The organism is Streptomyces sp. NPDC093591 (assembly GCF_044764885.1).
Lineage (GTDB): Bacteria > Actinomycetota > Actinomycetes > Streptomycetales > Streptomycetaceae > Streptomyces.
In genome coordinates this window covers 228746-284224 of record NZ_JBIWIY010000001.1, presented here as the reverse complement: position 1 = coordinate 284224, position 55479 = coordinate 228746, and the positions used below count along the sequence as shown (strand labels likewise).

Genomic DNA, 55479 nt, shown 5'->3' with positions numbered 1-55479 from the left:
CTGATCGGCTTCGCCACACGGCGCGCGGCGGCCGACTGAGCCGGAGCCCAGGCCCTGTCATCCGGATCAGGCCGGCTGTGAGGTGCGGCGCCTTCCGGCCGATCCGAACCGGCGGCGATGACGGGTGCGACCTGGAGGCCCTTCTCGAAAGCACGGCCTCCGACCACGCCCCGGCCATTGCCGCCCTCCCCCTCCCCCGCACACCATGGCCCGATGGCGCGACTCCACGACATCGTCATCGACTGTGCCCGCCCGGCCGCCACGGCCCGCTTCTGGGCCGCCGCCCTCGACGGTTACGCCGTCGCCCCGTACGACGACGCCGAGCTCGCCCGTCTGCGCGCCCTGGGGATCGCCGACCCGGAGGACGATCCGACCGTGCTCGTCGAGCCCCGTGACGGCGGCCCCCGCCTGTGGTGCCAGCTGGTCCCGGAACCCAAACGCGTCAAGAACCGGCTGCACCTGGACCTCGTCTCCGCCGCCCCCGAGAGCGAGGTCGACCGGCTCGTGGCCCTCGGCGCGACCGTCCGGGCCCGGCACGAGGACCACGACGTCCTGGCCGACCCCGAGGGCAACGAGTTCTGCCTCTTCGCCCTGCACCCGTGAACCGCCCTGGGAGGCGGGCGAGTTCGGCTGCACCGAACGACTCGTAGCGACCGTCGCCGAAGACGTGCCGGCCCACCTCACCCCCACCCCGGTCCTTCCCTTCGACCGCGCTCCATCGTGCAGACTCTGCCCATGGAGACAGCCGAGTTCGTTCGATTCCTGGACCACGAGGGCCTGCTGCTCGCCGCGGCCGCCGAGGAGGCGGGGGTCGATGCCAAGGTGCCGACCTGTCCGGAATGGCAAGTCCGCGATCTGGTGCGGCACACGGGGCTGGTGCATCGCTGGGCGGCCTCCTTCGTCGCCGACGGCCATACCTCCCCCCGTCCCCTCGACAGCCCGCCCGACCTCGACGGCGCCGACCTCCTGGCCTGGTTCCGGGATGGACACCGTCACCTCGTCGACACCCTCTCTTCCGCCTCCCCCGACATCCAGTGCTTCCACTTCCTGCCCGCACCCTCGCCGCTCGCGTTCTGGGCACGCAGACAGGCCCACGAGACGGCCGTGCACCGCTTCGACGCGGAGGCGGCGCGCGGCGGCACACCGAGCGAGCTCGACGCCGACTTCGCGGTGGACGGCATCGACGAGCTGCTGCGCGGCTTCCATGCCCGGCCCAAGAGCCGGGTCCGCAGCGCCGAGCCTCGGATGTTGCGGGTGCGGGCGACGGACACCAACGACGCGGTGTGGACCGTACGACTGTCCCCGGAGCCGCCCTCGACCGAGCGGGGCGATACCGGCCGGGCCGACTGCGAGATCGCCGGACCGGCCGCGCTGCTGTATCTGTCGCTGTGGAACCGGCTGCCCTTGCCGAGCGTGACCGGCGACGCCTCGGTGGCCGCGCTGTGGCGCGAGAACTCGGCCGTCATCTGAGCCGAACCCAGGGCTTACGCCGCTCAGTTCGCGAGCATCCTCGTCAACACCGCACGCTGCACCGGCAGCACCTCGCCGTGCAGCGAGCGCCCCTTCGCCGTGAGGACCACGCGCACACCGCGCCGGTCCTCCTCGCACATGCAGCGCTGGACGAGACCGTCCTTCTCCAGCCGGGCGATGAGCCGCGACAGCGCACTCTGACTGAGATGCACCCGCTCGGAGATCTCCTGCACACGCAGTGCCCCGGCGCTCCCCGAGCCACCCCGCGGCGAGCCCGCGGCCAGTACGTCCAGGACCTCGAAGTCACTGGCGCACAGGCCGTGTTGGTGCAGCGCACGGTCCAGTTCGCACTGTGTGCGGGCGTGCAGCGCCAGGAGGTCCCGCCACTGGTCCACGAGCGCCTGCTCGGCCTTCTTCGCCGCCATGGGCGCACCGTAGCAGAACGCGGAATTCATTGCATCAGCATTAAATGCGCTTGCATCTCATGCGCATGCATGTAGTGTCCTCGGCATGACCTCTCCGCTCACCACCCCCACGTCCGAGGGACGTTGGACCCCCCGGCTGTGGGGCACCCTGCTGGTGCTGTGCGCCGCGATGTTCCTGGACGCGCTGGACGTGTCGATGGTCGGTGTCGCCCTTCCGTCCATCGGCGCCGACCTGGGCCTGTCCACCTCGACCCTGCAATGGATCGTCAGCGGCTACATCCTGGGCTACGGCGGCCTGCTCCTCCTCGGCGGCCGCACCGCCGACCTGCTGGGCCGACGCCAGGTCTTCCTGGTGGCCCTCGCCGTCTTCGCGCTCGCCTCCCTGCTCGGCGGGCTCGTCGACTCGGGTCCCCTGCTGATCGCCAGCCGCTTCATCAAGGGCCTGGCCGCGGCTTTCACCGCTCCCGCCGGCCTGTCCATCATCACCACGACCTTCGCCGAGGGCCCGATCCGCAATCGCGCACTGGCGATCTACACCACCTGCGGCGCCACCGGCTACTCGATGGGCCTCGTCTTCTCCGGGTTGCTCACCGAGGCCAGTTGGCGCCTCACCATGCTGCTCCCGGCGCCCATCGCACTGATCGCCCTGTTCTTCGGCCTGAAGCTGCTGCCACGCACCGAGCGCGAGCGGGCCGACGGCGGTTACGACATCCCCGGCGCCGTCCTCGGCACGGCCTCGATGCTGCTGCTGGTCTTCACCGTCGTCGAGGCACCCGAGGTCGGCTGGGGCTCCCTCCGCACGATCCTGTCCTTCGTCGCCGTCGTCGTCCTGCTGGCGGCCTTCGTGGCCGTCGAGCGCCGCAGCCCGAGCCCGCTGGTCCGGCTGGGCGTGCTGCGCTCCGGGGCCCAAGTACGGGCGCAGCTGGGAGCGTTGACGTTCGTCGGCAGCTACATCGGGTTCCAGTTCCTGGTCACGCTGTACATGCAGCAGTTGCTCGGCTGGTCGGCGCTGCACACGGCGCTGGCGTTCCTGCCGGCGGGCGCGCTCGTGGCGCTGTCGGCGACGAAGGTCGGCGCGATCATCGACCGGTTCGGCACGGCACGCCTGATCGCGATCGGCTTCGCCCTGATGGTCGCCGGATACGTCCTGTTCCTGCGCATCGACCTCGACCCGGTCTACGCGGCGGTGATCCTTCCCACCATGCTGCTGGTCGGCTCGGCCTTCGCGCTGACCTTCCCCTCGCTCAACGTGCAGGCCACGAACGGCGTCGACGAACACGAGCAGGGCATGGTCTCGGGCCTGCTCAACACCTCGGTCCAGGTGGGCGGCGCGCTCTTCCTGGCCGTGGTGACGGCGGTCCTGACCGCGAACGCTCCCGGGGAGCCCGCGTCCCCGCAGGCGGTTCTGGACAGTTACCTGCCCGCCCTCGTCGTGATCACGGTGATCGCGGTAGCGGGTCTGCTGATATCCCTCACGGGACTGCGCACCCTCCCCGAACGGCGGACCGTCGTGGTGGCGAAGTCCCTGTCCCAGGAGGCGGAGCGCGTCGGCGTGCGCGACTAGGGGCGCCTCCTTCACCGTGCGCCCGGCGGGAGCCGCTTGCTCCGCCGGGCTCACGCCTGTGAGACTTCCCTGTATGACCACGTACGGGGGACGGCGCGATCAGGCCGAGCGGGACGCGATCACCGTCGAGATCGGATATGCCCTGTGCAGCGCGGCGTTCGCGGCGGCCGTGCTGTTCGGGGCCGTGGCGGGACCGGCGTTCGCCTTCGACCTGTCGGCCGGGGCGCGCAGCACACTCGTCGGAGCGGGAGCGACCGCGGCCGGCGTCGTGTTCGTCGCCCGTGTCGTCAGCGTGCTGGTCCGCTTCGGGCGACGCAAAGCCGCCGGGGACGAGGCGGCTCAGCCCAGCCAGCCCGGGCGGACCAACCCCGACTCGTAGGCGAGGACGACGAGTTGGGCCCGGTCCCGGGCGCCGAGCTTCACCATGGTGCGGCTGACGTGGGTCTTCGCGGTGAGGGGACTGACCACCAGGCGGCGGGCGATCTCCTCGTTGGACAGTCCGATGCCGACCAGGGCCATCACCTCCCGCTCGCGTTCGGTGAGCTGGGCGAGGGAGCCGGCGGCCGCGGGCTCCTTGGAGCGGGCGGCGAACTCGGCGATCAGGCGGCGGGTCACGCCGGGCGAGAGCAGCGCGTCGCCCTCGACCACCGCCCGTACGGCACGCAGGAGTTCCTCCGGCTCGGTGTCCTTGACCAGGAAGCCGGAGGCGCCCGAGCGGATGGCCTCGAAGACGTACTCGTCGAGTTCGAAGGTCGTGAGCATGACCACCTTGACGCCCGTCAGGTCGCCGTCGTCGGTGATCCGGCGGGTCGCGGCGAGGCCGTCGAGGAGCGGCATGCGGATGTCCATCAGGACCACGTCGGGCCGCAGTTCGCGCACCTTGCCCACGGCCTCCTCGCCGTCGGAGGCCTCTCCGGCCACCTCGATGTCCGGCTGCGCGTCGAGGAGCGCGCGGAAGCCGGCCCGCACCAGTGACTGGTCGTCGGCGAGCAGTACGCGGATCACCGGTCCTCCTCCACCTCGTGGGAAGCCTTCAACGGCAGTACGGCGAGCACCCGGAACCCGCCGTCGGCGCGCGGGCCCGCCTCGATCGTGCCACCCAGCGCGGCCGCCCGCTCCCGCATTCCGGCGAGTCCGTTGCCGCTGCCGCCCGCGTCGCCGCCAGTTGCCGGACCGTCGTCGTCGATACACAGCCGTAGCGTCGCCCCGCCGACGTGATCGAGGTGCACGCGTGCGTGCCTCGACTCCGAGTGGCGTACGACATTGGTGAGGGCCTCCTGGATGATCCGGAAGGCGGCGAGGTCCGTGCCGGGCGCCAGGCGGGGCGGCTCGCCCTCGACCTCGACGGTGAGGCCCGCGCTCGCGGCCTGCCGCACCAGTTCGGGGAGCCGGTCGAGGCCGGGCGCCGGGGCGCGGGGCGCGTCGCCGGGGGCGCGCAGAGTGTCGAGGACCTGCCGGACCTCGCCGAGCGCCTCCTTGCTCTTGGCCTTGATGGTGCTGAGCGCCGTACGGGCCTGCTCGGGGTCGGTGTCGAGAAGGGCGAGGCCGACGCCCGCCTGCACATTGATCACGGAGATGCTGTGCGCGAGGACGTCGTGCAGTTCGCGGGCGATCCGCAGCCGCTCCTCGTCGGCCCGCCGCCGCGCCGCCTGCGCCCGCTCGGCCCGCTCCCGCGCCCACTGCTCGCTCCGGGTCTTCGCCAGCTCCGACACGGCTACGATCGCCGCGACCCAGGCGGCGATCACGCCCTCCTGCCCCCAGGGCGCGGCCGGATCACCGGACGGCGGCAGCCACTGGTACAGCCAGTGGGCCACCAGCGCGTGCCCGGCCCAGAACACTCCGACGGCCGCCCAGGCAGCCTTGCGATGCCCGGTGACGATGGCGCTGAAGCAGGCCACGGCCACGGCCACGAAGACCGGCCCGTACGGATAACCGGCGCCCAGGTAGACCGTGGCGGCCACCGCCGTACCGAACACGACGGCCACCGGATACCGCTTGCGCCACAGCAGCACTCCCGCCGCCACGAACAGCAGCGCACGGGCGAAGGGGTCGAGGGCCTCCCGGTCGTCCAGCTGCCCCTCGGCCGCGAAGTTCGAGCCGGCCATCACGAAGACCGTGATCAGCACGGTGGAGCGCCAGGGCCAACGCGCAGTGCGCTCCTCGCCGTCCTCCCACCGGTTCCACCACGGCGGCCCGTGCCGCCACCACATCGGCGGCCCGCCACCCCGACGCACCTGCTGCTCGTCCATGTCCGCCACGCTAGACGCGATGACGGCGGGGCGGCGTCACCCGGACGTGGTGATCACACGTACTCCCCGCGAAGTACGTCCGCGGCCGCGGGCCCCAAACGGCGGAGCACCTCACCGTTTCAGAAACCGTGCTCGACGAGATCGCACTCGGCCACCCCTTCAAGTACGTCCACGATCGTCCGCCTCGTCGCGGCCCACCCGCTGGGCGAACGCCTCGTCGACACCCCGTCGCCGCCGGCTCCGGTGCCCTGACGCCCCGCGTCGGCCTACGGCCGACCCTCCAGCAGCCCCACGCCGTGCGCGAGCCTGGTCACCGCATGCCGGAAGAACGTCTCCCGGTCCTCCACGACCCGGTTGAACTGCCCGAACAGCTCGAACCCGATGAGCCCGAAGAGCTCGGCCCAGGAGGCGACGAGGGCCGCGACGTTCGCCGGGGGGAGGTCGGGGGCCAGGTCGGCGGCCATGCGCTCGGCCTCGGGGCGCAGTTCGGCGGGCAGGGGCGGTTCGGAGAGGCCGGAGTCGGGGGCGGAGCCGTGGTGGGCGTCGCGGAGAATGCCGATGAAGACGAGGCCGACGCGGGAGGCGGGCGGCACGGTGGTGTCGGGCGCGGTGTAGCCGGGGACGGGCGAGCCGTAGATCAGCGCGTACTCGTGCGGATGCCGCAGCGCCCAGTCACGTACGGCCTCGGCCACCGCCGTCCAGCGCCGCACGGGCCCGGCGTCGGCCGCCTGGTCGCGCGCGGCCTCGGCGCGCTCGCCGAGGGAGTCGTAGGCGTCGATGATGAGCGCGGTCAGCAGATCGTCCCGGCTGGGGAAGTAGCGGTAGAGGGCGGAGGAGACCATGCCGAGCTCCCGGGCCACGGCACGCAGCGAGAGCTTGGCGGCGCCCTCGGCCGCGAGCTGTCTGCGCGCCTCGTCCTTGATGGCCGCGGTGACTTCGATCCTGGCGCGAGCCCGTGCGCCCTGTGCGGTGCTGCTCATGTGAGGCAGTCTCCCACGAGAAGCAGAGCAGCGCACACATTCGAGAGCAGTGCTCTTGCTTTGGATCAGCGATCTCGTACACACTGCTCTCAAGCGAGAGCACCGCTCTCTCAATCGGTTTCCATCTGTGGGGGTCACCATGTCGTCGCCGTACTACCTCAAGGGCAGCCCGCTGAACGTCCGCCTCAACACGGTCATCGGCTGGCTGGCCCGACACGGGCTCAGCCTCGCGGGCTCGGCGGAGATGTCGGTGCGCGGGCGCAAGAGCGGCCGGATGCAGCGCATCCCGGTCAACCCGCACACGTACGACGGCACGCAGTACCTCGTCTCGGCCCGCGGCCACTCCCAGTGGGTACGCAACATGCGCGCCGCCGGCGGCGGAGAGCTGCGCGTCGGGCGCAAGGTGCGTGAGTTCTCCGCGGTGGAGCTTCCCGACGACGAGAAGCTCCCGATCCTGCGGACCTACCTGGAGAAGTGGGGTTGGGAGGTCAACCAGTACTTCCAGGGGGTCACCGCGAAGTCCTCCGACGAGGAGATCATCGCCTGCGCCCCGGACCACCCCGTCTTCCGGATCAGCATCCGGAAGTGACCCGTGGCCGTCGTCAGGAAGGGGCCTCTTCCCCCGTCGGCGCCGCACGGCGGTCCAGCGCGGTCAGGGCGCGCTGGGCCATGGGGTGGGTGCGCACGATCTCGCCCAGCGACGTGGAACCGCGGACGATGTCCATGAACGCCTTCCAGGCCGGCCGGAAACCGGTCAGCGCCGCGTGGAAGAGGCCGGGACGGCGCTCGAACACCATCAGCAGCCGCTTGCCGACGCTCATCTCGACGCCGAGCCCTGCCTTGATCGCGAAGGCGTAGTTCAGGGCCTGACGCCGGGTGTCCACCGCGTCGTGCGCCTCGGCGATCCGCACCGCCCACTCCCCCGCGAGCCGCCCCGACCGCAGCGCGAAGGAGATCCCCTCGCGCGTCCACGGCTCCAGCAGGCCGGCCGCGTCACCGCACACCAGCACGCGCCCGCGCGACAGCGGCGAGTCGTCGGCGCGACAGCGCGTCAAGTGGCCGGAGGAGACGCTCGGTTCGAACCCGGCGAGCCCGAGCCGTCCGATGAACTCCTCCAGATACCGCTTGGTCGCGGCTCCTTCACCGCGCGCCGAGATCACACCGACCGTGAGCGTGTCCCCCTTGGGGAACACCCAGCCGTAACTGCCCGGGATGGGCCCCCAGTCGATGAGCACCCGCCCCTTCCAGTCCTCGGCGACCGTCTCCGGCACCGGGATCTCCGCCTCCAGGCCCAGATCCACCTGGTCGAGCTTGACCCCGACATGGGCTCCTATCCGGCTGGCGCTGCCGTCCGCGCCGACGACGGCCCGCGCGAGCAGCGTCTCGCCGCCCTGCAGGACCACGGCGACGCTGCGCCGGTCCGGCACCGCCGAGCCGTGCTGCTCGACACGCTGCACGGTGACGCCCGTACGCAGTTCGGCGCCCGCCTTCTGCGCGTGCTCGACCAGCTGCTGGTCGAACTCGGGGCGGTTGATGAGCCCGAACAGCATCTGCTTGGAGCGTCGGGTGCGGGTGAAGCGGCCGTTGTGGGAGAACGTGACGGCGTGCACGCGGTCCCGGAAGGGCAGCTCGAAACCGGGCGGAAGCGAGTCGCGCGAGGGGCCGATGATGCCGCCGCCGCATGTCTTGTAGCGCGGCAGCTCCGCTTTCTCCAGCAACAGCACGCGCCGCCCGGCGACGGCCGCCGCATACGCGGCCGAGGCTCCCGCGGGTCCCGCGCCCACCACGACGACGTCCCACACCTGCTGCACGTCGTCCGCCGAAGAGTTCTCGCTGCTCACGATGGTCTACTGCTCCCGATCAAGCCGCCGCCTGCTGCTGTCCCCCGCATCCTACGGCGGGCATCGTCGCAGGCCGCTGTGGGAGGATCACAGCACTCATACGTACAACGTCGCACCCACGAGGAGCGTGCCCATGTCGTCGAATCCGGTCGCCGAGACCGTCGCCTCCCTGATGCCCAGGGCGAAGGCGGAGCTCACCGAGCTGGTGGCGTTCAAATCGGTGGCGGACTTCGATCAGTTCCCGAAGAGCGAGAGCGAAGGCGCCGCCCGCTGGGTCGCCGACGCGCTCGGCGCCGAGGGCTTCCAGGACGTGGCGCTGCTCGACACCCCCGACGGCACGCAGTCCGTGTACGGCTACCTGCCCGGCCCCGAGGGCGCCAGGACGGTCCTGCTGTACGCCCACTACGACGTGCAGCCCCCGCTGGACGAGGCCGCCTGGAGCACCCCGCCCTTCGAGCTGACCGAGCGCGACGGCCGCTGGTACGGGCGCGGGTCCGCCGACTGCAAGGGCGGCCTGATCATGCACCTGCTCGCCCTGCGCGCCCTGAAGGCCAACGGCGGCATACCCGTCCACGTGAAGGTGATCGCCGAGGGCTCCGAGGAGATGGGCACGGGCGGTCTTGAGCGGTACGCCGAGCAGCACCCGGACCTGCTGGAGGCCGACACCATCGTCATCGGCGACGCGGGCAACTTCCGCGTCGGCCTGCCGACGGTCACCTCGACGCTCCGCGGCATGACCCTCGTCCGCGTGCAGATCGACACGCTCGAAGGCAACCTGCACTCCGGCCAGTTCGGCGGGGCCGCGCCCGACGCGCTCGGCGCGCTGATCCGCGTACTGGACTCACTGCGCGCGCAGGACGGTTCGACCACGGTGGACGGGCTGACCGGCGAGTCGGCGTGGGAGGGCCTGCAGTACGACGAGGAGCAGTTCCGCGCGGACGCCAAGGTCCTCGACGGCGTCGAGCTGATCGGCTCCGGCACGGTCGCCGACCGCATCTGGGCCCGCCCCGCCGTCACGGTCCTGGGCATCGACTGCCCGCCGGTCGTCGGCGCCACCCCGTCCGTACAGGCGAGCGCCCGCGCACTGATCAGCCTGCGGGTGCCGCCGGGCGTGGACGCGGCCCGGGCGACCAAGCTGCTCCAAGCCCACCTGGAGACGCACACCCCGTGGGGTGCCCGAGTACGCACCGAGCAGATCGGCCAGGGCCAGGCGTTCCGCGCCGACACGAGCAGCCCGGCGTACCAGGCGATGGCGGACGCGATGGCGGTGGCGTACCCGGGCCAGGAGATGCAGTACGCCGGCCAGGGCGGCTCGATCCCGCTGTGCAACACCCTCGCCGCCCTCTACCCGCACGCGGAGATCCTCCTCATCGGCCTCAGCGAGCCGGAGGCCCAGATCCACGCCGTGAACGAGAGCGTGTCCCCGCAGGAGCTGGAGCGCCTGTCGGTCGCCGAGGCGCTGTTCCTGCGCAATTACGCGGCGAGTTGAGGGACTTGGCGCCGAGGATGGTTCCATGACCCATCCTCGGCGCCTCGCCGCCCACACCGACATCGCCACGTCCCTCGCGCTGCTCTCCGACCACGCACTCGGGGAGCTCGTGGAGTCGGGCGCGCCGCTCGGCACCGGGATCGGCGGACGGTCGACGCTGATCGAGGTGGACGGCAGCCGGGTCTTCGTCAAGCGAGTCCCGCTCACCGACGTCGAGTTGCGGCCGGAGAACGTCCGCTCCACGGCGAACCTCCTCGGCCTGCCGGCGTACTTCCACTACGGCATCGGCAGTCCGGGGTTCGGTGCCTGGCGGGAGCTCGCCGTGCACACGATGACCACGAACTGGGTGCTGGCCGACCGGTTCGGGGGGTTCCCGCTGATGCACCACTGGCGGGTCCTGCCCGACGCGCCCCAGCCGTTGCATGAAGCGCTGGCCGACGTGGAGCGGGCCGTCGCCTACTGGGGCGGGGACCCGCAGGTGCGCGAGCGCATCAAGGGGCTGCGGACGGCGTCCGCGAGCCTGGCCCTGTTCCTGGAGTACGTGCCCCACACCCTGCACGACTGGTTCGACGCCCAGCTGCGCACGGACGGCGCCGACGCCGCGTGCGCATGGGTGGAGCAGGGACTCAGGGCAGCCACCGACTTCCTCCACGAGCGCGAACTCCTGCATTTCGACGCCCACTTCAACAACATCCTCACCGACGGACGGCAGCTCTACCTCGCCGACTACGGCCTCGCGCTGTCGGCCCGCTTCCCGCTCACGCCTCAGGAGCGCGAGTTCTTCGACCGACACCGCCTCTACGACCGCTGCTACACCGCCACCCACCTGGTGAACTGGCTGGCCACCGCGCTGTACGGGTACGGCCTGCCGGAGCGCGAGGCCTTCGTGCGGGACTGCGCCGACGGCATGCGGCCCGAGGGAATCCCGCGGGCCGCCGCCGACATCCTCGTCCGGAACGCGCCCCTCGCCGCCGCCATGGGTGACTTCAAGCGCCGGCTGGTACACGAGAGCAGACTGACGCCGTACCCGGACGAGGAACTGCGCCGGGTGGTTCAGGACATGGGAATCCCGGCCTCCAGATAGAGCGCCGCCCCGCGCTCCCGCGCCCGCAGCGCCCACCGCAGCCGCTCATAACGCACCGGCGGCAGCAGATCGGCGGCCTCGTCCTCGGTGACGAAGCGCCAGTCACGCAGCTCGGGTCCCGGCAGCAGCAGACGTTCGGCCTCCGCCGAGTCGAGACGGCCGCCGTCGAAGAGGAGCCGCAGACCTCCGTAGCCCGGGGGCAAGGGCCGTTCCCAGTCGATGACGAGGAGCCGCGGTACGTCCTCCAGCCGTATCCCCGTCTCCTCCGCGACCTCGCGCATACCCGCGCGCGCGGGCGCCTCCCCGGACTCGACGACGCCGCCGGGAAACTCCCAGCCGGCCTTGTACGTGGGATCGACGAGCAGCACCCGGTCCTGCTCGTCGAAGAGAAGGACCCCCGAGGCGACGGTCTCGGCGGTGGGCTCGGGCGTCTGCACGATGTCGCAGACGGGGACCGTACCGCTGCCGACGGCCTCGGCGATCCGGGCAGCTGTCTCGTACGGAGTCAGACCGCCGTTGTCGACGGGATGGGCGTCGGCGGTGAGCCAGGAAGCGAGCGCGGCGCGATACGGCTCGATGTGGTCGTACGACCACTGCCGGATCCGTATCTCGCCGTCGGGCAGATCGGGCGGGAGCTCCCGCCCGGCTATTCGCTCCCGCAGGATCGTTTCCGCCGGAGCGAGGAGCACATGCTGGACGGTGATGCGGCGGGCGGCGAGGCCGCCGAAGATCTCGTCGCGGTACTCCTGGCGGAGTAGCGTCATCGGAACCACGAGGGTCCCGCCGAGCTCGGCGAGCAGCGCGGCAGCCGTGTCGATCACGAGACGCCGCCAGATCGGCAGGTCCTGGAAGTCGCCGACCTCGGTGAGGTGTTTGGGCGGGAGCAGGTGGGTGAGTGCTCCGCCGATGACCTCGGGGTCGAAGAGCGTGCTGTTCGGGATCAGCTCGATCAGTTCGCGTGCGGTGGTGGTCTTCCCCGCACCGAACGCGCCGTTGATCCAGACGATCACGTTTCCCCCTCTTCTGTTGGCCCCCTGTGGCTTGCCCGCTCCACCCTGCCACGGAAACCAGCTCCAGTAGAGAGCGCATGACAACGGCGCCGACACCCGCTCGGATACGGGGTACGGCGCCGCGTGATCGGGTCGGTCGTGCTCGTCAGCGCTTCTTCTTGTGGGGGGCGTTGTTCACGGCGCGGTCCGTTTCGCGGTTGATGGCCGTGCCGACGGTGTCCAGGGCGCGGTCCACGCTGATCCCGGCGACCTTGGTCTGACCGCTCATCGGGAGACCGCCGAGCTTGCTCTGACCGCCCATGTCCAGGCCGCCGACCTTGGGCTGACCGCCGATGTCGGGCAGACCCGCGGCAGGAGACCCGGTGCCGGGGGCGCCCGAGGACTCGGCCGAGTGGGACGGAGTGACCGCCGCGACGACGAAGCCGGTGGCGAGGGAGGCGATGGCAAGCATGCTGCGCTTCTTCATGGCCGGTTCAACGGCGAAACGGACTGTGGGGTCACGCCCCGCCTCCGGACAATCGGGACAGGGCGGGAGTCCCGGGCCCGGTCCGCCGCCGGTCGCGCCGGCGCAGCCGCACGCGCTGGGCGAGATCGTCGGCCGCTTCCGGCCATCGGGCGTAGTCGAAGCCGAACCCCTCGTCGAGCAGCCGGCCGGGAACGACACGTCGGCTCTTGAGCAGGAGTTCCGTGTCCGAGCGCAGCGCGAACGCGCCGAGTTCCGCCATCCACTTCGTCGCGGGCAGCCCCACGGGAACGCCCCACGCGGAGCGAAGGGTCCGCATGAAGGCACGCTGCGGCAGCGGTTCGGGGGCGGCGAGGTTCACCGGCCCGGTGAGATCCGCCCGGTCGATCAGGAAGTCGACCGCGCGGACGAAGTCGCGGTCGTGGATCCAGGAGACGTACTGTCCGCCGCCCGCGACGGGACCGCCGAGCCCCAGCCGGGCCAGCCGCAGCAGGACATCGAACACGCCGCCGTGGTCAGGGCTCATCACCATGGCGGAACGCAGGGCGACCTTCCGGGTGTGCGGCGTGTCGGCCTCCTCCTGCGCCCGCTCCCAGGCCCTGGCGATCCGCACGCTGTAGCCCCAGTAGTCCGGCACATCGGGCTCGCTGCCGCCGATGACGCCCGTGGCCTCGTCGTGCGGCGCGTCGAAGCGGTGCGCGTAGATGGTGGCCGTGCTCATCTGCAGCCAGACCCGCGGCGGCCGGGCCGCGCTCGCGATCGCCTCGCCCACGACCTCGGTGGAACGCACTCGCGAATCCATCATGGCCCGCAGATTGGGCGCGGTGTAGCGGCAGCTGACGCTGCGGCCGGCCAGGTTGATCACGACGTCGCTGCCGTCGATCTCCGTGACCCACGGGCCCGCCGTCTCACCGTCCCACTGGACCTCGCCGGCACGCGTGGGCCGCCGGGTCAGGACGACCACCTCGTGCCCCGCGGCGGTCAGCGCACGGTTCAGGACCGTTCCCACCTGCCCGGTTCCCCCAGGAATCACTATCTTCATCGGCTCCCCCTCTGGTGTGAGAACGAGCTTAGCGCAGACAGTTGAACATGTTCAAAACTTTCCTGCGGCGTCGCACAGGTCCAGGTCTGGTCACTGACGACCGTGCGGGTGGGCGTGGGCGGCTGCCGGTGCTGCGGCGCCCGGCCGAGGTGCGGCGGCTCGGCAGCTGGTGCCGCCCCTGGTGGCGATGGAAGTCCCGCCGGCCTTCTTGCTGTCGGCGACGCTGCCGCCCGCGGCTCGGCCGGTGCATGCGGCCGTTCGAGGCACTGGTGGGGCTGGGGGGACTCGGCCTGGTGACAGCGGCGCTCCGGCATCCGCACCAGGGGGACGCGGAGGGGGTGTGGTCCTGCGTACCGGCTTCCTCAGGGATGTGCCGTTGCCGCGTTCGGCGGTCCGCTCCGCACCCTCGGTGGTCCGCACAGTTCCGGGCAGGGGCCCGCGGGCCGTGCCGGGCCAACTGGCGGCCGTCGCCTGCACGGCGGGCAGTTCGCTGGGCGCGGCCCTGCACCCGGACCCACCGATCCGCCTTGACGTGGGCGGCCGAACCAGCGGACGCGGCAACAGTGCACGCGTCGGCGGACTACCCGCCGGTCCTCTCGGGCGGCCCTCCGAACGACATCGCTTCACCAGCGCCTGTCATCTGGATCAGGCCGGGCCGAAAGGGACTGCGCCTTCCAGGCGACCCGAGCCCGGGCGATGGGGGGCCGGGCGAAGCCGGTTCGCGCGCAGGGGAGCGTGCAGACGCGAGATGGAGAAGAGTGGCGACGCGAGCGTCGGCACGATCCGAATTCACAGGCCCTCGGCGTTTGCACACGTTCCCCACCCACCGCCTCCCAGCGAGTGAACGTTCCTGCCCCGCCGCGCCCTCACACCCCCGCCGCGGTCGCCCCCGCCTTCGCGGCGAGCGCGGCCGCCGCGGCTCCTACCAACCCGGCGTCCGTGCCCATCTGGGCCGGCGTGATGACCAGGCGCTGCACGAAGGACAGGGTGGCGTAGTCGCTCAACGCCTTGCGCAGCGGCGTGAAGAGGACGTCGCCCGCCTTGCCCACTCCCCCGCCGATCACGGCGATGTCGATCTCGACGAGGGTCGCGGTGGCGGCGATCCCGGCGGCCAGGGCCTGCGCAGCGCGCTCGAAGGAGGCCACGGCGACCGGGTCACCGGCCCGCGCGGCGGCGGCCACGGCGGCGGCGGACGTGTCGCCGTCCGGGCCGGGCCGCCAGCCGTTCTCCAGTGCCCGTCGGGCGATGTTGGGGCCGCTCGCGATGCGCTCCACGCAGCCGCGCGAACCGCACGGGCACTCGTCGCCGTCCAGGTCGACGCTGATGTGCCCGATGTGGCCGGCGTTGCCGGTCGGACCGGGGTGCAGCCGGCCGTTCAGGACCAGACCGCCGCCGACGCCCGTGGAGACGACCATGCAGAGCGCGTTGTCGTGGCCCCGGGCCGCTCCCTGCCAGTGCTCGGCCGCCGTGATGGCCACGCCGTCGCCGATCAGCTCGACGGGCAGGCCACCGGCCGCCTCCCGGACACGCCGGACCAGGGGATAGTCGCGCCAGCCGGGCACGTTCACCGGACTCACCGTGCCGGCGGAGGCGTCCACCGGTCCCGCGCTGCCGATGCCGAGGGCGGTGGCGCGCTCCCACAGGGGCGAGGCGGTGAGCTCGCCGACGACCTCCTCGACGGCCCGCATCACCGTCTCGCCGTCCTCCCGCGCCGGCGTCGCGCGCTGGGCCCGGACCGCGATCGTGCCGTGGCCGTCCACCAGCGCTCCGGCGATCTTGGTGCCGCCGATGTCGAGCGCAGCCACGAGGTCGGTGTGCATCAGTGTCAGTTCTCCCCGTCAACCATTCGGATCTCCCCGTCAACCACGGGAAATGGGCGAGCCGGTCTCGCGGTGGGGGCGCAGGCCGGAGATTGCGGTGGACAGTGTCCCCTGGATCTGACAACGTTGTCCAGGGTCTATTGTCGACGCCACATCCTCATACAAACCCATGGACCGACGCATCCCCGTGGACGACAGGACAGGACACCGCATCGTGCCCGAGACCATCCGCCGATCCGACCGCCTCTCCGAGAACCGCTACGGCAACCGTCCGACCATGAAGGACGTCGCAGCGCGTGCCGGAGTCGGCCTGAAGACCGTCTCGCGTGTGGTCAACGGGGAGCCGGGCGTCACCCCGGAGACGGAGCGCCGCGTCCAGGAGGCCATCGACGCGCTGGGCTTTCGCCGCAACGACAGCGCGCGGGTCCTGCGCAAGGGCCGTACGGCGAGCATCGGACTGGTCCTGGAGGATCTCGCGGACCCGTTCTACGGCCCGCTCAGCCGCGCGGTCGAGGAGGTCGCCCGGGCGCACGGGGCCCTGCTGATCAACGGCTCCAGCGCCGAGGACCCGGACCGCGAACAGGAGTTGGCGCTGGCGCTGTGCGCACGCCGGGTGGACGGGCTGGTGATCATTCCGGCCGGTGACGACCACCGGTATCTGGAGCCCGAGCTCAAGGCGGGCGTCGCCACGGTCTTCGTCGACCGGCCGGCCGGGAAGATCGACGCCGACTGCGTCCTGTCCGACAACTACGGCGGCGCCCGCGACGGTGTCGCCCATCTCATCGCCCACGGACACCGACGGATCGGCTTCATCGGCGACATGCCCCGCATCCACACTGCCGGCGAGCGGCTGCGCGGCTACCGGGCCGCCATGGAGGACGCGGGCATACCGGTGGAGGACTCCTGGATGTCCCTGGGCGTCACGGACCCGGAGCGTGTCCGCCGGGCGGCCGAGGAGATGCTCACCGGCCCGTCCCCCGTCACCGCGATCTTCGCGGGCAACAACCGGGTCACGGTCACCGTGATCCGGGTCCTCGCCGAGCAGTCCCGCCGCGTCGCCCTCGTCGGCTTCGACGACATCGAACTCGCCGACCTGCTGCAGCCCGGCGTCACCGTGGTCGCCCAGGACGCGGCGGCGATCGGCCGCACTGCCGCCGAGCGCCTGTTCCGCCAACTGGACGGCACCCTCGTCACGCCGGAGCGCATCGAGCTGCCGACGCGGCTGATCACCCGCGGCTCGGGCGAGCTGCCGCCGGCGGACTGAGCGGCCCGTGGAGGACCGCACCCTGGAGGCACAGGGCCTGGCCGAGGCGCCGCGCGAGCATCCCCTGCTCTACCCGGGCACGTGGCCCGAGGACTCCGGCCTCCTCGACGGGAACCGACTGCTGCCCCTCGACCGGCTGGTGTACGACGACCGGGTGCCCGTTCTCGCGGTCGGCTCCAACGCCTGTCCGGGCCAACTCCGGCACAAGATGGCCGAGTTCGGGATCACGGCGCCCATCCCGATGGTGAAGGCGCGGGTGACGGGCATCGGGGTCGGCGTCTCCGCGCATGTGAGCCGCATGGGATATGTGTCGGCCTCCCCCTTCGACGCACCGGCTGCCGTGGCGGAGTTGTTCCTCACCTGGCTGGATGTCGAGCAACTCGCCGTCATCGACGCGAGCGAGGGGGTGCCGCTGCCGCACGGCAATTACAGCCGCGCCTGGCTGGCCGCGCCCGAGGTCCGGATCGTGCTGGCGGACGGCACGGCGCTCCCTGGTGCCTTCGCGTACGTCAACCGTCACGGGGTGCTGCACAACGGGAACGGCGGGCCTCGCACCCACCCCGGTCAGCGGGCCCTGCTCACCGAACTCCTCGGGGAGTCCGCCCGATTAAGAGAGCTGTTCGGTGTGACGCCCGAGGAGTTCGTCGCGCGGGCGCGTGCCGACGCGCTGCTGTGCGAGCGGGGCACCCGGCTGTTGGCGGAGGAGAAGCTGGTGACGGCCTCCGGCCTGGAGAGGTACGTACGGGTTCAGCAGACCGGGAGTCCGGGCACCGGCTCGTCGTTGTTGCCGCCCTCGATGTAGACGTCGCTGACGAAGACGCCGGTGTTGCCGCTGTCGTCGTCCGTCTTGGCCCACCAGACGTTGGTCCACTCGCCGTATGTCTCGCGGCGGCCCAGGTTCTGCTGGCAGTAGAAGTAGTTGGTGCCCGCGTTGAGGACGCCGACCTCGGTACCGGAGGCGTTGTACGACTTGGCCTGCTTCCAGACCTGGCAGTTGTACTTGCCGCCCCCGATGGAGGTGCAGGACGCGGTCGGTGTGCTGCCGCCACCGCCCGTGCTGCCGCCTCCGCCCGTGGTTCCCGCCCCGCCGGTCGTACCGCCGTCGCCGGAACCGCCGCCCGTGGTACCGCCGTTGGTGTCGCCGTCGTCCGAGGTCTTGGTGGGGGACGAGGTGGTGGCCCGGTCGGTGGGCTCGGCCTCCGCCGTGCGGCTCGGGGTCTTGGTCGCGCCGGGGGTCTTGTCGTCGTCCTGGTCGGTGAGGCTCGCGTCGCCCGACCGATCGGCGTCGGGGCTGCCGGTCGCCGGGGCGGACGCGTCCGCGGAGGTGGTGGACGACGTGCCCTGCGCCTCGGACTTGGTGTCGCCCTTGTCGTTCAGCACGGCGACCGCGCCTCCGGCCGCCGCGAGGACGAGGGTCACGGCCACGGCAGCGAGCAGGGCACGGCCCTTGCGTCGGGGGGACGTGGCCATGGGGCCGGTGGCGTCCGGGCCCTGTGGCGGCGGCGCGGGGTTGCCGAAGGGGTGCGGGGCGGACGGTATCGGCGTGCTGCCGTACGGCGATGTGGGCGGCTGCCCCGGGGTGCCGTGTCCGTGCCCGGCCGAGCCGGGATGGCCGACGGCGCCGAAGCTCTGGGCGGACGGCGTGCCTTGGCCGGGGGTCGCGGGGCCGTGCGCTCCCTGCGCGCCCTGTCCCTGGCCGCCGTACACCTGCCCGGCAGGTCCGTTCGGCCCCGGCGCCCCGGCACCCGGCCCGTTCAGGCCCGCTGCCTCCGGTGGCCCGCCGACCGGCGCCGACGGGACGCTGAGCTCCCTGTCCTCCCCCGCGGGCCCGGCGCCCGCCGGCCTGCGCAGTGCGGTCGTCCGCGAGTCGGTGCCGTCCGGTTCCGCCACCGCCTGGAGCAGTGCCCGCGCCTCGTCGGCCTGGGGGCGGGACTCGGGTCGTTTGTCCAACAGTCGCTGCAGGACGGGGCCGAGCGGCCCGGCGCGGTGGGGTTCCGGCAGCGGTTCGGTGACGATCGCGGTGAGCGTGGAGAACGTCGACGTACGGCGGAAGGGCGCGGAGCCCTCGACGGCCGCGTACAGCGTGGCGCCCAGGGCCCATATGTCGGAGGCGGGGCCCGGTTCGACGCCCTGGGCGCGCTCGGGAGCCAAGTAGTCGAGGGAACCGACGAGTGCGCCGCTGTGGGTGAGGCGGGTGGCCTCGCCGTCGCCCGGGTCCTCCATGGCGGCGATGCCGAAGTCGGTCAGGACCACGCGGCCGGAACTCTCGAGCAGGATGTTGCCCGGCTTCACGTCACGGTGCAGGACGCCGACCGCGTGGGCGGCGGCCAGCGCCTCCATGACCTTGGCGCCGATGCCGGCCGCCTCGCGCGGATCGAGGGTGCCGCGCTCGCGCAGCACGTCGTCCAGGGACGGGCCGTCGACCAGCTCCATGACGATCAGCGGACGTCCGTCGACCTCGGCGACGTCGTGCACCGCCACGACCCCGGGATGCCGCACCCGGGCCGCCGCACGGGCCTCGCGCTGCATTCGCAGCCGCAGATCCGCGAGTTCGGGACCGTCGGCATCGGTGTAGGTGCGCAGCTCCTTGACGGCGACCTCGCGGCCGAGGACCTCGTCGAGGGCCCGCCAGACCACGCCCATGCCGCCGCGCCCGAGCTGCGCCACGACGCGATAGCGCCCGGCCAGCAGCCGACCGGCCTCGTCCGTCTGTCCGTGCTCCCCCGAAGACACCGCTGCCCCGTTCCTGTGACACCTGTGACTGTCAATGCGTGGCGTACAGACTACGGGGCAGGAGTGACGACATCGGCCGGTGGTTGCGGCTGTGACCGGCCCGCTACTTGACCGAGACCGTCAGGTCGCCGCGCCGGGGCGCCGCGAATCCCTCCAGATCGGCACGGGTCAGACCGGTCAGCCGGGCCACCTCGGCGATGTCGAGGGCGCCGCAGTCCAGACCGCGCAGCAGATAGCCGCTGAGGGCCTTGGCGGTGGCGGGCTCGTCCATGACGTCGCCGCCGGACCGGTTCGCGTACCGGGCGAGCCGGGCCGCCGCCTGCTCGAAGCCCTCGCGGTAGAAGGCGAAGACGGCCGCGTACCGGGTCGGGATGTGGCCGGGGTGCATGTCCCAGCCCTGGTAGTAGGCGCGGGCCAGGGCGCGGCGGGTGAGGCCGTAGTGCAGTCGCCAGGCGTCGTGGACCTTCTCGGTCGGGCCGACCGGCAGGACGTTCGTCGAGCCGTCGGAGACGCGTACGCCGGTGCCCGCCGCCGCGACCTGCATGATCGCCTTGGCGTGGTCGGCGGCCGGGTGGTCGCTGGCCTGGTAGGCGGCGGAGACGCCGAGGCAGGCGCTGTAGTCGAAGGTGCCGTAGTGCAGGCCGGTGGCGCGGCCCTCGGCGGCCTGGATCATGCGGGCGACGGTGGCGGTGCCGTCGGTGGCGAGGATGGACTGACTGGTCTCGATCTGGATCTCGAAGCCGATCCGGCCGGGCTCGAGGCCCCGTGCCTTCTCGAAGGCCTCCAGCAGCCGGACCATGGCGGTGGCCTGCTCGGCGTACGTCACCTTCGGCAGCGTCAGCACCAGCCCGTCGGGCAGGCCGCCGGCCTCCATCAGGCCGGTGAGGAAGATGTCGAGGGTGCGGATGCCCCGGTCGCGTACGGGCGCCTCCATGCACTTCATGCGGATGCCCATGTACGGCGCCGCCGTGCCGTTGGCGTACGCCTCGGCGATCAGCCGTGCCGCGCGGGCGGCCGCCTCGTCCTCCTCGGCGTCCGGGCGGGGGCCGTAGCCGTCCTCGAAGTCGACGCGCATGTCCTCGATGGGCTCGCGCTCCAGCTTGGCCCGCACGCGCGCGTACACGGGCCCGGCGAGTTCCTCGGACAGACCGAGGACGGCGGCGAAGGAGGCGGCGTCCGGGGCGTGTTCGTCGAGGGCGGCGAGTGCCCGGTCCCCCCAGGAGCGGATGGTGTCGGCGGCGAAGACGTCGCCGGGGACGTAGACGGTGTGGACGGGCTGGCGGCCGCCGGGGTCTCCGGGGTAGCGGCGCTCCAGTTCGGCGTCGACCGGCGCGAGGGAGGCGCTGATCTCCTCGCTGACGGCGCCCGCGAGGCTCGTCGCCACCTTCTCCTGCTGGCCCTGACCCATTCCCACACCCTCCTGTTTTCCGCTATACGGAATCAACAATCCGTAGAACGAAGTTATCCGGGGACCTTCCGGCTGGTCAACACCCTGCCCACGGGGAGTCACTCCACCATCTCGACATGTTCACGCCCATCTCGGGGAGGCGGTATCACACTTCCATACGCACGCCCCGCACGACTCGTCCGGCAGTTCCCAGCGAAGGAGCCTCAGTGCCGAACCACAGCCGAGTCACGCGCCGTCTGGGCCTGAAGGCCGCATTGGCCGCGGCGGTCACCGCGCCCCTCTCCAGTACAGCACTGCCCACGCCGTCCGCCTCGGCGGGCGAACGCCCGCCCCGTCGGCACCTGAGGGCCATGTCCTTCAACCTGCGCTTCGCGAGCACCACCGAACCGAACAGCTGGGCCGTGCGCAGACCCGTGATGCGCGAGCTGCTGCGCCGGGAGGCCCCGCACGTCGTCGGCACCCAGGAGGGCGTCTTCTCGCAGCTGCTCGACATCGACACCGACCTCGGCCCGCACTACGACTGGGTGGGCACCGGCCGGCTGCACGGCAGCAGCGACGAATCCATGGCGATCTTCTACGACTCCCGCCGCCTCCGCCCGACCGCGTACGACCACTTCTGGCTCTCCGACACCCCGAGCGTGATCGGCTCCAACACCTGGGGCGCCGCCTTCGCCCGCATGGTCACCTGGGTCCGCTTCCGCGATCTGGCCGACGGCGGACGGGAGTTCTACGTCCTCAACACCCACTTCGACCATGTGAGCCAGTACGCGCGCGAGCGCAGCGCCTCACTCATCGCCGCGCGGATCGCCGGGTTCGACCGCTCGCTGCCGGTCGTGGTGACCGGGGACTTCAATGTCGCCGCCCATGAGAACTCGGTGTACGACACCCTGCTCGGCTCCGGTCTCGTCGACACGTGGGACACCGCGCGCGAGCGCAGTGCGCTGTACGCGACCTTCCACGGCTACAAGCCGCTGACCCCGAACGGCGACCGCATCGACTGGATCCTGTCCACGCCCGGTGTGACGGCGCACCGGGCGGCGATCAACACGTTCTCCGACGGCGGCCAGTTCCCGAGCGACCATCTGCCCGTGCAGGCGTTCCTGAGTCTGGGGTGACACGAGGACGACACGAGGCCCCCGTGACCGCCGGACGGTCACGGGGGCCTCGTTCAGGCCGGGGTGGGATCAGCCCTTGCGGGTCTTGATCTCCTCGGTCAGGGCCGGGACGACGTCGAACAGGTCGCCGACCACGCCGTAGTCGACCAGGTCGAAGATCGGGGCCTCGGCGTCCTTGTTGATCGCCACGATCGTCTTCGAGGTCTGCATACCGGCACGGTGCTGGATGGCGCCGGAGATGCCGGAGGCGATGTACAGCTGCGGCGAGACCGACTTACCGGTCTGGCCGACCTGGTTGGTGTGCGGGTACCAGCCGGCGTCCACCGCAGCACGCGAGGCACCGACGGCCGCGCCGAGCGAGTCGGCGAGCGCCTCGATGAGCGCGAAGTTCTCCGCGCCGTTGACGCCACGGCCACCGGAGACCACGATCGCGGCCTCGGTCAGCTCCGGACGGCCCGTCGACTCACGCGGCGTGCGGCCGGTGACCTTGGTGCCGGTGGCCTGCGCCGAGAAGGTGACGGACAGAGCCTCGACCGCGCCGGCGGCCGGGGCGGCCTCCACGGCGGCGCTGTTGGGCTTGACCGTGATGACCGGGGTGCCCTTGGAGACACGGGACTTGGTGGTGAACGAGGCGGCGAACACCGACTGGGTGGCCACCGGGCCCTCGTCGCCGGCCTCCAGGTCGACGGCGTCGGTGATGATGCCGGAGCCGATGCGCAGCGCCAGACGCGCGGCGATCTCCTTGCCCTCCGCGGAGGAGGGGACGAGGACGGCGGCCGGGGAGACGGCCTCGACGGCGGCCTGGAGGGCGTCGACCTTCGGGACGACCAGGTAGTCGGCGTACTCGGCGGCCTCGTGGGTGAGGACCTTGACGGCGCCGTGCTCGGCGAGCGTGGCGGCGGTGTCGGCGGCGCCGTTGCCCAGCGCGACGGCGACGGGCTCGCCGACGCGGCGGGCCAGGGTCAGCAGCTCCAGGGTGGGCTTGCGGACGGCACCGTCCACGTGATCGACGTAGACGAGAACTTCAGCCATGGGATTGCTCTCCTGCGGATTGCGAAGTCTGAGGGGCGGTAAGGGGGTTGAGCCTCGAGCGGGCCAGCGGACCCTTAGATGAACTTCTGGCTCGCGAGGAACTCAGCGAGCTGCTTGCCGCCCTCGCCCTCGTCCTTGACGATCGTGCCGGCGGTCCGGGCCGGACGCTCGGCCGCGCCGTCGACGACGGTGTAGGCGCCCTCGAGACCGACCTCCTCGGCCTCGATGTCCAGGTCGGACAGGTCCCAGGACTCCACCGGCTTCTTCTTGGCGGCCATGATGCCCTTGAAGGACGGGTAGCGCGCCTCACCCGACTGGTCGGTGACCGACACGACGGCCGGCAGGGAGGCCTCGAGCTGCTCGGAGGCGGCGTCGCCGTCCCGGCGGCCCTTGACCGTGCCGTCCTCGACGGAGACCTCGGACAGCAGGGTGACCTGCGGGACGCCCAGCCGCTCGGCGAGCAGGGCCGGTACGACGCCCATGGTGCCGTCGGTGGAGGCCATACCGGAGATGACCAGGTCGTAGCCGGCCTTCTCGATCGCCTTGGCCAGCACCAGGGAGGTGCCGATGGCGTCGGTGCCGTGCAGGTCGTCGTCCTCGACGTGGATGGCCTTGTCGGCACCCATGGACAGCGCCTTGCGCAGCGCGTCCTTGGCATCCTCGGGGCCCACCGTCAGGACGGTGATCTCCACGTCGTCGTCGGAGTTCTCGGAGATCTGCAGCGCCTGCTCGACGGCGTACTCGTCGAGCTCGGAGAGCAGACCGTCCACGTCGTCCCGGTCGACGGTCAGGTCATCGGCGAAGTGCCGGTCGCCAGTGGCGTCGGGCACGTACTTCACGGTGACAACGATCCTCAAGCTCACGCCGGCTCTCCTACTGCGTCGACATTTCTCTGCTGCCTACTTGCAGGCAGCATAGGCGCCCCAAGTGGCCGTTCCCGTTCGGGGCGACCCGCGCTCCGAGCGAAATATTACTCGCCAGTACACCCAGTTCGTTCCCGCTAAGCAAGCGCTTTGAACTGTGACCTTCGCAACGCAGCGTAATCGGAAATCGACGGCTTCGCAGAACGAGGGAAGGGCTGTTCGGTCACATCGGCGGGGTGAGGTCAGTCACGCAGGCCGTTGAACCGGCCCTGGTGATACACCAGTGGACGCCCGGGGCCCGCGGGGTCGCCGAGGAGGACCTCGGCCAGCACGATGCGGTGATCGCCCGCGGGCACGCGCCCCACGATCCGGCACACCATCCAGGCGAGGACGTCGTCGAGGACGGGTACACCCTCGGGCCCTTCGCGCCAGGCCGTGGACGGACCGAAACGGTCGGCGCCGCTGCGGGCGAAGGTGGCCGCCAGCGACTGCTGGTGCTCGCCGAGTATGTGGACGCCGACATGGTCCGTCGCGACTATCGCCGGCCAGCTGGAGGCACCGGTGCCGATACCGAAGGAGAGCATCGGGGGCTCGGCGGAGACGGAGGTGAGGGACGTGGCGGTGAAGCCGACCGGGCCCGTCTCACCGCAGGCGGTGATCACCGCCACACCGGCCGCATGGCGCCGGAAGACGGAGCGGAGCAGGTCGGGAGAGGCGAGCTGAGGGGTGTCGAGGCCGGAGGTGGCCGTCATGGAGTTGTCCTTCTGCGAGGGGAGGTGTGCGGGTCCGTGGCCGTTCAACAGCCCGGACAGCGCGCGCTCGCGGTGCGGGCCAGGTCGACATGGACCCGGCCGAAGAGAAGGAGTTCCTCAGGCATACGGTCAGGCTGACGATAGGTGGTGCACGCAGTCAAGTGGGTTCCGCGATGTGGGAGATGACTCACCCTCGGCGTCACGGCCCCTCAGACCGCTTCGCCCAGCGCGGCGATGACGTCCGCCTTGCGCGGCTGACCGGTGGCCCGCCGTACGACGTGGCCGTCGGCGTCGAGGACCAGCACGGTCGGCGTCTTGAGGATGTCGAGCCGGCGGACGAGCTCCAGATTGTCCTCGGCGTCGAGCTCGACATGGGTCACGCCCGAGACCATCCCCGCCACCTCGCCGAGCACCCGCCGGGTGGCCCGGCAGGGTGCGCAGAAGGCGCTGGAGAACTGCACGAGGGTGGCGCGCTCGCCCAGCGGCCCGCCCAACTCGGCCGCCTGGAGCCGCTTTCCGTCGTCCCGCCCGCGCACCCGTACTCTCCCGCTCCGCCGCTGATGCAGCACTCCGTACGCGCTCGCCGCGACGAGCACCACCACGCACACCACAAGTCCGGTCATCACCCTGCTCAACCCTTCACGAGACTGCAAAGATTCCCGGCTCCCCGAAGCCCGTCCGTTGCGGAATGCTTGATTCATGGACATCGACGTGAGGGGGCCGCGCTTCGGGGCGGCCGTGACGACCCTGGTGCTGGCGGTCGTTCTGGTCACCGGGAGCGCCTGGCTGCTGGCCTGGCAGACGCTGGCGTTCGCGCTGGGCGCGGCGGGCGGGGTGGGCCGTTCGCCGTACGGCCTGCTGTTCCGCAAGGCCGTACGTCCCCGGATCGGGCCGCCGACAGAGTTCGAGGCGCCGCAGCCGCCGCGGTTCGCACAGGCGGTGGGGCTGGTCTTCGCGGGTCTCGGGCTGGTCGGGTACACGCTCGGGCCGGACTGGCTGGGGCTCGCCGCGACCGGGGCCGCGCTCGCGGCCGCCTTCCTGAACGCCGCCTTCGGGTACTGCCTGGGCTGCGAGATGTACTTGCTCGTACGGCGGGTGACGGTGCGCACAGGGTAAAGGCGGTCTCAAAATCCGAGGTCGATCCGGGTGGACGTGACGAGGATCTCGCGGTTCACAGGCACTGGGACTGGCTCCCCGGCCGTTCTTGGGGCACGATCTGCGAGATGCCGTAAACCTACGGCTGCGTAACTTTCCCACTGGGAGCTTCCTTCCCAGGCACAGAAGGAAGGGTCCACCCCGTCCATGGCAGAGCTTGTCTACCGTCCCGTCGTCGGTTTCGCCCAGACGTTGTTCAAGGCGTGGGACCTCAAGATCGACTGCAAGGGATCGGAAAACATTCCGCGCTCGGGGGGCGCTGTGCTGGTGAGCAACCACATCAGCTATTTGGACTTCGTCTTCAACGGACTGGCGGCGCTCCCGCAGAAACGTCTCGTTCGCTTCATGGCGAAGGAGTCCGTCTTCCGGCACCGGATCTCGGGGCCGCTGATGCGCGGCATGAAGCACATCCCCGTGGACCGCAAGCAGGGTGAGGCGGCCTACGCGCACGCGCTGGACTCGCTGCGGTCCGGCGAGATCGTCGGGGTCTTCCCGGAGGCCACGATCTCGCAGTCGTTCACCCTGAAGAGCTTCAAGTCGGGTGCCGCGCGGCTGGCCCAGGAAGCCGGCGTGCCGCTCATCCCGATGGCCGTGTGGGGCACCCAGCGGCTGTGGACCAAGGGCCACCCGCGCAACTTCAAGCGCAGCCACATCCCGATCACGATCCGGGTCGGCGAGGCGATCGAGGCCTCCAAGGACAAGTACGCGGGCGCGATCACCCGTCAGCTGCGCGAGCGCGTCCAGGAGCTCCTGGAGGCCGCGCAGCGCGCCTACCCGGTGCGGCCGAAGGACGCCAACGACACCTGGTGGATGCCGGCCCACCTCGGCGGCACGGCTCCGACGCCGGAGCAGGTGCGCGAGGCCGAGGCCCGCTAGGCGCTCCGCTGGGTGACGCGGCTGGACAGTGCCACGAAGTGTCTTCGGTCGAGTGCGGCACCGTCTGAGTTCTGGGCAGTGCCGCGGTGCGCCGTCCGTCGTCTGCGGCTCCGTCGTAGCCGGTCCCGCCCACGCGGCGGAGCCGCACATCGATACGGCCCCGCGCCCCTCTGGGCGCGACGCCTGTCCTGTCCAGGGAATCAGAATGCGGCTGGCAGTGTCCGCCACAGGTGTGGCCGGTCGTGGGCGGACTTGAGGGTGTCGAGTACGACCGGGTGGGGCGCGGCGTAAAGCAGCGGATAGTCCGTCTCGTCGGACGCCGGGTCGGGCTCGAAGGCCAGCCGCTCGCCGTCCAGGGAGAACTGGGCGTCCACACCCGGTTTGTTGCCCCGCGGATCCTGCCGGTGCCAGGCGCCGTTGAACCGTACGGCGACCAGCCCGTGCACCACCTCGAACTTCTGGTAGCACAGCGCGGTCGGGATGTCCTCGGCCCGCAGCAGCGCGGCGAGCGCGTGGGCCTTGGCGTAGCAGATGCCGGTGCCCAGCTCCAGGACGTCGGAGGCGCGCCAGGTGACGCGGAGATCGCCGGAGTCCTGTGAGTGCGGAATGGTGTCCCGCACGAACTCGAACGCCGCGCGCGCATATTCATACGAGTCTGCCACGCCGTCGGCGAGCCTGGCAGCCTGCTTGCGGACGAGCGGATGGTGATGGTCGATCACCTCGTCAGCAGCCAAGTACGCGGACAGGTCGGCGGTTTGCTGAATCATCTGCATGGCAGTTGAGCGTATGCGCCAGCTCGGACTCGGGTCAATATATTTTCTGCTCGCCGCATATGTATGCGGAATTTCAGTCCCGGTGCCCCTAGTGCTTCGGAAACGGCTGAACATCGCCGCAACCTGCTGCCCGTCTACAACCCCCTCCCCGTGCCGCGGGTCTGGCCTCTGACGGAGCGTCGACAAGGGGGAAGTCATGAAGCATCGTCTGCTCGGAGCCGCGCTCGCCGGCTGTGCCCTGGCCGCGGCCGGGGCCGCGCCCGTGCATGCCTCGTCCGACCAGCTGTGGATCAGTGTGCCGTCCGAGACGGTGCTGCCCGGCCCGGACGCGGGCGGTGCCGTGCCCGACCGGGCCCTTGAGGTACGCGTCACCCACGACAACACCGACAACGATGTGCCCGCCGGCCGCCTGACCGTCGACGCCGGCGAGATCGCCTTCTTCGCCACCGTGTCCTGGCCCGGCAACTGCATGCCGGAGACTCCGGTCCGGGCGGTCTGCGACGTCCCGGCGATGCCGGCCGGGACGGACAGTGTGACGGCCGCCCAGCTCGGGCTACGGGCCCTGCCGGACGCCGACCTCGACGCGTGGGGGTACGTACGCTACGAGGCCACCGCCGGCGACCTGACGGCGTTCCCGCAGGAGACCCGGATCTCCCTGGCCGACGGCCCCGACCTCGGGCTCAGTCAGGCCGACGACCAGCGGGACCTCACGCCCGGCACGAACACCCAGGTACGGGCGACGGTCGCCAACAGCGGCAACCGCGCGGTGGACCGCACGCTGCTGTGGGTCGACGCGTCGTACGGGCTGCGACTCAAGGAGCGGCACTCCAACTGCGAGTACAGCGAGCACGCCACGGGTACGTCCGCGCTCTGCGTGCTGGACGAGGCGGTGGCCCCGGGCGGGCGGCACGAGCTGGTGACCGCGCTCGGCGTCGGGCGCAAGGCGCTGTACGAGAGGTTCGACCACTCGGTCCTGCCCTACTCGGACAAGGCACTGGAAGAGGCCCGCGGTGACGCGACGTGGACCCGGGGAACGGGCCCCGAGCTGAACCTGCGCCCGGTGGCGGCGCAGCGGGCCGCGGCCGGCGAGGAGGACCTCGACCTTTCGGACAACTACCGGTCCGTCCTCCTCGACGCCAGGAACACCGCCGACCTCAAGCTCACCGGCAGCAGGGTGCGCGGAGCCGCCGGCGACACCGTGACCGCAGGCATCACCGTCCACAACCGTGGCCCGGCATGGGTGGCCTCGCTCGGCGCGGGCGCTGCCGTGGCCACCGTACGGTTCCAGGCGCCGGAGGGCACCACGGTGGTCGGCCTGCCGGAGGAGCAGTGCGGGGCGGAGCCGCCGTCCGAGGAGGGGCCGTCCGTCACGACGTACTACTGCCGGACCCCGCACTACCTGCACGACAAGGCGTCCCACACCTTCGACGTGCGGTTGCGGATCGACGAGGTGGTGCGCGGGGCGCGCGCCACCGTCGAGACCCTCAACGACGACCCGGAGCTGCCCATCCGCAAGTTCGACCCGAACCTGCGCAACAACAGCGCGCGGATCGTCGTCAACGGCTGAACCGGCGTGGTCGGCCCGCCGAGGAGGGGATGGCCTAGCGCGCCATCTCCTCCTTCAGCGCCGCCACGAACGCGTCCACGTCCTCCTCGGTCGTGTCGAACGCGCACATCCAGCGCGCGACTCCCGCCGCCTCGTCCCAGAAGTAGAACCGGAACCTCTTCCGCAGCCGCTCGCTCACGTCGTGCGGAAGCTTGGCGAAGACGCCGTTGGCCTGCACGGGGTAGAGGATCTCGACGCCGTGCACGGCGCGGACGCCCTCGGCGAGGCGCTGGGCCATCTCGTTGGAGTGGCGGGCGTTGCGCAGCCACAGGTCCTTGGCGAGCAGGGCCTCCAACTGCACCGACACGAAGCGCATCTTGGAGGCGAGCTGCATGGACAGCTTGCGCAGATGCTTCATGTGGCTGACGGCGTCCTGGTTGAGGACGACGACCGCCTCGCCGAACAGTGCGCCGTTCTTGGTGCCGCCGAGGGAGAGGATGTCGACGCCGACCGCGTTGGTGAACGTCCGCATGGGCACGTTCAGGGAGGCGGCCGCGTTGGCTATCCGGGAGCCGTCCAGGTGCACCTTCATGCCGTGCGCGTGGGCGTGGTCGCAGATCGCGCGGATCTCGTCCGGCGTGTAGAGGGTGCCGAGTTCGGTGCTCTGGGTGATCGAGACGACCTGCGGCATCGCGCGGTGCTCGTCGTCCCAGCCGTATGCCTGCCGGTCGATCAGCTCGGGGGTGAGCTTGCCGTCGGGTGTGGGTACGGTGAGCAGCTTGAGCCCGCCGACCCGCTCCGGCGCCCCGCACTCGTCGACGTGGATGTGCGCGCTCTCGGCGCAGATCACCGCGCCCCAGCGGTCGGTGACCGCCTGGAGCGCGACGACGTTCGCGCCGGTGCCGTTGAAGACCGGGAACGCCTCGGCGGTGGCGCCGAAGTGGCTGCGGATGATCCGCTGGAGGTTCTCGGTGTAGTCGTCCTCGCCGTAGGCGACCTGATGCCCGCCGTTGGCCAGGGCCAGGGCGGCGAGCACCTCCGGATGGGCGCCGGCGTAGTTGTCACTGGCGAAGCCGCGGACGTCCGGGTCGTGATGGCGACGGGCGTCGGTCTTCGGAGGGTTCACGGCTTCTCGGTCAGCCACAGGCGTTTTCCGTTCACTTCGGCGGCGGGCTTGTCCCAGACGCCGACGACGGCATCGGCCAGGTCCTTGACGTCCGTGAAGCCCGCGAACTTCGCGTTGGGTCGCTCGGCGCGCATCGCGTCGTGCACCAGCGCCTTCACCACCAGGATGGCAGCCGCGGAGGTCGGCCCGTCGGGGCCCCCTGCCTTGCGGAAGGCGTCGGCCAGTGCGAGCGTCCAGGCCTCGGCGGCGGCCTTGGCGGCGGCGTACGAGGCGTTGCCCGCGGTCGGTTTGGTGGCGCCGGCGGCACTGATGAGCACATACCGGCCACGCTCGCTGCGCTGCAGGCCCTCGAAGAAGGCCAGCGAGGTGTGCTGCACGGTGCGGATGAGCAGCAGTTCGAGGAAGTCCCAGTCGTCGAGGCTCGTCTTGACGAACGTCTCGCTGCCGCGCCAGCCGCCGACGAGGTGGACCAGGCCGTCGACGCGGCCGAAGTCCTTCTCGATCCGGGTGGCCCAGTCACGAGTGGCGTCGCGGTCGAGCAGGTCGACCGTGTCCCCGACGACGGTGGCACCGCCGTGCGCGTAGCTCGCCGCGTCCACGGCCTCGGCGAGCCGCTCCGGGTCGTTGTCCGAGCCGATGACGGTCGCGCCCGCCTCGGCCAGCCGCAGCAGCGCCGCCCGGCCGGCGGGCCCGCCCGCTCCGGCCACCGCGATCACCGCACCGCTGAGAGCTCCGTTCCCCGCCATCTTCTTCGCCTCCTGAGCAGACTGAGCAGTGTTCCGGGTGTCGCGGTCGCTCACGCGGCGACCCGCTCGGCGCTGTCCGCCGTGATGCCCTTGGCGGAAGCGATCACGTTCTTCAGCTTCTTGGACAGGGCCTCATAGAACATGCTCAGCGGAAACTCGTCCGGAAGCACGTCATCGACGAGCTTGCGCGGCGGCTGGGTCAGGTCCAGGGCATCCGGGCCCTTGGCCCAGCGGGAGCCCGGGTGCGGGGCGAGGTAGGTGGAGACGAGCTCGTAGCCGGCGAACCAGTGGACGAGCTTGGGGCGGTCGATGCCGTCGCGGTACAGCTTCTCGATCTCGGCGCACAGCTCGTTGGTGACCTGCGGGGCACGCTGCCAGTCGATGAACAGCTTGTTGTCCGTCCAGCGGACGACCTCGTGCTTGTGCAGGTAGGCGAAGAGCAGCTGACCGCCGAGGCCGTCGTAGTTGCGGTTGCGGTCACCGGTGACCGGGAAGCGGAACATGCGGTCGAACAGCACCGCGTACTGCACGTCACGGGCCTGCGGGACGCCCTCCGCCTCCAGCTTCACGGCCTCCTTGAAGGCGGTGAGGTCGCAGCGCAGCTCTTCGAGGCCGTACATCCAGAACGGCTGGCGCTGCTTGATCATGAACGGGTCGAACGGCAGGTCGCCGTGGCTGTGGGTGCGGTCGTGGACCATGTCCCACAGCACGAAGGCCTCCTCGCAGCGCTTCTGGTCGTGGACCATCGCGGCGATGTCCTCGGGCAGGTCCAGGCCCAGGATGTCGACGGCGGCGTCGGTGACGCGGCGGAAGCGGGCGGCCTCGCGGTCGCAGAAGATGCCGCCCCAGCTGAAGCGCTCCGGCGCCTCGCGCACGGCGATGGTCTCCGGGAAGAGCACAGCGGAGTTGGTGTCGTAGCCGGCCGTGAAGTCCTCGAACTTGATGCCGCAGAACAGCGGGTTGTCGTAGCGGGTGCGCTCCAGCTCCGCCAGCCACTCCGGCCAGACCATGCGCAGCACGACCGCCTCGAGGTTGCGGTCGGGGTTGCCGTTCTGCGTGTACATCGGGAAGACGACCAGGTGCTGCAGGCCGTCGGCACGGTTCGCGGCGGGCTGGAAGGCCAGCAGGGAGTCGAGGAAGTCGGGCACCTCGAAGCCACCCTCGGCCCAGCGCTGGAGGTCCTTCACGAGGGCCGCGTGATAGTCGGCGTCGTGCGGGAGCAGCGCGGAGAGCTCCTCGACGGCCTCCACGACACGCCGCACGGCGGCCTCGGCGTCCGCGCGCTCGGGCGCGCCCTCGGCCTCGAAGTCGATCGACCCGTCCTTGGACTGCCATGGCCGGATCCGCTCCACGGCATCCTTGAGCACCGGCCACGCCGGGTGCTCCACCACCCTGGTCGCGGGAGGAACCTGCTCCCCCGAAGCCGCCTGCACAAGAATTTCCGTCATGTCCCATCCTCCACGGGAGAACCTCGCGTAAGGAGACCGTATACATACGAGGTTTCTCCCAGCAAGAGGAGCCTCCGGAAATTATCCTGCGCACCTCCATGGTCACCGCACTTTTTCCTGTTGGTCACCGGGATGGCGCATACCCCGCCCGCGCCTGGGCATACGGGAGGCCGACAGTGGGGAAGCCCGCGGCGGGCGGTCAATGCCCGCGGGACTCGCCCACCCCAGGGTGACCACGGGAAGGCTTGCGATCCAGGCACGCCACGTCGACCGCCGCAAACCCTGTGTACACGTGGGGTTCATCACGAGCCGGGGCCACTAGGCTGCGGCACTGCCGCGCGAACAGTGCGCTCCGGTTCGCGCGCACGCCGAGCCGCCGTCGACGGAAGCGAGTTGAACCTTGAACTTCCTTACCATCGGTCACCGCGGAGTCATGGGTGTCGAACCCGAGAACACCCTCCGTTCCTTCGTCGCCGCCCAGCAGGCCGGCCTCGACTGCATCGAACTCGATCTCCACCTGAGCAAGGACGGCGCCCTCGTCGTCATGCACGACACCGACGTGGACCGCACGACCGACGGCACCGGCCCGATCGCCGACAAGACCCTCGCCGAGCTGCGCGCCCTGGACGCGGGCCGCGGCGAGCGCGTCCCGGTCTTCGAAGAGGTCCTGGAGGCGGTGCGCTCACCGCTCCAGGCCGAGATCAAGGACGTCGCGGCGGCTCGGGCGCTCGCGCAGGTGATGACCGGACATGATCTCGTCTCCCGAGTCGAGGTGTCCTCGTTCCACGACGACGCGGTCGCCGAGATCGCCCGGCTGGTGCCGGGGGTACGGACCGCGCTGATCGCCAGCCGCTACGGCACCGACATCGTGGACCGGGCCGTCGCGGTCGGCGCGAAAACGGTCTGCCTGAACATCCGCCGGCTCACCCTGGAGGTCGTGGAGCACGCCCGCAAGGCGGACCTCAGGATCATCGGCTGGGTGGTCAACACCCAGGACCACCTGCGCCTGGTCAGGGCCCTGGAACTGGACGGCGCGACCACCGACTACCCGGAGATCAAACGCACCGGCCGCTTCACGGCGTGAGCGCCGCGAGTTCCTTGACCAGCAGCTCGAACTGCAGGTCGTCGCGCTGCGGAATGCCGAAGCGCTCGTCGCCGTACGGGAACGGGGTCATCCGTCCCGTACGGCGGTAGCCGCGCCGCTCGTACCAGGCGATCAGGTCGTTCCGTACGGAGATCACAGTCATGTGCATCTCGGTCGCGCCCCACGTCTCGCGGGCCTGCCGCTCCGCCTCCGTGATGATCACCTTGCCGAGGCCCGCGCCCTGGAGTGCCGGGCTGACCGCGAACATCCCGAAGTAGGCGTGGTCGCCGCGGTGTTCGAGCTGACAGCAGGCGACGACCTGCCCGTCCCGCTCGACCGTCAGCAGTCGGCTGTCGGGTGACTTGATGACCTGCAGCACGCCCTCCGGGTCGGTCCGCTGCCCTTCGAGGATGTCCGCCTCCGTCGTCCAGCCGGCCCGGCTGGAGTCCCCGCGGTAGGCGGACTCGATCAGCGCGACCAGCGCGTCCACGTCGGCGTCGGTCGCGTCGCGGAAGGTGAGGCCGGTGGCGGCGGGCGTCGCGGCGGTTTCCATGGTGCGCATCTCCACTCTCGGGCGCGGGTCGGGCATCGCCGAGAGTAACGCGCCACCAGGGTCTGTCCGGCGGTCAGGCCGACTGTGAGGTGCGGTGCATTTCAGTCGACCCGAGCGGGGCGATGGGGGTGCCCCCGCGCCTTCAAGGCAGTGAGGGAGGGCGTGCCACGCCCCGCGACGCCGGCATGAGCCGCCGGACAGGCCCTAAGCTCCGGCCGCATGGTGCACGTACTGAGCGGACGGACCCTCCTCCAGCCCACCGACCCCGAGCGTTCCCGCATCTTCTACGGCGAGCAGTTGGGACTCGCCGTCTACCGAGAGTTCGGCACGGGGCCGCAGCGCGGCACCGTGTACTTCCTCGGCGGCGGCTTCCTGGAGGTCTCCGGCCGCTCCGAGACCCCGCCGTCCCCGGCCGTCCGGCTCTGGCTGCAGGTCGAGGACGTGGCGGCGGCGCATGACGAGCTGCGGGGCAAGGGCGTCGAGATCGTGCGGCCACCGGTGAAGGAGCCGTGGGGGCTGGTCGAGATGTGGATCGCCGATCCGGACGGGACACCGATCGTGCTGGTGGAGGTGCCGGCGGATCATCCGCTGCGGTACCGGCCGGGGATCTGACTCACTGCGGACGGTGTTCCCGGCGACGGTCGGTGCGGGCCGGTTCCCGGAGGCCGGCCGAGGCCAGCCGGCCGATCATCGTGCAGGTCGGGCGGGCGCGCCCGTCGACGTACGCCGTGAGACGGGTGCCACTCCCCCGCCGGGCCGCTCGTGGACGGCACGTACGTTCCAGCCGGCCGGCCGACCGGGCCGGGCAGGCGTTCGTCAGCAGGTCTGCGGCCTCGTCGGAGTCCGGTCCGCGCGAGGTCGGCGGATGGCGGATGGCGGATGGACCAGTCGGGCTCGCGGATGTCCCCAGCGCAGCAGATGTACGGCGGTGGCGGCCCCGGATCCGGTGGGTTTCGTCGGTTGGCCGGGTGGCGGGGTGGGGCTTAGCGTGCTGGAGGGGCCTGTCTGTGGAAGGAGCGCCATGAAGCTCGACAAGCCGGTGGCCGGCGGGCCCTGCTGGACCGAGCTCGGGACCGACGACCTGGCCGCGGCGAAGCGGTTCTACGAGGGGTTGTTCGGCTGGCGCGCCGAGACCGATCCCCGCCAGGAGGCGGGCGGTTACACGATCGCGCACCTCGGGGACGCCGCGGTGGCCGCGCTGACGCCGCTGTACCAGGAGGGGCAGCCGGTGGCGTGGAACGTGTCGTTCGCGGTGCCGGACGCCGACGCCGCCGCCGCACGCGTGACGGAGGCCGGCGGCTCGGTGCTGGTCGGTCCGATGGACGTGTTCGACGTGGGCCGCTTCGCGGTGGCCGTGGACCCGACGGGCGCGGCGTTCCAGCTGTGGCAGGCGCGGGCCTTCCCGGGCGCGGGGCTGCTCAGCGCGCCCGGCTCGCTGGGCTGGGTGGAGCTGCTGACACGGGCGCCCGAGCGGGCGGTGGAGTTCTACACGACGGTGTTCGGCTGGAGCGTCAACGCCTCCGAGCACTACACGCAGTGGGGCATCGACGGCGCCGACTTCGGCGGCATGGTGACGATGGACGACAAGTTCCCGCACGAGGTGCCGGCGCACTGGCTGCCGTACTTCGCCGTGGACGACGTGGACACGACGGCCGCGGACGCCATGCAGGCGGGCGGCACCGCCCTCATGGAGCCCACCTCCGTCCCCGACGGGCCGCGCATCGCCGTGCTGCGGGACCCGCAGGGGGCGATGTTCGGTGTGTACCGGGCGGCCGACGAGAAGTGACGGGGCCCGGTCCGGTCAGCCGCGCAGCGCGCCCAGCCGCCCTTCCAGCCGGCCGAGCAACTCGCCGAGCAGGGCCGCCAGTTCGCCCTGCCCTTGCGCGTCCATGCCGGACAGTACGGCCGTCTCGTACGCGAGTTGCTCGGGCAGGATGCCGTCGACCAGGTCCCGGCCCGCGTCCGTGAGGCGGACGTGGGCGACGCGGCGGTCGCGGGTGTCGCCGCGGCGCTCCACCAGGCCGCGTTCGGTCAGCTGCTTGAGGCGTTTGGTGACGGCGGCGCCCGAGGAGAAGGTCTCGCGGGCGAGTTCACTGGGGGTCAGTTCATGGCCGGTTCGGCGCAGCGCGCCGAGCAGGTCGAACTCGGGGCGGCTGAGGCCGGCCCGGCGCAGGGGGGCGTCCTCGGCCTGCTGGAGGAGGGCGGCGCAGCGGTTGATGCGGCCGATGATCTCCATGGGCGCGGTGTCCAGGTCGGGATGGACGGCCTGCCACTGCCGGACCACGGCGGCCACCGTGTCCTGTCTCGTCCCGGTCGGCCCGCCATTGGTCCCCGTCATGGCCGTACGCCCTCCGTCGTGTCGCCTGTGCGCTGGTCCGGGCGCGGTCCCTGACTCCGCCCCGTCGCCGCGAGCGTACGGGGTCCTGTCCGCTCGGTGCGCACGACCCGCTGCCACCGCCGCTCCGGTACGGCCACGGCGGCGGCCAGACCGACGAGCGCGCCGACCAGGGTGTCGACGACGCGCTCGGTGATCAGCAGCCCGGGTTCCCGGAACCCGGTGAACTCGGTGATGAGCAGTGCCATCGGGGTCACGCAGACGCTGCCGAGCCAGTAGTTGCGGCCGATCAGCGCCTCGGCGCCGAAGTTGAGCGCCAGGCAGCACAGGACGAGGGCGGCCTCACCGGTGTGGGCGAGGGGGACCAGCGCGGCGAACAGCAGGACACCGAGCAGGTTGCCGACGACCCGCTGGACGCCACGGCCCCAGGTGAGGGTGAGGTTGGCCTGGTAGAGGGATGCCGCGGTGACCAGGGCCCAGTAGGGGCGGCCGATCCCCAGGGCGAGGGACACGTAACCGGCGAGGGCACAGCCGAGGGCGGTGCGTACGGCGAGCGGGGCGAGGGGGCCTAGGCGGCGCCACAACGGGTGCGGTACTGAGGCGGGTTCGGCGCCGAGGCCCGCGAGGTCGTCGACTTCCGGCACCGGTCGGTTGCCGCGCACCTGCCGGGCCCAGCCGCGCAGGAGCCCGGGGTCGGCGTCGGCCGGGGCGGCGAGGGCGACCTCGGCGCGGACGACGAGGCGTTCGAGGGCGCGGCGGGTCTCGGAGGGGCGGCCCGCGAAGTGCAGGGACTGCCGGGCGGCCTCTACGGCGGCGGCAGCGGTCACCTGGGCCCGAGCGCTGTCCTCGCCGGTGCCGCGCGTCTCGGCGTACACGGCGGCCGCCTCCAGGGCGCCCGCGGTGGCCCGGCGCTCCGGGCCGTGCGGTCGCAGCAGGCCGGGTGCCATGCCCACGAGCCAGGCCCAGGCGCCGGCAGCGGCGGCCAGCGCGAGGTGGCCGGGGATCCGGTCGAGGGACTGCGGGGTGAACAGGGCGGCGGAGCTGACGAAGGTGAGGACCACGTTGCCGGGCGGGCCGATGCGGGTCGCGTCGCACAGCACCTTCTGCACGGCGGCCAGCACCGCGCCCACGGTGACCAGGACGGCGGCGTCGGCGGTGAGGGAGGCGGCGACCAGGGCGACGGCGAGACCGCCGAGCATGCCGAACACCACCCACGCGAGGGCGAGGGCCCGGGCGGCGTAGGGGCGGTTGTGGGCGTAGAGCGCGCACAGCGACCCGGCCATCGTGTACATCGCCAGGTCCAGCCGGCCGAGTGCCAGCAGGGCGAGGTTGGGCGGGGCGACGGCGACGACCACGCTCAGGGCGGGCTTGAACCAGATCTCCGGGGGCCGGCCCAGGCGCAGCACTCCGGCCAGCGGAAGGCGGGTGTTCGTACCCGGCACCAGTTTCATACCCATCACCTTAGCAAGTGTTTTACTCGTAAAACATATGAGGTGACATGCCGTGCTCCGTCGAATGCTCCCCGTGTACATCCTTGCGCTCGCGTGCGCGCCGCACGGCCCGGGCATCGACGGACTGTCCGAGAACGTCCAGCGGGGAGGGTGCGCGTGCACGGACCGGCTTCGCACGGCTGGCTGCTGGTCGCGCTGTGTGCGGCGACCGGGGCCTACTGTCTGCTGCGGATGCGCAGCGGCGTCGAGGAGCAGCGCCGGGCCGCGGGCGGCGAGGCTCTGATGGGCTTCGGCATGGCCGCGATGGCGGTGCCCGCCGCGGCGTTCACACCACCGTCGTGGGCCTGGCCCGCCTACGCGGCCGTGTTCGGCGCGGCCGCCCTGCACGCCCTGTGGTCGGCGCGGGCGGGCGCGCACCATCTGCACCATCTGGTGGGCGCCTCGGCCATGGTCTACATGGCGGTCGCGATGGCCGCCGCCCCCGGGCACGACGGCGGACACGGCGGTTCCGGCTTCCCGCTCGTGACGGGTGCTCTGCTCCTGTACTTCATGGGGTACGTACTGCTGTCCGGTGCCCGGCTGGTGCCCGTGGCCGCCGGTGGCGGAGCCGTCGGATGGGGCGACCGTCCCGAGCTGGCGCAGGCCTGCCGGCTGTCCATGGGGATCGCGATGGTGGCGATGCTGCTGACCCTCTGAGACGGCGCTCCGCAGGCCTCCGACACCCCCAACAGGCGCGGTCGCCACAGACCATGAACCGACTGCCGCCTGTGGCGGGCGTCGCAAACCCACCCCCCATTGGCCTCTCGCCCCGCCCGTCGGCGAGGATCGCAGTATGCACACCCAGTCCGTCGAGTCCCCGCCCCGTCCGCCGGCCGAGCGCGGCACCATCCGCTGGGCCGGTGGCCTGGCCCTGTGCTCCGCGCTGCTGCTCGCCCTGGTCGCGGTCCGGTGGTACCCGCTGATGAACCTGGACGGCGACATCGCCGAGACCACACACCGCTGGGCGGTCGCCGAGAGCGGCGTCACCCACGCCTTCCGCATCCTCACGGACTGGGTCTGGGATCCGTGGACCATGCGCATCCTGACCGCGGCGGTCGCGATCTGGCTGGTGTGGCGCAGAGCTGCACGCTGGACGGCGGTATGGCTGGTGGCCACATGTGCGCTCGCCACAGTGATCCAGCAAACCCTGAAGGCCGTGGTGGACCGGCCCCGCCCTGTGTGGCCCGACCCCGTGGACTCCGCCCACTACGCGGCCTTCCCCTCCGGCCACGCCATGACGGCCACGGTCGTGTGCGGCCTGATGCTGTGGCTCCTGCACCACTACGGCGCCGAACGCGCCCTGCGGCGTACGGCCGCCGCCGTGGCCGTGATCTCCGTGGCCGGTGTCGGTCTGACCCGGGTGTGGCTCGGGGTCCACTGGACCACGGACGTCGTCGCCGGCTGGCTGCTGGGCGCGTTGGTCGTGGTGCTGGCGGTGCGGGTGCACGCCCGCCGGCAGAGCTGAACCGTCCGCGCGTGCTGTTGCGGCGATCTTTGCGCGCGGTGGAACGCGGCCCCGTAGGATCCGCGCCATGACCGCAGTCCTGTTCGATTTCTCCGGAACGCTTTTCCGTGTCGAGTCCACCGAGTCCTGGCTGCGCGGAGCGCTCGCCGAGGCCCGAGTGGAGCTTGCCGAGGCCGAGTTGGTGGAGGCGGCGCAGGCGCTGGAGGCGATGGGGGCGCTGCCCGGCGGGGCCGACCCCTCCTGGCTGCCCGAGGACGTCGCGAGCGTGTGGGGGGTGCGCGACAAGAGCGCGGAGCTGCACCGGGCCGCCTACACCGGGCTCTCCCGGCATGTGCCGCTCCCGGACGACCGGTTGCACGACCTGCTCTACGACCGCCACATGGCACCGGCCGCGTGGGCGCCGTACCCGGATGCCACCGAGGTGCTGGGGACGCTGCGTGAGCGGGGCATCGGTGTCGGGGTGGTCAGCAACATCGGCTGGGATCTGCGACCGGTCTTCCGGGAGCACGGACTCGATCCGTACGTGGACGCCTATGTGCTGTCGTACGAGCACGGCATCCAGAAGCCCGACCCTCGCCTCTTCGCGGCCGCCTGCGCGGAACTCGACGCCGATCCGCACGACGTGGTGATGGTCGGCGACAACCGGCGGGCGGACGGCGGCGCGGCGGCCCTGGGCTGCGCGGTGCACTTCGTGGACCATCTGCCGGCGGCACAGCGGCCGGACGGGTTGCGGCCGGTGCTGGATCTCGTGAGCGCCGTGCCGCGGGCGAACGGTTCCGATCCGCGGGTGAAGCAGTAGCTTCCGGGCCACGGGTGAACACGTGGCTTCCCGGCCGCGAGTGAATCAGTAGCCTCCGGTCACCATCCGCATCCAGGGGCCGGGTCCGCCCTGGACGATCCCCCGCGTCGCCCAGGGCAGACGGCGACCCTGACCAGGCCGTATCGAGGCCGGGCCGGATGCGTTGAGTATAGTTGGCTGGCAGCCAGTCAACGCAGGAGTTACAGCATGTCCCCGCGCAGCGCCTCGGTCAATGAAGAGTTGCGGCGGCGTTCCCGGGAGCGGCTTTTGCAGGCGGCGGTGGAACTGGTCGGCGAGCGCGGCTACGAGGCCACCACGCTGGGCGACATCGCGGACAGAGCGGGCTCGGCGCGCGGCCTGGTGTCGTACTACTTCCCCGGCAAGCGTCAGCTGGTGCAGGCCGCCGTGCACCGGCTGATGCACCGCACGCTGGAGGAGGCGCTGGAGCGCGAGCCGCGTACCGAGGACGGCCGGGAGCGGATGGCGCGGGCCATCGACGCGATCCTGGGCCTGGCCCGCGACCGGCCCGTGCTGATGCGCCAGCACATGGCGGGGATCCTGCAGGCCGAGGAGTTCTTCCAGTGCCCGGACCAGCGGCGGCTGGCCGAGCTGTTGCGGGACACCTGCGTGCGGTACGGCTCGCGGGACGTCGACGCCGATTACCCGATGCTGCGCGCGCTGCTCATGGGCGCGGTGTTCTCGGCGCTGGTGCCCGGCGTGCCGATGCCGGTGCCGGTGCTGCGCGCCGAGTTGTTCAAGCGCTACGGGCTGGAGTGGGAGAGGGGAGTCCCGCCGGACTCGGAGGGCGAGCCCGGCGGGACCTGCGAGACGGATCTGTCGCGCTTCTTCGCGACCGGGGCTGCCCCCGGCCGCCCGGACCGTCAGCCGAAGTAGTCGGGCTGGGTCTGGACGTTGAGCTCACGCATCCTGACCCAGCGGGCCGGGTCCGTGCGCCGGTCGTCGATCTTCAGGACGTCGAAGCCCCTGGCCATCTCGTTCGAGTAGATGTAGCCGTTGTAGTAGTACGCCGACCACGAACCGCCCGACCTGATGGTGTCGGTGGTGAGCGGGCCCCGGTCGAAGTAGGCGATCTCCTTCGGGTTGGCCGAGTCGGTGAAGTCCCAGACGGAGACGCCACCCTGGTACCAGGCCTGGACCATGATGTCCTTGCCCTTGACCGGGATCAGCGAGCCGTTGTGGGCGACACAGTTCTCGGTGTCCGCCTGATGGCGGGGGATCTTGAAGTAGCTGCGGAAGACGAGCTTGCGGCCGTCTCCCTTGCCGACGACGTCATAGATGCCGTTGGCACCGCGGTTCGGGCCGATCTCCGCGTTGCAAGTGGCCGCCCTGCCGCCGCCGAGCTCGTCGGTGAAGACGATTTTGTTCGCCTTCTGGTTGAAGCTCGCCGAGTGCCAGAAGGCGAAGTTGACGTTGTCCTGGACCCGGTCGATGATCTTCGGGTGCTCCGGGTCGGCGATGGAGAACAGGATGCCGTCACCCATGCAGGCGCCCGCGGCCAGGTCCTTCGACGGCAGCACGGTGATGTCGTGGCAGCCGGTGGTCTTCGAGACGCCCGGGTTGGTGGGCGCGCCCGGGTTGCCGCCGCCGTCGGGACCCTCACCGGGGAAGAGCACCGGGAAGCCCACGACGGCCGCCTTCTCGGGGGCCTTGCGCGGCACCTTGATCACCGAGATGCCGTCGTGCGGGGGCTGGCAGTCCGGGTAGGTGGCGTTCGGCGAGTACGAGGAGACGTAGACGTAGACGTTCCTGCGCTCGGGAACCAGCGTGTGGGTGTGCGAGCCGCAGGCGGTCTCGACGGCGGCGACGTACTTCGGCTCGGACTTGTCGCTGATGTCGAAGACCTTCATGCCCTCCCATGAGGACTTCTCGGTCGCGGGTTGCGTGGTGCTGTTGCAACTGCTGTCGCTGCGCGAGGAGTCGGTGGACAGGAACAGCAGGTCGCCGGAGACGGAGATGTCGTTCTGCGAGCCGGGGCACAGAACCTGGGCGACGGTCTTCGGCGCCTTCGGGTTGCTGATGTCGAAGATGCGGAAGCCGTCGTAGTTGCCGGCGAAGGCGTAGTCGCCCTGGAAGGCGAGGTCCGAATTGGTGTCAGCCAGCACGTCCTTGGGGACATTGGCCACGTGCTTGATGTTGTCGGAGTGGACGATCTCGTCCTGACCGGGTATCTCGCCGTCCGCGAGAGCCTCCCGCACTTCGGCCCGGGTTCTCTCGGAGACCTCCTGCTCCGCGGCAGGGCCGTCCCCCGGGTCGGGGACCGCGGTGGCCGGCTGCGCGGTGAGCAACGCGGCGAGGAGTCCTGCGGCGGCAGCGGTGACTGCCAGGTGTCTGCGCCGTGTTCGGGGACTGCTGAACAGGATCACTGTTTTCCTCCCTTGTCCGTTCCCACTGGAACGGTTCACGCAAGCCCGAGTATCGTCTTCGCCATGCGCATATCAATAGGGGGCAGGAAACATGTAACGCAGAGACCGTTGCGCCAAGGTGCCCTCGCCACGGCCACGTTGGCCGCCGCGACCGTGCTCCTACTGGGCGGCTGCGACTCCGGCTCCGGCACCAAGTCCGCGGCAGAGGGCGGGCCTTCGGTGATCGCACCGGGCAAGCCCGGCGAGTCGAACCGGATGCTCACCGCCGAGGAGGCCGCACGGCAGCGCGCCGAGGACGACTCCCCCAACTCGGCGGACGTCGCCTACGCGCGCATGATGATCGAGCACCACGCCCAGGCCCTGAAGATGACCGAACTCGCCCCGGACCGGGCCGAGTCGGCGAAGGTCAGGAAACTCGCCCAGCGGATCGCCGCCGCGCAGGGCCCGGAGATCACCGCCATGAAGGGCTGGCTGACGAGCCACGGCAAGGCCGCGAAGGCCGAGAAGAGCGACGGCCACGAGCACGCCTCGATGCCCGGCATGGCGACCGAGGCACAGCTGACGAAGCTGCGCGCCGCGCGAGGGGCGGCGTTCGACCAGCTCTTCCTCATTCTGATGATCACCCATCACGAAGGCGCGATCACCATGGCCACGGACGTGAAGGGACAGGGCAACAACATCGAGGTCGAGGAGATGGCCGACGAGGTGGTCGCTCAGCAGACGAGCGAGATCACGCGGATGCGGGACATGCTCTGACCTTGCGCCTGCGCGGAGTTCGGGGACATGCCGGCAGCGGCCGCACGCGAAGACGGACGGTGACAGGATCGCCGTATGTGAGCGACGAGAACGCCTTTCGGAGCATCGCGAGGGCTGCGCTGCCGCTGTACCTGAGCACCTTGGCAGCCTCGGCGGGCGCACTCGTCGACACGGCACTGCTCGGCCGGCACGCCACCGCCTCGCTCGCGGCCTTCGCCGTGACCACCGCCGTGTTCGCTCCGGCCACCGCGACCGTCGCGGGCGCGTTGCGCGGGGTCATGCCGTTCGTCGTGCCCTGCAAGGGCGAGCCCGACGCACTGCGGCCGATCGTCCGGAACGCGATGTGGCTGGCGTTGACCGTCGGAGTGGTGTGCGCGGCAGCCGTCGCCTCGGTGCCGCTGATCGGCGATGCGGTGGGGGTACCGGTTGCCGTGCTCGACCAACTGGGCGTCTTCCCCTTGCTGTTGGCGGGGAGCGTGCTGTTCATCGCCGTCGGCCAGTCGGCAACCTCCGTCCTGGTGGCCCTGGGCCACGGCACCCAGGTCATGCGGGCCGGGCTGCTGAGCACCGCCACCTCCGTCACGCTGTCGGTTCTGCTGGTCGGCGCACCCGGCCCCCTCCCGACGTACGGCCTGACCGGCGCGGGCGTCGCCATGCTCGCCGCCGCTGTGGCCGGGGCATGGGCCAACCAGACCACCCTGCGCCGCCGCACCGTCCTGGCCGGCCACCCGCTCCGCCCTGGAAGGCCCGATCCACGCCGGATGTTGCGGCTGGCCGCAGTGGGGATCCCGCTCGCGGGGACGGTACTGATCAAGTTCGCGGTGCTGGGTGTGCTGACGTTCGCCGCAGCCCGGGTCGGTACGGACAGCGCCGCCGTCCACAGCGTGTCCGAGTCGCTGGTGAACGTCATGTTCACCGTGGCGGTGGCGGTCGGTCAGGCCATGGTTCCGCTGACAGCCGGCCTTGCGGGCGAGGGTGACGTCGCAGGCGTACGGCGAAGCCTCCGGGCGGGCGTCGGTGTGACGCTGAGCGCCGTCGCCGTGCTGGGCGCCGTTCTGCTCCTCTTCCGGCACTCGGTCGTACCGCTGTTCACCTCGGACGACGCCTTGCGCCCCCAGGTGGTGAGCCTGCTGCCCCTGGTCCTGCTGGTGGTGGTCACCGACGCCCTTCAGGCGGTCGCCGGATTCGCTCTCATCGGGCTCAAGCGCACCATGCCGAGCCTGGTGTCGACCGCCGTATGGTTCGGGGCCCTTGCGATGGTCGCCGTCCCCGTGGCCGAGGCCGGCGGGCTCACCGCCCTGTGGGCGGCACTGGCCTGCGCGAACCTGCTCCAGGCGGTCACGAAGTCGGTCTCCTTCCGCGTCCACAGCGCGCGGGGCGGCGCGACCGCTCCTCCCTCACGGCCCGCCGGGTCACCCTCAGCGGCGGGCGCGGCGCCGGGTCAAGAAGCCCGCGTCGCGGGCCTGGCCGATCAGCCGGAGTGACTTGCGGCGGCCGTGTCCCGTCGCGCTCATCACCGCGAGGACCGGGTCGGCACCCTCCTCCTGCGCCGCGCGGTACTTCTGCGCGACGAGCCACTGCCCCTCGACGCCCCCGGGCCAGACCGTCCGGTCCGGGTTCGGTCCGAGGTCCTCGCGGTCGGGTTCGGCGCCGATCCCGACCGCGTCGAAGAGCGGCGCCTCGATCCAGTCGGCGAGCGAGGTCAGGTCGTCGAGGGACAGCGCCGGCTCGGCCCGTACGTCCTCGATGGAGACACACCCCTCGCACACCACGGCGAGTGCCTCGACCCGGGCGCCGTCGACGAACTCCAGCCGGACCCCGAACCACGCCATGGCCCCGGCGTCGTCCCGCACTTCCCACGCGTGCCACACGGACACGGCGCCGTCGGTCGCAGAGCGATCGGAAAGATTAAGAAAGGATGCTTCCAGCACACACGCAACGTAACCTCATGATCACATTCCATACGAACGAACACGCTTCCCGTCCGGCGCACAGCACCCTGTCAGCGGAGCGGCCGCGGTGCGATGCTGGACTCGAGAGCGACTCCTGAAGATCCCCGCAGATCCCGGAAGGTTCCCGACGATCCCCGAAGGCCCCTCGGACAAGGAGTTCCGCCGTGCTGCGTGTCGCCGTCGTCGGTTCCGGCCCGAGCGGGTGCTACACCGCTCAGGGCCTCGTACAGCAGGATCCGGGCGTGCTCGTCGACGTCCTGGACCGGCTGCCGTGCCCGTACGGCCTGGTGCGGTACGGGGTGGCGCCGGACCACGAGAAGATCAAGTCCCTGCAGAACAACCTGCGGACCGTCCTGGAGCACGAGCGGGTGCGGTTCCTCGGCGGCGTCCAGGTCGGACCCGGTGGGGTGTCGATCGACCGGCTGCGGGAGCTGTACCACGCGGTGGTGTACTGCGTGGGCGCCGCGACCGACCGGCACCTCGGGATTCCCGGCGAGGACCTGCCGGGCAGCTGGTCGGCGACCGAGTTCGTGTCCTGGTACAGCGCCCATCCGGACGCCGTCGACGACGGGTTCGTCCTCGGCGCGCGCTCGGCGGTGGTCATCGGCGTCGGGAACGTCGCGGTGGACGTCACGCGGATGCTGGCCCGGGGCACGGCCGAGCTGAGCCCCACCGACATGCCGCAGGCGGCACTCACCGCCCTCTCCGCGAGCCGGGTCAGGGACATCAGCATGGTCGGGCGGCGCGGCCCCTCGCAGGCCCGCTTCACCACCAAGGAGCTGCGGGAGCTGGGCACCCTGCCCGACACGGAAGTGACCGTCGACCCGGCGGAGCTGGCGCTGGATCCGGCGTACACCGACCCCTCCGGCCTGCCCGCCCCACAGCGCCGCAACGTGGAGGTGCTGCGCGGCTGGGCCGAGGCCCCGGCACGGGACGCCGGCCACCACATCCGGCTGCGCTTCTTCCTGCGCCCCGTCGAAGTCCTCGCCGACGAGGGTCGCGTGGGCGCGGTGCGCTTCGAGCGGACGGCACCCGACGGACAGGGGGGCGTGACGGGCACGGGCCGGTACGAGGACATCGAGGCGCAACTGGTGCTGCGTTCGGTGGGCTATCGCGGAGTGCCCCTGGAGGGGCTGCCGTTCGACCCGGCGACCGGCACCGTCCCGCACCTCGCCGGTCGCGTGCTGCGCGAGGGTGCGGTGGCGCAGGGCGAGTACGTGGCGGGCTGGATCAAGCGGGGCCCCACGGGCGTCATCGGCACCAACCGTCCGTGCGCGAAGGAGACGGTGACGTCGCTGCTGGAGGACGCCTCCGCGCTCGTACGGAAGGAAGTGCCCGAGGACGCGCTCACGGCACTGCGTGCCGAGGGGATCGAGCCGGTCGAGTGGACGGGCTGGTGTGCGATCGAGCGGGCGGAGGCGGAGCTGGGTGCGTCGCTGGGCAGGGGTGTGGTCAAGCTTCCCGACTGGCAGTCACTGATGACCGCCGCGCACGAGAGCGCCCCGTAAGAGGCGCGGGCCTGCAGCGGGAAACGAACCGGCAACACCCCCGAAATCAACAATCTGTTCAAGGAGTCTACGGTCCCGCCCATGACCACAACCGCGCCCGTACACCCCGTCGACGAAGTCCCGCCCGCCCGCCAGTTGGCCGCCTTCGGCCTCCAACACGTACTCGCGATGTACGCCGGCGCCGTGGCCGTCCCCCTGATCGTCGGCGGCGCGATGAAACTGTCCCCCGCCGACCTCGCGTACCTGATCACCGCCGACCTCCTGGTGTGCGGCATAGCCACCCTCATCCAGTGCATCGGCTTCTGGCGCTTCGGCGTACGGCTGCCGATCATGCAGGGCTGTACGTTCGCCGCGGTCTCCCCGATGGTGCTCATCGGGACCACAGGCGGCGGACTGCCCGCGATCTACGGCTCGGTGATCGTCGCAGGGCTCGCGATCGTGCTGTTGGCACCGGTCTTCGGAAGACTCCTCCGCTTCTTCCCGCCCCTCGTCACCGGCACCGTGATCCTGATCATCGGCCTCTCGCTGCTGCCGGTGGCGGGCAACTGGGCGGCCGGCGGCGTCGGTTCACCCGGGTTCGGGGAGCCGAAGAACCTCGCGCTGGCCGCGTTCGTGCTCGCGGTGGTGCTCGGCGTGCAGCGGTTCGCGCCGGAGTTCCTGAGCCGGATCGCCGTGCTGATCGGCATCGCGGTCGGACTCGCGGTGGCGGTGCCGTTCGGGTTCACGGACTTCGACGGGGTCGGGGACGCGGACTGGGTCGGGATCAGCACGCCGTTCCACTTCGGGGCGCCCACCTTCGAGTTCTCGGCGATCGTGTCGATGCTGGTGGTGGCGCTGGTGTGCATGACCGAGACGACCGGTGACTTCATCGCGGTCGGTGAGATGACGGACCGCAAGGTCTCGCCGCGTTCCCTTTCCGACGGTCTGCGTGCCGACGGGCTGTCGACCGTGCTGGGCGGCGTCTTCAACACCTTCCCGTACACGGCGTACGCGCAGAACGTGGGCCTCGTCGGGATGACCCGGGTGCGCAGCCGCTGGGTGGTGGCCACCGCGGGCGGCATCCTCGTGCTGCTCGGTCTGCTGCCCAAGCTGGGCGCGGTGGTGGCGGCGATACCGGCGCCGGTGCTGGGCGGTGCGGGTCTGGTGATGTTCGGAACGGTGGCGGCGAGCGGGCTCAGGACCCTCGCTCAGGTGGACTTCAAGGGCAACAACAACCTGACGGTGGTGGCCGTTTCCGTGGCCATGGGGGTGCTGCCGGTCGGCGTGCCGACGGTCTACGCGAAGTTCCCGGACTGGTTCCAGACGGTGATGAACAGCGGGATCAGCGCGGGCTGTCTGACGGCGATCGTGCTGAACCTGCTCTTCAACCACCTGCCCGTGAAGGCCGATTCAAAGGCCGGCTCGAAGGCTGACTCACATGCCGGTTCAGGCGCCGCCGAGGCGGACGGCCTGCCGGGCGGCGGCGTCGAGAAGACAGTCGAGGAGTCCCGGGAAGAGGCTGTCTAGGTCATCCTTGCGCAGGCCGTTCATCTTGGCCGTGCCCCGGTAGACCTGCTGGAGCACACCGCTCTCGCGCAGCACACGGAAGTGATGCGTGGTGGTGGACTTGGTCACGGGCAGATCGAAGTGCGAACAGGAGAGCTCGTCGCCGACGGCGGCGAGCTCTCGCACGATCTGCAGCCGCATCGGGTCGGAGAGCGCGTGCAGCACGTCTTCCAGACGGATCTCCTCGCGTGTGGGGTGCGGGAGGTCCCGGCTGCTGACAGCGGGGCTGGTCACGGCGGCGCTCCACTTCACTCGGCTCCCCTCATTGTACGAGAAGCCTCGTAATTCTTGTACGAGAACTCTCGTAGTTTGACGCTTCCCGTACTACGATGCCTATCGTACGAGTCGACCGCTGGTCCCCGTGACGAATGGAGTGAGCCGTGAGTGCGCTCTTCGAGCCCTACACCCTGCGCGACGTGACGATCCCGAACCGGGTGTGGATGCCCCCGATGTGCCAGTACTCGGCCTCACCGCAGGGCCCCGACATGGGCGTCCCCAACGACTGGCACTTCGCGCACTACGCGGCCCGCGCGGCCGGCGGCACCGGACTGATCATCGTCGAGGCCACGGGGGTCAGCCCCGAGGGCCGGATCACCCCGTACGACCTGGGCATCTGGAACGACACCCAGGTCGAGGGGCTCCGCCGGATCACGGAGTTCCTGGTGTCGCAGGGCACGGTGCCCGGCATCCAGCTGGGACACGCCGGCCGCAAGGCATCCACCGACCAGCCCTGGCGGGGCGGTGCGCCGGTGGGGTCGGACGCGCACGGGTGGCAGCCGGTGGCGCCGAGCGCGCTCCCGTTCGCCGACGGGCACCCGGTGCCGACCGAGCTGACGGTCGCCGGGATCCAGGAGGTCGTGGGACAGTTCGCGGACGCCGCGCGCCGTGCCCTCGCCGCCGGATTCGAGGTCGCCGAGATCCACGGCGCCCACGGCTATCTGATCAGCGAGTTCCTCTCCCCGTACTCCAACCACCGCACCGACGAGTACGGCGGCTCGTACGAGAACCGCACCCGATTCGCGCTCCAGGTCGTGGACGCCGTACGGGAGGTGTGGCCGGACGACAAGCCGCTGTTCTTCCGTATCTCGGCGACCGACTGGCTGGACGAGAACGGCTGGACCGCCGACGACACGGTCCGCTTCGCCGCCGACCTCCAGCGCCACGGCATCGACCTGCTCGACGTCTCCTCCGGAGGCAACGCCTCCGGCGCCCGTATTCCCGTCGGCCCGGGCTACCAGGTGCCGTTCGCCGCGCGCGTGAAGGCCGAGACGACGTTGCCGGTCGCCGCGGTGGGGCTGATCACCGAAGCCGAGCAGGCCGAGAAGATCATCGCGAACGGCGAGGCGGACGCGGTGCTGCTCGGCCGGGAGCTGCTGCGCAGTCCGTCATGGGCGCGGCACGCGGCGCGGGAGCTGGGCGGGGAGGTGCATGTGCCGGACCAGTACCACCGGTCCGTTTGATCGCCTGCTCGTAGGGGTGGCTGTCCCCCGCGCCCCTGGGCCGGCACGGTCACCTCGGCCGAGATCACCCCGTCGGCACCCGCTGCATGACGGCTCGCTCCAGGTACGGCACGGCCCGCTGGCCGATCACCGCGAGCACGATCGACGCGGCGACGCCCGCCCAGGCGACGGGACCGAGGGGCGTGCAGCCGAAGACGTGGCTGAGGCCGGGCGTCTCGACCAGGACGAAGAGGGCGGCCGCTGAGCCGAGGGCGGTGGCGCGGACCAGCGGGCTGCCCCGGCGGTCGGCCAGGGTCTGGGCGAGCTGCGTGCCGACCACCGCGCACAGGGCCATCGTCGTGGAGCGGCGGGCGGTGCCGGGGGTGAAGCGGCCGATCAGCCAGGCGCACGTGGCGCCCATGGTGGTGGTCAGGGCGCGGTGCCGGATCTTGCGGATCAGGGGTGCGCCCAGGAGGGAGGTGCCGAGGGGTTCGGTGCCTTCGGGGAGGGCGGGGTCGCGTTGGCCGGGCTCGGTGCCCTCGGCGGCGGCATGACCGTCCCGGCCCGGTTCGCTGCCGTCTTCCTTCGGTGTCACCGCCACCGCCATGGCCGGGAACAGGTCCGTGAACAGGTTGACCAGCAGCATCTGGCGGGTGGACAGGGGCGACGCGCCCGACAGGAGGGTGCCGAGGAGGCCGAAGCCGACCTCGCCCGCGTTGCCGCCGATCAGGATGGCGATGGCGTCGGCGACGCTGTGCCACAGGGCCCGACCCTCGGCGACGGCCTCGATGAGGACCGTGAGGTCGCCGTCGGTGAGGACGAGGTCGGCCGCGTTGCGGGCGGCCGCGGAGCCCCGGGCGCTGATGCCGACGCCGATGTCGGCGGCACGGATCGCCGCGGCGTCGTTGGCGCCGTCGCCGACCATGCCGACCACCCGGCCGGCGTCCCTCAGCGCCTCGATGACCTGGAGCTTCTGCTCGGGGGCGACCCGGGCCACCACACCCATGTCACGCAGCAGCCGGGCGCGTTCCTCCCGGCCCGCGGACGCCAGTTCATCGCCCGTGACCACGCCGGTGTCCTCGGGCCAGCCCAGTTCCGCGGCGATCGCGCGGGCGGTCTGCGGATGGTCGCCGGTCAGCATGACGGGTCGTACGCCCGCCTTGCGCAGGCCCTCGACGAGGGCCGTGGACGTGTCGCGCGCGACATCGGCGAGGGCGAGCAGGCCGGTGAACTCCAGCTCCCGCAGGGGCTGTTCCAGGACGTCCGCCGCCTCGTCCGACGCGTCCAGGGGGCGCCGGGCCACCGCGAGGACGCGCAGTCCGTCGCCGGCCAGCCGCTGCGCCGTCTCCGTCGCCGACGACGGCAGGTCGGCACAGGCGGGCAGCACCGTCTCGGGGGCGCCCTTGACCACGAGTACCGGGCGGCCGTCCTCGGCCCGGCCGACGGCGGCGGCGTAGCCCCGGCCGGCTTCGAAGGGCAGACCCTCGCTCTGGGTCCACTCCGGGTCGGGGCCCGCCGCGTCGAGTACGGCCTCGTCGGTGGCGTGCACCGGCCGGTCGGAGCCGCCGTTGAGCTGCGGGCAGGCGCGGGCCGCGACCCGCAGGGTGCCGTCGGCCTCGTCCGGCTTGCGGACGGTGCCGTCGGTGTCGGCCACGCGCACCAGGCGCAGCCGGTTCTCGGTGAGGGTGCCGGTCTTGTCGAAGCAGATGGTGTCCATCCGGCCGAGCGCCTCCAGGGTGCGCGGCGCCCGGACGAGAACGCCGCGGCGGCTCAGCCGGCGGGCGGCCGCCAGCTGTGCCACGGTCGCCACCAGCGGCAGCCCCTCGGGGACGGCGGCCACGGCCACGGCCACGCCGCCGCTCACCGCACGGCGGATCGGCGTGCCGCGCAGCAGCGACAGGGCGGTCACCCCGGCGCCGCCCGCGAGGGTCAACGGCAGCGCCTTGTCGGTGAGTTCCCGCAGCCGGGCCTGGACTCCGGCGGACGGCGGCTTGCGAGAGGCGAGGGCCACGGCCCGGGCTGCCTCCGTGCGGTCCCCGGTGTCCACCACGACGGCCCGGGCCTGCCCGGCCACCACGGTCGTACCCTCGAACACCATGCAGCGGCGGTCCGGCACCGCCGCGTCCGGCGTCGGGTCGGTCCCCTTGTCGGCGGCCAGGGACTCCCCGGTGAGCGCGGACTCGTCCACCTCCAGGCCGTCCGTCCACACCAGACGGGCGTCGGCGGGCACCACGTCGTCGGCCCGGAGCTCGATCAGGTCGCCCGGGCGGAGCTTGGCGGCGTCCACGAGATGCGGCTCGGGCTCCGGTTCGTCGGTCGTGACGCGTGCCTTGCGCTTCTGCTTCGCCAGCAGCCCGGACAGCGCCCGCTCGGCCCGCATCCGCTGGATGCCGCCGACCAGCGCGTTCAGGTCGAGCGCGCCGACGACCAGCAGGGCGTCCACGACGGAGCCGAGGATCGCCTCGGCCGCCGAGCCGACGGCCAGCACCGGGGTCAGGGGGTCGTCGAGTTCGCCGCGCACGGCCCGGGCGAGTCGCAGCGGCCCGCTCACCGGCGCCAGCGCGCGCTTCTCGCCCATCGTTCGGATCGCCTTGCGCGCACGGTCGGTGAGCTGCTCGGGCAGGGTCGGCTCCGGCTCCGCCTCGTGTTCATGCTCCAGCCGGTCGCGGACCTCGGTGGGCTCCAGTTCGTGCCAGGCCACGCGCGGACGGGGGTGCGGGGCCCGGGCCACCGCCACGCCCAGGGCCGCTCGCACGCCGGTCAGCAGGGCCCATGCCGCGCTCACGTCCACCGGTGTGTGACGGAGCCCGGGCCACGGCGTACGGCGGCCACGGCCGGACTGGCCGATGGCCACCAGGAGCCCGGACAGCGCGGCCCCCGACCGCGCCAGGACCTGCGACCTGCGGCCGACCCCGCGAGCGGCCGGGACCGCCCGCAGCAGCCGCCACACGTCGGCCAGACCGTGCGGGGCCAGCACGTCCGCCCCCCAGACGAGGGCGCCTTCGCCGTCGGTGAGGGCGACGGCCACATCGCCGCTGAGCAGCCCGTCGAACACGTCCTCGTCGCCCGCCCCCGGCCGGGCGACCGTGACGACCACGCCGTCGTCGGCGCGCAACGCGTTCACCACATCGCTCAGCGACCGCTCGTCGCTCACCACCTGGTCGGCGAGGTTCGTGAAATCGGCCAGGGCGGGATCGTCCACCATCACCACGCGCAGGCCCGCCCGCCGGGCCGCGTCCAGCACGGTCTCCGCCCAGGGGTCCGCGCCGGCTCCGCGGGTCCGCAGCGCGCTCGGATGCAGCACGATCGTGTCGGCCATCTCCAGCTGCCGCAGCCTCTCGGGGTCCCGCACCAGGACGCCCGTACGGGACAGCGCACAGCTCAGTACGGCGTGGAAGGCGGCGGGCCCGTAGCGGGCGGCCTTGGGGGAACCCGCGAGCACGGCCTCGGCCGCCTCGGTGCCGTCGTGCTTGACCAGCAGCGTGGCCAGGGCGCCGACGAGGCTGCCGGTCTCGGCGTGCGCCGCGTACTCCTGGGCCGGGGAGGTGCGCAGCGGCGGGCGCGGGCAGTGGCCGCCGGCCACGCTGCACCGCTCGGGCACACAGACCTCGTCGTGGACCATGTCGAACGCGGCCGCGCGCGCCACCGTGTCCGCCAGCTGCAGCGAGCGCAGCGAACCGTCCAGCACCAGAGCGGTGGGGGTCCGGCCGGCACCGTGGACGGCCGCGTTGACGACGGCCAGCACCAGATCCATGCGCGTACGGCCGAGCCGGGCGCGCAGCCAGCCGCGAAAGCGCGGGTTCTCCCGCGCCAGCGTCACCAGCGCGGTCACCGACCTGGGCGTGGTCGGCAGGCGCATCCCGTAGCCGATGAACGCGGCCGCGATGCCGATGCCGTCGGCGGCGAGTGTCGCGGCGGCCGCCCGTACTCCGGCGGGGTCGGCCGGGTGCGGGATCTCCTCCACCGCCTCGTCCGTCTGGGCCAGGCCGTGCCGGGCCGCGATCTCGGACGCCTTCTCCACCACTCGGTCGCTGACGGACTCCTCGACGGCGGTCACCACCAGTCGGCCGAGGCCGCCGTCCCAGTAGGCGAGGGCCACGTCGGGCCGCTCCAGCAGCGCTGCGGCGACCCGGCGCGCCACGCGTTCCGTCCCCCCCTGCCGCCGTACGTGCTCCGGTGCCGCGGGCCGCAGTGCGAGGTGGATCCGGGTGCCGGAGCGCCAGGGGTGCGAGCGCAGCGGCAGCGTGTTGCGGGCGACCCGCACGACCCGCGCCGCGGAGTCGGCGCTCCGTACGCCTGCCCGGGCCGTCCCTGCCACGGCTCCCGCGGCGGCCCCCACCGCGGGGGCGGCTCCTCTGGCGAGCAGCCGAGGGCCGGCCGCGACCAGTCCGGCCGCGGCGGCCGCCGGACGTGTGACTGTGCGTGTGAGGAGTCCCAGAACCATTCGCTCACCCTCGGCCGGTCGTACGGTGACATCGCCTTTCGTGGGGCCCGGGTTCCCGCAAAACGGCATGTCATCCGCCCACAGGTGCCCCGGACACCTTCCCGGGGCACCCGCGGCGAGGGCTGATCGTGTGCGGCGGGCGGATCGCGAGGGCCGAAGGCGTCGCCTGGCCCGACCCCCAGCGGTCCACGGGGATCAACCTGTCGTACAGGCCGTCCCGTTGAGCGTGAGCGCGCCCGGCGCCGCGCTGTTGCCGGTGTGGTTCGCCTGGTAGCCGATGCTGACGCTCGCCCCTGGTGCGAGGGCCGCGTTGTAGGAGGCGTTGGTCGCCGTCACCGCGCCGGAGGCCGGGGTGTACGTGGCTCCCCAGCCGTTGGTGATCGTCTGGCCGGCGGGCAGGGTGAGGCCGAGCCGCCAGCCGTTGACCGCCGTCGTGCTCGTGTTGGTGATCGTCACGGAGGCGGTCAGGCCCGTGTTCCAGGCGTTGGTGGTGGCGCTCACCTTGCAGGTGCCGGGCTGGGGCTGGGGTGCGGGGCCGCCGCTGTCGAAGCCGAAGAAGGTGAGGACCCGGGCCGCCATGCCCTGGCTGTAGAGGTTGTGGCCGACGCCCTGGAGGCTGATCGCCTCGACGGGTGCCCGGTCGCCGGTGCCGCCGTAGCGGGTGCGGGTCCAGCCGGACTGGGGTGTGTCCGTGGCGGCCGGGGTCTGGCCGGCGCCGTGGACGTTCGTCCACTGCTTGATCATCTCGCCGAAGTTGGCGTAGCGCAGGACGTCGTCCTCGGTGCCGTGCCACAGCTGCATGCGCGGGCGGGGGCCGGTGTAACCGGGGTAGGCGCCGCGCACGAGGGCTCCCCACTCCTGCGGCGTGTGCGTCACGGTGCCGTTGGCGCAGGCGCTGTTCCACTCGGAGCCGTCGGTGGTGGCGAAGCAGCCGAAGGGGACGCCCGAGAAGGCTGCGCCCGCGGCGAACACGTCGGGGTAGTCGCCGAGCAGGACGTTGGTCATCATCGCGCCGGAGGAGATGCCGGTGGCGAAGACGCGGCCGGTGTCGGCGTCGTAGGTGCGGGTGACCCAGTCGACCATGGACTTGATGCCGACGGGGTCGCTGCCGCCGTCGCGCTTGAGCGCCTGCGGCGAGGAGACGTCGAAGCACTTGCTGCTGCGGGTGACGGACGGGTAGATCACGATGAAGCCGTACTGGTCGGCGAGCGTGTCGTACTCGGTGCCGTTGTACATGTCCGGGCCGGAGCCGGTGCACCAGTGCACGGCCACCAGGACGGCCGGGTTCGCTGTGACGCTGTCCGGCACGTACAGGTACATGCGCAGGTTGCTGGGGTTGGTGCCGAAGTCGGTGACCTCGGTGAGCGTCGCGGTGGGGACCACGTCGGCGGCCTCGGTGCGGGCGGCGGCCGCGGGGGCGGTGACGAGCAGTGCCGCGAGCAGCGGCAGGA

At 71.6% G+C, this 55479-nt stretch carries 53 protein-coding genes (2 of these 53 only partly in view); 26 read left to right on the top strand and 27 right to left on the bottom strand.

What is annotated here, in order from left to right; genetic code table 11:
• From ACIREI_RS01240 to ACIREI_RS01230, 3 genes are all read left to right on the top strand, one after another.
• A protein-coding gene (locus ACIREI_RS01240; protein ID WP_403325924.1) for an MFS transporter crosses the window boundary here: on the top strand, positions 1 to 39 show its end. The gene continues 1176 nt to the left of window position 1, outside the view; 39 of the gene's 1215 nt are visible here — the last part of the coding sequence; its start codon lies off the left edge, out of view; the stop codon is at positions 37 to 39.
• Between the two features lie 174 nt (positions 40 to 213).
• Positions 214 to 603 carry a VOC family protein gene (locus ACIREI_RS01235; protein WP_403325922.1) on the top strand — a complete coding sequence of 130 codons (390 nt, stop codon included), beginning with the start codon at positions 214 to 216 and terminating at the stop codon, positions 601 to 603.
• A gap of 132 nt (positions 604 to 735) precedes the next feature.
• Positions 736 to 1470, top strand: a complete 735-nt coding sequence (locus ACIREI_RS01230) for a maleylpyruvate isomerase family mycothiol-dependent enzyme (protein WP_403325920.1) — start codon at positions 736 to 738, stop codon at positions 1468 to 1470.
• Between the two features lie 23 nt (positions 1471 to 1493).
• On the opposite strand, the gene ACIREI_RS01225 is transcribed toward ACIREI_RS01230, so the two are convergent.
• A complete protein-coding gene (locus tag ACIREI_RS01225) occupies positions 1494 to 1895 on the bottom strand; it encodes a MarR family winged helix-turn-helix transcriptional regulator (RefSeq protein ID WP_403325917.1) in 402 nt (133 codons plus the stop codon).
• An 85-nt stretch (positions 1896 to 1980) separates the two neighbouring features.
• Between ACIREI_RS01225 and ACIREI_RS01220 the strand changes: the two genes are divergently transcribed.
• Together ACIREI_RS01220 and ACIREI_RS01215 are read left to right on the top strand one after the other, a co-directional pair.
• A complete protein-coding gene (locus tag ACIREI_RS01220) occupies positions 1981 to 3459 on the top strand; it encodes an MFS transporter (protein WP_403325915.1) in 1479 nt (492 codons plus the stop codon).
• 73 nt (positions 3460 to 3532) lie between these two features.
• Entirely contained in the window at positions 3533 to 3838 is a 306-nt protein-coding gene (locus tag ACIREI_RS01215; RefSeq protein WP_403325913.1) for a DUF6332 family protein, read from the top strand.
• On the opposite strand, the gene ACIREI_RS01210 is transcribed toward ACIREI_RS01215, so the two are convergent.
• The 3 genes from ACIREI_RS01210 to ACIREI_RS01200 all read right to left on the bottom strand — a co-directional run bounded on the left by ACIREI_RS01210 (position 3799) and on the right by ACIREI_RS01200 (position 6688).
• The gene (locus ACIREI_RS01210; RefSeq protein ID WP_403325910.1) at positions 3799 to 4464 is read right to left on the bottom strand and encodes a response regulator; all 666 of its coding nucleotides are present in this window, start codon (positions 4462 to 4464) and stop codon (positions 3799 to 3801) included. The two genes, ACIREI_RS01215 and ACIREI_RS01210, sit on opposite strands and share 40 nt — an antisense overlap.
• Positions 4461 to 5708 carry a sensor histidine kinase gene (locus tag ACIREI_RS01205; RefSeq protein WP_403325908.1) on the bottom strand — a complete coding sequence of 416 codons (1248 nt, stop codon included), beginning with the start codon at positions 5706 to 5708 and terminating at the stop codon, positions 4461 to 4463. The genes ACIREI_RS01210 and ACIREI_RS01205 overlap by 4 nt, the downstream gene beginning before the upstream one ends.
• Positions 5709 to 5974: 266 nt before the next feature.
• Complete coding sequence (locus tag ACIREI_RS01200; RefSeq protein ID WP_403325906.1) at positions 5975 to 6688, bottom strand: TetR/AcrR family transcriptional regulator; 714 nt, start codon at positions 6686 to 6688, stop codon at positions 5975 to 5977.
• Positions 6689 to 6827: 139 nt separating this feature from the next.
• On the opposite strand from ACIREI_RS01200, the gene ACIREI_RS01195 reads away from it, so the two are divergent.
• Positions 6828 to 7277: a nitroreductase family deazaflavin-dependent oxidoreductase gene (locus ACIREI_RS01195; protein WP_403325903.1), complete on the top strand. Its 450-nt coding sequence runs from the start codon at positions 6828 to 6830 to the stop codon at positions 7275 to 7277.
• Between the two features lie 13 nt (positions 7278 to 7290).
• Here ACIREI_RS01195 and ACIREI_RS01190 read toward each other — a convergent pair whose 3' ends face one another.
• Complete coding sequence (locus ACIREI_RS01190; RefSeq protein WP_403325901.1) at positions 7291 to 8529, bottom strand: geranylgeranyl reductase family protein; 1239 nt, start codon at positions 8527 to 8529, stop codon at positions 7291 to 7293.
• Between the two features lie 133 nt (positions 8530 to 8662).
• On the opposite strand from ACIREI_RS01190, the gene ACIREI_RS01185 reads away from it, so the two are divergent.
• Both ACIREI_RS01185 and ACIREI_RS01180 read left to right on the top strand, forming a co-directional pair.
• Positions 8663 to 10018, top strand: a complete 1356-nt coding sequence (locus ACIREI_RS01185; protein ID WP_403325898.1) for a dipeptidase — start codon at positions 8663 to 8665, stop codon at positions 10016 to 10018.
• 25 nt (positions 10019 to 10043) lie between these two features.
• Positions 10044 to 11102 carry a protein kinase family protein gene (locus ACIREI_RS01180; protein WP_403325895.1) on the top strand — a complete coding sequence of 353 codons (1059 nt, stop codon included), beginning with the start codon at positions 10044 to 10046 and terminating at the stop codon, positions 11100 to 11102.
• Here the strand turns inward: ACIREI_RS01180 and ACIREI_RS01175 are convergent.
• The 4 genes from ACIREI_RS01175 to ACIREI_RS01160 all read right to left on the bottom strand — a co-directional run bounded on the left by ACIREI_RS01175 (position 11072) and on the right by ACIREI_RS01160 (position 15437).
• Complete coding sequence (locus tag ACIREI_RS01175; protein ID WP_403325893.1) at positions 11072 to 12112, bottom strand: NUDIX domain-containing protein; 1041 nt, start codon at positions 12110 to 12112, stop codon at positions 11072 to 11074. The two genes, ACIREI_RS01180 and ACIREI_RS01175, sit on opposite strands and share 31 nt — an antisense overlap.
• 145 nt (positions 12113 to 12257) lie before the next feature.
• Entirely contained in the window at positions 12258 to 12563 is a 306-nt protein-coding gene (locus ACIREI_RS01170) for a hypothetical protein (protein WP_403326905.1), read from the bottom strand.
• A gap of 46 nt (positions 12564 to 12609) precedes the next feature.
• A complete protein-coding gene (locus ACIREI_RS01165) occupies positions 12610 to 13617 on the bottom strand; it encodes a TIGR01777 family oxidoreductase (protein WP_403325890.1) in 1008 nt (335 codons plus the stop codon).
• Positions 13618 to 14483: 866 nt separating this feature from the next.
• Positions 14484 to 15437, bottom strand: coding sequence for an ROK family protein (locus ACIREI_RS01160; RefSeq protein WP_403325888.1), 954 nt, complete (start codon positions 15435 to 15437; stop codon positions 14484 to 14486).
• Positions 15438 to 15606: 169 nt separating this feature from the next.
• On the opposite strand from ACIREI_RS01160, the gene ACIREI_RS01155 reads away from it, so the two are divergent.
• Together ACIREI_RS01155 and ACIREI_RS01150 are read left to right on the top strand one after the other, a co-directional pair.
• Entirely contained in the window at positions 15607 to 16701 is a 1095-nt protein-coding gene (locus ACIREI_RS01155; protein WP_403325885.1) for a LacI family DNA-binding transcriptional regulator, read from the top strand.
• A 7-nt stretch (positions 16702 to 16708) separates the two neighbouring features.
• Positions 16709 to 17503: a hypothetical protein gene (locus tag ACIREI_RS01150; RefSeq protein WP_403325882.1), complete on the top strand. Its 795-nt coding sequence runs from the start codon at positions 16709 to 16711 to the stop codon at positions 17501 to 17503.
• Here the strand turns inward: ACIREI_RS01150 and ACIREI_RS01145 are convergent.
• On the bottom strand, positions 17449 to 19434 hold the full coding sequence (locus ACIREI_RS01145) for a protein kinase (RefSeq protein WP_403325881.1): 1986 nt from the start codon (positions 19432 to 19434) through the stop codon (positions 17449 to 17451). The two genes, ACIREI_RS01150 and ACIREI_RS01145, sit on opposite strands and share 55 nt — an antisense overlap.
• 103 nt (positions 19435 to 19537) lie before the next feature.
• Complete coding sequence (locus tag ACIREI_RS01140) at positions 19538 to 20842, bottom strand: DUF6986 family protein (protein ID WP_403325878.1); 1305 nt, start codon at positions 20840 to 20842, stop codon at positions 19538 to 19540.
• 206 nt (positions 20843 to 21048) lie between these two features.
• Here ACIREI_RS01140 and ACIREI_RS01135 point away from each other — a divergent pair, with 206 nt between their 5' ends.
• Positions 21049 to 21957, top strand: a complete 909-nt coding sequence (locus ACIREI_RS01135) for an endonuclease/exonuclease/phosphatase family protein (protein ID WP_403325876.1) — start codon at positions 21049 to 21051, stop codon at positions 21955 to 21957.
• Between the two features lie 69 nt (positions 21958 to 22026).
• Here the strand turns inward: ACIREI_RS01135 and ACIREI_RS01130 are convergent, their stop codons facing one another.
• The 4 genes from ACIREI_RS01130 to ACIREI_RS01115 all read right to left on the bottom strand — a co-directional run bounded on the left by ACIREI_RS01130 (position 22027) and on the right by ACIREI_RS01115 (position 25227).
• Complete coding sequence (locus ACIREI_RS01130) at positions 22027 to 22989, bottom strand: electron transfer flavoprotein subunit alpha/FixB family protein (protein ID WP_403325873.1); 963 nt, start codon at positions 22987 to 22989, stop codon at positions 22027 to 22029.
• A 74-nt stretch (positions 22990 to 23063) separates the two neighbouring features.
• Positions 23064 to 23852, bottom strand: coding sequence for an electron transfer flavoprotein subunit beta/FixA family protein (locus ACIREI_RS01125; protein ID WP_403325871.1), 789 nt, complete (start codon positions 23850 to 23852; stop codon positions 23064 to 23066).
• Between the two features lie 242 nt (positions 23853 to 24094).
• Positions 24095 to 24604, bottom strand: coding sequence for a flavin reductase family protein (locus tag ACIREI_RS01120; RefSeq protein WP_403325868.1), 510 nt, complete (start codon positions 24602 to 24604; stop codon positions 24095 to 24097).
• Between the two features lie 209 nt (positions 24605 to 24813).
• Complete coding sequence (locus ACIREI_RS01115; protein WP_403325865.1) at positions 24814 to 25227, bottom strand: TlpA family protein disulfide reductase; 414 nt, start codon at positions 25225 to 25227, stop codon at positions 24814 to 24816.
• A 76-nt stretch (positions 25228 to 25303) separates the two neighbouring features.
• On the opposite strand from ACIREI_RS01115, the gene ACIREI_RS01110 reads away from it, so the two are divergent.
• Positions 25304 to 25720: a DUF4395 domain-containing protein gene (locus tag ACIREI_RS01110; protein ID WP_403325863.1), complete on the top strand. Its 417-nt coding sequence runs from the start codon at positions 25304 to 25306 to the stop codon at positions 25718 to 25720.
• Positions 25721 to 25906: 186 nt separating this feature from the next.
• Positions 25907 to 26635 (top strand): 1-acyl-sn-glycerol-3-phosphate acyltransferase, encoded by a 729-nt coding sequence (locus ACIREI_RS01105; protein WP_274236840.1) that lies wholly within the window; start codon positions 25907 to 25909, stop codon positions 26633 to 26635.
• Positions 26636 to 26835: 200 nt separating this feature from the next.
• Here the strand turns inward: ACIREI_RS01105 and ACIREI_RS01100 are convergent, their stop codons facing one another.
• The gene (locus ACIREI_RS01100) at positions 26836 to 27408 is read right to left on the bottom strand and encodes a transglutaminase domain-containing protein (protein WP_403325859.1); all 573 of its coding nucleotides are present in this window, start codon (positions 27406 to 27408) and stop codon (positions 26836 to 26838) included.
• Positions 27409 to 27604: 196 nt separating this feature from the next.
• On the opposite strand from ACIREI_RS01100, the gene ACIREI_RS01095 reads away from it, so the two are divergent.
• Entirely contained in the window at positions 27605 to 28975 is a 1371-nt protein-coding gene (locus tag ACIREI_RS01095; protein WP_403325857.1) for a hypothetical protein, read from the top strand.
• 34 nt (positions 28976 to 29009) lie between these two features.
• Here the strand turns inward: ACIREI_RS01095 and ACIREI_RS01090 are convergent, their stop codons facing one another.
• Genes ACIREI_RS01090 through ACIREI_RS01080 form a run of 3 tightly spaced genes read right to left on the bottom strand, consistent with a single transcriptional unit; the run spans position 29010 to position 32274 of the window.
• A complete protein-coding gene (locus ACIREI_RS01090; protein WP_403325855.1) occupies positions 29010 to 30080 on the bottom strand; it encodes a threonine aldolase family protein in 1071 nt (356 codons plus the stop codon).
• The gene (locus ACIREI_RS01085) at positions 30077 to 30826 is read right to left on the bottom strand and encodes an SDR family NAD(P)-dependent oxidoreductase (protein WP_403325852.1); all 750 of its coding nucleotides are present in this window, start codon (positions 30824 to 30826) and stop codon (positions 30077 to 30079) included. Before ACIREI_RS01085 ends, ACIREI_RS01090 begins: the two co-directional genes overlap by 4 nt.
• Positions 30827 to 30876: 50 nt before the next feature.
• On the bottom strand, positions 30877 to 32274 hold the full coding sequence (locus ACIREI_RS01080) for a DUF6421 family protein (protein ID WP_403325850.1): 1398 nt from the start codon (positions 32272 to 32274) through the stop codon (positions 30877 to 30879).
• Between the two features lie 400 nt (positions 32275 to 32674).
• Between ACIREI_RS01080 and ACIREI_RS01075 the strand changes: the two genes are divergently transcribed.
• Entirely contained in the window at positions 32675 to 33358 is a 684-nt protein-coding gene (locus ACIREI_RS01075) for a glycerophosphodiester phosphodiesterase (RefSeq protein ID WP_403325847.1), read from the top strand.
• Here ACIREI_RS01075 and ACIREI_RS01070 read toward each other — a convergent pair.
• A complete protein-coding gene (locus ACIREI_RS01070; protein WP_403325844.1) occupies positions 33348 to 33911 on the bottom strand; it encodes a GNAT family N-acetyltransferase in 564 nt (187 codons plus the stop codon). The genes ACIREI_RS01075 and ACIREI_RS01070 overlap by 11 nt on opposite strands.
• A 219-nt stretch (positions 33912 to 34130) precedes the next feature.
• Between ACIREI_RS01070 and ACIREI_RS01065 the strand changes: the two genes are divergently transcribed.
• Entirely contained in the window at positions 34131 to 34523 is a 393-nt protein-coding gene (locus ACIREI_RS01065; protein ID WP_403325841.1) for a VOC family protein, read from the top strand.
• A 409-nt stretch (positions 34524 to 34932) separates the two neighbouring features.
• A complete protein-coding gene (locus ACIREI_RS01060; protein ID WP_403325838.1) occupies positions 34933 to 35697 on the top strand; it encodes a VOC family protein in 765 nt (254 codons plus the stop codon).
• Between the two features lie 15 nt (positions 35698 to 35712).
• On the opposite strand, the gene ACIREI_RS01055 is transcribed toward ACIREI_RS01060, so the two are convergent.
• Together ACIREI_RS01055 and ACIREI_RS01050 are read right to left on the bottom strand one after the other, a co-directional pair.
• Entirely contained in the window at positions 35713 to 36249 is a 537-nt protein-coding gene (locus ACIREI_RS01055) for a MarR family winged helix-turn-helix transcriptional regulator (RefSeq protein ID WP_403325835.1), read from the bottom strand.
• Positions 36246 to 37697, bottom strand: coding sequence for an FUSC family protein (locus ACIREI_RS01050; RefSeq protein ID WP_403325832.1), 1452 nt, complete (start codon positions 37695 to 37697; stop codon positions 36246 to 36248). Before ACIREI_RS01050 ends, ACIREI_RS01055 begins: the two co-directional genes overlap by 4 nt.
• A 156-nt stretch (positions 37698 to 37853) precedes the next feature.
• Here ACIREI_RS01050 and ACIREI_RS01045 point away from each other — a divergent pair, with 156 nt between their 5' ends.
• The 4 genes from ACIREI_RS01045 to ACIREI_RS01030 all read left to right on the top strand — a co-directional run bounded on the left by ACIREI_RS01045 (position 37854) and on the right by ACIREI_RS01030 (position 40894).
• The gene (locus tag ACIREI_RS01045) at positions 37854 to 38393 is read left to right on the top strand and encodes a DUF5134 domain-containing protein (protein ID WP_403325829.1); all 540 of its coding nucleotides are present in this window, start codon (positions 37854 to 37856) and stop codon (positions 38391 to 38393) included.
• A gap of 136 nt (positions 38394 to 38529) precedes the next feature.
• Complete coding sequence (locus tag ACIREI_RS01040; RefSeq protein WP_403325827.1) at positions 38530 to 39201, top strand: phosphatase PAP2 family protein; 672 nt, start codon at positions 38530 to 38532, stop codon at positions 39199 to 39201.
• A gap of 67 nt (positions 39202 to 39268) precedes the next feature.
• Entirely contained in the window at positions 39269 to 40000 is a 732-nt protein-coding gene (locus tag ACIREI_RS01035; RefSeq protein ID WP_403325825.1) for an HAD family hydrolase, read from the top strand.
• Positions 40001 to 40207: 207 nt separating this feature from the next.
• A complete protein-coding gene (locus ACIREI_RS01030; protein ID WP_403325823.1) occupies positions 40208 to 40894 on the top strand; it encodes a TetR/AcrR family transcriptional regulator in 687 nt (228 codons plus the stop codon).
• On the opposite strand, the gene ACIREI_RS01025 is transcribed toward ACIREI_RS01030, so the two are convergent.
• Complete coding sequence (locus ACIREI_RS01025) at positions 40882 to 42384, bottom strand: LVIVD repeat-containing protein (protein ID WP_403325822.1); 1503 nt, start codon at positions 42382 to 42384, stop codon at positions 40882 to 40884. The genes ACIREI_RS01030 and ACIREI_RS01025 overlap by 13 nt on opposite strands.
• A 63-nt stretch (positions 42385 to 42447) precedes the next feature.
• Between ACIREI_RS01025 and ACIREI_RS01020 the strand changes: the two genes are divergently transcribed.
• Together ACIREI_RS01020 and ACIREI_RS01015 are read left to right on the top strand one after the other, a co-directional pair.
• A complete protein-coding gene (locus ACIREI_RS01020) occupies positions 42448 to 43140 on the top strand; it encodes a DUF305 domain-containing protein (protein ID WP_403325819.1) in 693 nt (230 codons plus the stop codon).
• 77 nt (positions 43141 to 43217) lie between these two features.
• A complete protein-coding gene (locus tag ACIREI_RS01015; protein WP_403325816.1) occupies positions 43218 to 44624 on the top strand; it encodes an MATE family efflux transporter in 1407 nt (468 codons plus the stop codon).
• On the opposite strand, the gene ACIREI_RS01010 is transcribed toward ACIREI_RS01015, so the two are convergent.
• A complete protein-coding gene (locus ACIREI_RS01010) occupies positions 44559 to 45017 on the bottom strand; it encodes a DUF6214 family protein (protein WP_403325814.1) in 459 nt (152 codons plus the stop codon). The two genes, ACIREI_RS01015 and ACIREI_RS01010, sit on opposite strands and share 66 nt — an antisense overlap.
• A 239-nt stretch (positions 45018 to 45256) precedes the next feature.
• Between ACIREI_RS01010 and ACIREI_RS01005 the strand changes: the two genes are divergently transcribed.
• Positions 45257 to 46600, top strand: a complete 1344-nt coding sequence (locus tag ACIREI_RS01005; protein ID WP_403325811.1) for an FAD-dependent oxidoreductase — start codon at positions 45257 to 45259, stop codon at positions 46598 to 46600.
• A gap of 81 nt (positions 46601 to 46681) precedes the next feature.
• The gene (locus ACIREI_RS01000) at positions 46682 to 48106 is read left to right on the top strand and encodes a nucleobase:cation symporter-2 family protein (protein WP_403325808.1); all 1425 of its coding nucleotides are present in this window, start codon (positions 46682 to 46684) and stop codon (positions 48104 to 48106) included.
• On the opposite strand, the gene ACIREI_RS00995 is transcribed toward ACIREI_RS01000, so the two are convergent.
• A complete protein-coding gene (locus tag ACIREI_RS00995; RefSeq protein WP_403325806.1) occupies positions 48026 to 48379 on the bottom strand; it encodes an ArsR/SmtB family transcription factor in 354 nt (117 codons plus the stop codon). The two genes, ACIREI_RS01000 and ACIREI_RS00995, sit on opposite strands and share 81 nt — an antisense overlap.
• 146 nt (positions 48380 to 48525) lie before the next feature.
• Here ACIREI_RS00995 and ACIREI_RS00990 point away from each other — a divergent pair, with 146 nt between their 5' ends.
• Positions 48526 to 49605 (top strand): NADH:flavin oxidoreductase/NADH oxidase, encoded by a 1080-nt coding sequence (locus ACIREI_RS00990; protein ID WP_403325804.1) that lies wholly within the window; start codon positions 48526 to 48528, stop codon positions 49603 to 49605.
• Between the two features lie 64 nt (positions 49606 to 49669).
• Here ACIREI_RS00990 and ACIREI_RS00985 read toward each other — a convergent pair whose 3' ends face one another.
• Both ACIREI_RS00985 and ACIREI_RS00980 read right to left on the bottom strand, forming a co-directional pair.
• Positions 49670 to 54028 carry an HAD-IC family P-type ATPase gene (locus ACIREI_RS00985; RefSeq protein WP_403325801.1) on the bottom strand — a complete coding sequence of 1453 codons (4359 nt, stop codon included), beginning with the start codon at positions 54026 to 54028 and terminating at the stop codon, positions 49670 to 49672.
• 195 nt (positions 54029 to 54223) lie between these two features.
• Positions 54224 to 55479 carry the 3' portion of a PHB depolymerase family esterase gene (locus ACIREI_RS00980; RefSeq protein ID WP_403325799.1) on the bottom strand. Its footprint extends 67 nt past the window's final position, so the window shows 1256 of its 1323 coding nt (coding positions 68-1323); its start codon lies beyond the right edge, outside the window; the stop codon is at positions 54224 to 54226.

Excerpts from the sequence above, each read along its gene's own strand:
- ACIREI_RS01235 (WP_403325922.1), top strand. The coding sequence starts at position 214 with ATGGCGCGACTCCACGACATCGTCATCGACTGTGCCCGCCCGGCCGCC.
- ACIREI_RS01230 (WP_403325920.1), top strand. The coding sequence starts at position 736 with ATGGAGACAGCCGAGTTCGTTCGATTCCTGGACCACGAGGGCCTGCTG.
- ACIREI_RS01225 (WP_403325917.1), bottom strand. The coding sequence starts at position 1,895 with ATGGCGGCGAAGAAGGCCGAGCAGGCGCTCGTGGACCAGTGGCGGGAC.
- ACIREI_RS01220 (WP_403325915.1), top strand. The coding sequence starts at position 1,981 with ATGACCTCTCCGCTCACCACCCCCACGTCCGAGGGACGTTGGACCCCC.
- ACIREI_RS01215 (WP_403325913.1), top strand. The coding sequence starts at position 3,533 with ATGACCACGTACGGGGGACGGCGCGATCAGGCCGAGCGGGACGCGATC.
- ACIREI_RS01205 (WP_403325908.1), bottom strand. The coding sequence starts at position 5,708 with ATGGACGAGCAGCAGGTGCGTCGGGGTGGCGGGCCGCCGATGTGGTGG.
- ACIREI_RS01200 (WP_403325906.1), bottom strand. The coding sequence starts at position 6,688 with ATGAGCAGCACCGCACAGGGCGCACGGGCTCGCGCCAGGATCGAAGTC.
- ACIREI_RS01195 (WP_403325903.1), top strand. The coding sequence starts at position 6,828 with ATGTCGTCGCCGTACTACCTCAAGGGCAGCCCGCTGAACGTCCGCCTC.
- ACIREI_RS01185 (WP_403325898.1), top strand. The coding sequence starts at position 8,663 with ATGTCGTCGAATCCGGTCGCCGAGACCGTCGCCTCCCTGATGCCCAGG.
- ACIREI_RS01180 (WP_403325895.1), top strand. The coding sequence starts at position 10,044 with ATGACCCATCCTCGGCGCCTCGCCGCCCACACCGACATCGCCACGTCC.
- ACIREI_RS01170 (WP_403326905.1), bottom strand. The coding sequence starts at position 12,563 with ATGCTTGCCATCGCCTCCCTCGCCACCGGCTTCGTCGTCGCGGCGGTC.
- ACIREI_RS01165 (WP_403325890.1), bottom strand. The coding sequence starts at position 13,617 with ATGAAGATAGTGATTCCTGGGGGAACCGGGCAGGTGGGAACGGTCCTG.
- ACIREI_RS01160 (WP_403325888.1), bottom strand. The coding sequence starts at position 15,437 with ATGCACACCGACCTCGTGGCTGCGCTCGACATCGGCGGCACCAAGATC.
- ACIREI_RS01155 (WP_403325885.1), top strand. The coding sequence starts at position 15,607 with ATGGACCGACGCATCCCCGTGGACGACAGGACAGGACACCGCATCGTG.
- ACIREI_RS01140 (WP_403325878.1), bottom strand. The coding sequence starts at position 20,842 with ATGGGTCAGGGCCAGCAGGAGAAGGTGGCGACGAGCCTCGCGGGCGCC.
- ACIREI_RS01130 (WP_403325873.1), bottom strand. The coding sequence starts at position 22,989 with ATGGCTGAAGTTCTCGTCTACGTCGATCACGTGGACGGTGCCGTCCGC.
- ACIREI_RS01120 (WP_403325868.1), bottom strand. The coding sequence starts at position 24,604 with ATGACGGCCACCTCCGGCCTCGACACCCCTCAGCTCGCCTCTCCCGAC.
- ACIREI_RS01115 (WP_403325865.1), bottom strand. The coding sequence starts at position 25,227 with ATGACCGGACTTGTGGTGTGCGTGGTGGTGCTCGTCGCGGCGAGCGCG.
- ACIREI_RS01110 (WP_403325863.1), top strand. The coding sequence starts at position 25,304 with ATGGACATCGACGTGAGGGGGCCGCGCTTCGGGGCGGCCGTGACGACC.
- ACIREI_RS01105 (WP_274236840.1), top strand. The coding sequence starts at position 25,907 with ATGGCAGAGCTTGTCTACCGTCCCGTCGTCGGTTTCGCCCAGACGTTG.
- ACIREI_RS01100 (WP_403325859.1), bottom strand. The coding sequence starts at position 27,408 with ATGCAGATGATTCAGCAAACCGCCGACCTGTCCGCGTACTTGGCTGCT.
- ACIREI_RS01095 (WP_403325857.1), top strand. The coding sequence starts at position 27,605 with ATGAAGCATCGTCTGCTCGGAGCCGCGCTCGCCGGCTGTGCCCTGGCC.
- ACIREI_RS01085 (WP_403325852.1), bottom strand. The coding sequence starts at position 30,826 with ATGGCGGGGAACGGAGCTCTCAGCGGTGCGGTGATCGCGGTGGCCGGA.
- ACIREI_RS01080 (WP_403325850.1), bottom strand. The coding sequence starts at position 32,274 with ATGACGGAAATTCTTGTGCAGGCGGCTTCGGGGGAGCAGGTTCCTCCC.
- ACIREI_RS01070 (WP_403325844.1), bottom strand. The coding sequence starts at position 33,911 with ATGGAAACCGCCGCGACGCCCGCCGCCACCGGCCTCACCTTCCGCGAC.
- ACIREI_RS01065 (WP_403325841.1), top strand. The coding sequence starts at position 34,131 with ATGGTGCACGTACTGAGCGGACGGACCCTCCTCCAGCCCACCGACCCC.
- ACIREI_RS01060 (WP_403325838.1), top strand. The coding sequence starts at position 34,933 with ATGAAGCTCGACAAGCCGGTGGCCGGCGGGCCCTGCTGGACCGAGCTC.
- ACIREI_RS01055 (WP_403325835.1), bottom strand. The coding sequence starts at position 36,249 with ATGACGGGGACCAATGGCGGGCCGACCGGGACGAGACAGGACACGGTG.
- ACIREI_RS01050 (WP_403325832.1), bottom strand. The coding sequence starts at position 37,697 with ATGAAACTGGTGCCGGGTACGAACACCCGCCTTCCGCTGGCCGGAGTG.
- ACIREI_RS01040 (WP_403325827.1), top strand. The coding sequence starts at position 38,530 with ATGCACACCCAGTCCGTCGAGTCCCCGCCCCGTCCGCCGGCCGAGCGC.
- ACIREI_RS01035 (WP_403325825.1), top strand. The coding sequence starts at position 39,269 with ATGACCGCAGTCCTGTTCGATTTCTCCGGAACGCTTTTCCGTGTCGAG.
- ACIREI_RS01030 (WP_403325823.1), top strand. The coding sequence starts at position 40,208 with ATGTCCCCGCGCAGCGCCTCGGTCAATGAAGAGTTGCGGCGGCGTTCC.
- ACIREI_RS01020 (WP_403325819.1), top strand. The coding sequence starts at position 42,448 with ATGCGCATATCAATAGGGGGCAGGAAACATGTAACGCAGAGACCGTTG.
- ACIREI_RS01000 (WP_403325808.1), top strand. The coding sequence starts at position 46,682 with ATGACCACAACCGCGCCCGTACACCCCGTCGACGAAGTCCCGCCCGCC.
- ACIREI_RS00985 (WP_403325801.1), bottom strand. The coding sequence starts at position 54,028 with ATGGTTCTGGGACTCCTCACACGCACAGTCACACGTCCGGCGGCCGCC.